Source organism: Ochrovirga pacifica (genome assembly GCF_000220525.1).
Lineage (GTDB): Bacteria > Bacteroidota > Bacteroidia > Flavobacteriales > Flavobacteriaceae > Ochrovirga > Ochrovirga pacifica.
Genome location: NZ_AFPK01000066.1, coordinates 1 through 50907, shown reverse-complemented (window position 1 = coordinate 50907; position 50907 = coordinate 1). Strand labels below are relative to the sequence as shown.

General features: G+C 33.7%; 40 protein-coding genes, 1 tRNA gene and 1 pseudogene. 23 read left to right on the top strand and 19 right to left on the bottom strand.

The window, feature by feature from the left end; genetic code table 11:
• Positions 1-234: 234 nt before the first annotated feature.
• Complete coding sequence (locus FS85_RS0112415) at positions 235-804, bottom strand: hypothetical protein (protein ID WP_010136662.1); 570 nt, start codon at positions 802-804, stop codon at positions 235-237.
• A 71-nt stretch (positions 805-875) separates the two neighbouring features.
• On the opposite strand from FS85_RS0112415, the gene FS85_RS0112410 reads away from it, so the two are divergent.
• Positions 876-1793: a patatin-like phospholipase family protein gene (locus tag FS85_RS0112410; RefSeq protein WP_010136661.1), complete on the top strand. Its 918-nt coding sequence runs from the start codon at positions 876-878 to the stop codon at positions 1791-1793.
• A gap of 2 nt (positions 1794-1795) precedes the next feature.
• On the opposite strand, the gene FS85_RS0112405 is transcribed toward FS85_RS0112410, so the two are convergent.
• The gene (locus FS85_RS0112405; protein ID WP_010136659.1) at positions 1796-2917 is read right to left on the bottom strand and encodes a lactonase family protein; all 1122 of its coding nucleotides are present in this window, start codon (positions 2915-2917) and stop codon (positions 1796-1798) included.
• Positions 2918-3050: 133 nt separating this feature from the next.
• On the opposite strand from FS85_RS0112405, the gene FS85_RS0112400 reads away from it, so the two are divergent.
• Genes FS85_RS0112400 through FS85_RS0112390 form a run of 3 tightly spaced genes read left to right on the top strand, consistent with a single transcriptional unit; the run spans position 3051 to position 6430 of the window.
• A complete protein-coding gene (locus tag FS85_RS0112400; protein ID WP_010136657.1) occupies positions 3051-3656 on the top strand; it encodes a hypothetical protein in 606 nt (201 codons plus the stop codon).
• A 10-nt stretch (positions 3657-3666) separates the two neighbouring features.
• Positions 3667-6006: a TonB-dependent receptor gene (locus tag FS85_RS0112395; RefSeq protein ID WP_010136656.1), complete on the top strand. Its 2340-nt coding sequence runs from the start codon at positions 3667-3669 to the stop codon at positions 6004-6006.
• Positions 6007-6010: 4 nt separating this feature from the next.
• Positions 6011-6430: a Fur family transcriptional regulator gene (locus FS85_RS0112390; protein ID WP_010136655.1), complete on the top strand. Its 420-nt coding sequence runs from the start codon at positions 6011-6013 to the stop codon at positions 6428-6430.
• A 61-nt stretch (positions 6431-6491) separates the two neighbouring features.
• Here FS85_RS0112390 and FS85_RS0112385 read toward each other — a convergent pair whose 3' ends face one another.
• The 3 genes from FS85_RS0112385 to msrB form a co-directional block, all read right to left on the bottom strand.
• Positions 6492-7367 (bottom strand): bifunctional 5,10-methylenetetrahydrofolate dehydrogenase/5,10-methenyltetrahydrofolate cyclohydrolase, encoded by an 876-nt coding sequence (locus FS85_RS0112385; RefSeq protein WP_010136654.1) that lies wholly within the window; start codon positions 7365-7367, stop codon positions 6492-6494.
• A 93-nt stretch (positions 7368-7460) separates the two neighbouring features.
• Complete coding sequence (gene ffh / locus FS85_RS0112380) at positions 7461-8807, bottom strand: signal recognition particle protein (protein ID WP_010136653.1); 1347 nt, start codon at positions 8805-8807, stop codon at positions 7461-7463.
• Positions 8808-9044: 237 nt separating this feature from the next.
• The gene (gene msrB / locus FS85_RS0112375; RefSeq protein WP_010136652.1) at positions 9045-9494 is read right to left on the bottom strand and encodes a peptide-methionine (R)-S-oxide reductase MsrB; all 450 of its coding nucleotides are present in this window, start codon (positions 9492-9494) and stop codon (positions 9045-9047) included.
• Between the two features lie 104 nt (positions 9495-9598).
• On the opposite strand from msrB, the gene FS85_RS0112370 reads away from it, so the two are divergent.
• Positions 9599-10393, top strand: coding sequence for a M48 family metallopeptidase (locus FS85_RS0112370; RefSeq protein WP_010136651.1), 795 nt, complete (start codon positions 9599-9601; stop codon positions 10391-10393).
• Between the two features lie 52 nt (positions 10394-10445).
• Here FS85_RS0112370 and FS85_RS0112365 read toward each other — a convergent pair whose 3' ends face one another.
• From FS85_RS0112365 to FS85_RS0112345, 5 genes are read right to left on the bottom strand one after another with little or no spacing between them, the layout of a single operon-like run.
• Entirely contained in the window at positions 10446-11237 is a 792-nt protein-coding gene (locus FS85_RS0112365) for a peptidylprolyl isomerase (RefSeq protein WP_071585729.1), read from the bottom strand.
• Positions 11218-12114 carry a Ppx/GppA phosphatase family protein gene (locus tag FS85_RS0112360; RefSeq protein WP_010136647.1) on the bottom strand — a complete coding sequence of 299 codons (897 nt, stop codon included), beginning with the start codon at positions 12112-12114 and terminating at the stop codon, positions 11218-11220. The genes FS85_RS0112365 and FS85_RS0112360 overlap by 20 nt, the downstream gene beginning before the upstream one ends.
• A gap of 31 nt (positions 12115-12145) precedes the next feature.
• Positions 12146-12637, bottom strand: a complete 492-nt coding sequence (locus tag FS85_RS0112355; protein ID WP_010136646.1) for a SixA phosphatase family protein — start codon at positions 12635-12637, stop codon at positions 12146-12148.
• Between the two features lie 15 nt (positions 12638-12652).
• Positions 12653-13300 (bottom strand): pyridoxamine 5'-phosphate oxidase, encoded by a 648-nt coding sequence (pdxH, locus tag FS85_RS0112350; RefSeq protein ID WP_010136645.1) that lies wholly within the window; start codon positions 13298-13300, stop codon positions 12653-12655.
• Entirely contained in the window at positions 13293-14759 is a 1467-nt protein-coding gene (locus tag FS85_RS0112345) for a sodium:solute symporter (RefSeq protein ID WP_010136644.1), read from the bottom strand. Before FS85_RS0112345 ends, pdxH begins: the two co-directional genes overlap by 8 nt.
• 74 nt (positions 14760-14833) lie before the next feature.
• On the opposite strand from FS85_RS0112345, the gene recR reads away from it, so the two are divergent.
• Both recR and FS85_RS0112335 read left to right on the top strand, forming a co-directional pair.
• The gene (gene recR / locus FS85_RS0112340) at positions 14834-15448 is read left to right on the top strand and encodes a recombination mediator RecR (protein ID WP_010136643.1); all 615 of its coding nucleotides are present in this window, start codon (positions 14834-14836) and stop codon (positions 15446-15448) included.
• Between the two features lie 68 nt (positions 15449-15516).
• The gene (locus tag FS85_RS0112335) at positions 15517-16776 is read left to right on the top strand and encodes an outer membrane beta-barrel protein (RefSeq protein WP_029489461.1); all 1260 of its coding nucleotides are present in this window, start codon (positions 15517-15519) and stop codon (positions 16774-16776) included.
• Positions 16777-16976: 200 nt separating this feature from the next.
• Here FS85_RS0112335 and FS85_RS16220 read toward each other — a convergent pair whose 3' ends face one another.
• From FS85_RS16220 to FS85_RS16215, 3 genes are all read right to left on the bottom strand, one after another.
• Positions 16977-18797, bottom strand: coding sequence for an endonuclease (locus FS85_RS16220; RefSeq protein WP_010136641.1), 1821 nt, complete (start codon positions 18795-18797; stop codon positions 16977-16979).
• Positions 18798-19049: 252 nt separating this feature from the next.
• A complete protein-coding gene (locus FS85_RS15700) occupies positions 19050-21299 on the bottom strand; it encodes a DUF7133 domain-containing protein (protein ID WP_010136640.1) in 2250 nt (749 codons plus the stop codon).
• Positions 21300-21483: 184 nt separating this feature from the next.
• A complete protein-coding gene (locus FS85_RS16215) occupies positions 21484-21858 on the bottom strand; it encodes a transmembrane 220 family protein (RefSeq protein WP_010136638.1) in 375 nt (124 codons plus the stop codon).
• A 130-nt stretch (positions 21859-21988) separates the two neighbouring features.
• Between FS85_RS16215 and FS85_RS0112315 the strand changes: the two genes are divergently transcribed.
• Entirely contained in the window at positions 21989-24802 is a 2814-nt protein-coding gene (locus tag FS85_RS0112315) for a TonB-dependent receptor (protein WP_010136636.1), read from the top strand.
• A gap of 82 nt (positions 24803-24884) precedes the next feature.
• Here the strand turns inward: FS85_RS0112315 and FS85_RS0112310 are convergent, their stop codons facing one another.
• The 3 genes from FS85_RS0112310 to FS85_RS0112300 form a co-directional block, all read right to left on the bottom strand.
• Complete coding sequence (locus FS85_RS0112310; RefSeq protein WP_010136635.1) at positions 24885-26348, bottom strand: magnesium chelatase; 1464 nt, start codon at positions 26346-26348, stop codon at positions 24885-24887.
• Between the two features lie 8 nt (positions 26349-26356).
• Positions 26357-27487 carry a vWA domain-containing protein gene (locus FS85_RS0112305; protein WP_010136634.1) on the bottom strand — a complete coding sequence of 377 codons (1131 nt, stop codon included), beginning with the start codon at positions 27485-27487 and terminating at the stop codon, positions 26357-26359.
• Positions 27488-27583: 96 nt separating this feature from the next.
• Positions 27584-28285 carry a hypothetical protein gene (locus FS85_RS0112300; protein ID WP_010136633.1) on the bottom strand — a complete coding sequence of 234 codons (702 nt, stop codon included), beginning with the start codon at positions 28283-28285 and terminating at the stop codon, positions 27584-27586.
• Positions 28286-28521: 236 nt separating this feature from the next.
• Here FS85_RS0112300 and FS85_RS16210 point away from each other — a divergent pair, with 236 nt between their 5' ends.
• On the top strand, positions 28522-30138 hold the full coding sequence (locus FS85_RS16210; protein WP_083823648.1) for a T9SS type A sorting domain-containing protein: 1617 nt from the start codon (positions 28522-28524) through the stop codon (positions 30136-30138).
• 72 nt (positions 30139-30210) lie between these two features.
• On the opposite strand, the gene FS85_RS0112290 is transcribed toward FS85_RS16210, so the two are convergent.
• Positions 30211-31194 (bottom strand): Gfo/Idh/MocA family protein, encoded by a 984-nt coding sequence (locus FS85_RS0112290; RefSeq protein ID WP_010136631.1) that lies wholly within the window; start codon positions 31192-31194, stop codon positions 30211-30213.
• Between the two features lie 214 nt (positions 31195-31408).
• On the opposite strand from FS85_RS0112290, the gene FS85_RS0112285 reads away from it, so the two are divergent.
• The 7 genes from FS85_RS0112285 (at position 31409) to FS85_RS0112255 (ending at position 37136) form a co-directional block, all read left to right on the top strand.
• Positions 31409-32770: a glycoside hydrolase family protein gene (locus tag FS85_RS0112285; protein WP_010136630.1), complete on the top strand. Its 1362-nt coding sequence runs from the start codon at positions 31409-31411 to the stop codon at positions 32768-32770.
• 32 nt (positions 32771-32802) lie between these two features.
• A tRNA-Ser gene (locus FS85_RS0112280) sits at positions 32803-32886 on the top strand.
• A 211-nt stretch (positions 32887-33097) separates the two neighbouring features.
• Entirely contained in the window at positions 33098-34345 is a 1248-nt protein-coding gene (locus FS85_RS0112275; RefSeq protein WP_010136629.1) for a site-specific integrase, read from the top strand.
• Between the two features lie 66 nt (positions 34346-34411).
• Positions 34412-35260 carry an RteC domain-containing protein gene (locus FS85_RS16205; RefSeq protein WP_010136628.1) on the top strand — a complete coding sequence of 283 codons (849 nt, stop codon included), beginning with the start codon at positions 34412-34414 and terminating at the stop codon, positions 35258-35260.
• Positions 35261-35484: 224 nt separating this feature from the next.
• Entirely contained in the window at positions 35485-35757 is a 273-nt protein-coding gene (locus tag FS85_RS0112265; protein WP_010136627.1) for a helix-turn-helix domain-containing protein, read from the top strand.
• Positions 35758-35827: 70 nt separating this feature from the next.
• The gene (locus FS85_RS0112260; RefSeq protein ID WP_010136625.1) at positions 35828-36244 is read left to right on the top strand and encodes a hypothetical protein; all 417 of its coding nucleotides are present in this window, start codon (positions 35828-35830) and stop codon (positions 36242-36244) included.
• Between the two features lie 208 nt (positions 36245-36452).
• Positions 36453-37136, top strand: a complete 684-nt coding sequence (locus FS85_RS0112255) for an ATP-binding protein (protein ID WP_010136624.1) — start codon at positions 36453-36455, stop codon at positions 37134-37136.
• Between the two features lie 594 nt (positions 37137-37730).
• Here FS85_RS0112255 and FS85_RS0112250 read toward each other — a convergent pair.
• Positions 37731-39317 carry a tetratricopeptide repeat protein gene (locus FS85_RS0112250; protein WP_010136623.1) on the bottom strand — a complete coding sequence of 529 codons (1587 nt, stop codon included), beginning with the start codon at positions 39315-39317 and terminating at the stop codon, positions 37731-37733.
• A 261-nt stretch (positions 39318-39578) separates the two neighbouring features.
• Between FS85_RS0112250 and FS85_RS0112245 the strand changes: the two genes are divergently transcribed.
• From FS85_RS0112245 to FS85_RS15675, 3 genes are read left to right on the top strand one after another with little or no spacing between them, the layout of a single operon-like run.
• A complete protein-coding gene (locus tag FS85_RS0112245; protein ID WP_010136622.1) occupies positions 39579-41168 on the top strand; it encodes an alpha-L-fucosidase in 1590 nt (529 codons plus the stop codon).
• Positions 41169-41170: 2 nt separating this feature from the next.
• A complete protein-coding gene (locus FS85_RS15680; protein WP_010136621.1) occupies positions 41171-42700 on the top strand; it encodes an alpha-L-fucosidase in 1530 nt (509 codons plus the stop codon).
• Positions 42701-42728: 28 nt separating this feature from the next.
• Complete coding sequence (locus tag FS85_RS15675; RefSeq protein WP_010136620.1) at positions 42729-44333, top strand: alpha-L-fucosidase; 1605 nt, start codon at positions 42729-42731, stop codon at positions 44331-44333.
• Between the two features lie 467 nt (positions 44334-44800).
• Here the strand turns inward: FS85_RS15675 and FS85_RS0112230 are convergent, their stop codons facing one another.
• Entirely contained in the window at positions 44801-45253 is a 453-nt protein-coding gene (locus FS85_RS0112230; RefSeq protein WP_010136619.1) for a LexA family protein, read from the bottom strand.
• A 131-nt stretch (positions 45254-45384) separates the two neighbouring features.
• Here FS85_RS0112230 and FS85_RS15670 point away from each other — a divergent pair, with 131 nt between their 5' ends.
• The 4 genes and pseudogenes from FS85_RS15670 to FS85_RS0112210 form a co-directional block, all read left to right on the top strand.
• Complete coding sequence (locus FS85_RS15670; protein ID WP_010136618.1) at positions 45385-46338, top strand: FecR family protein; 954 nt, start codon at positions 45385-45387, stop codon at positions 46336-46338.
• Positions 46335-46913: a sigma-70 family RNA polymerase sigma factor gene (locus tag FS85_RS0112220; RefSeq protein WP_010136616.1), complete on the top strand. Its 579-nt coding sequence runs from the start codon at positions 46335-46337 to the stop codon at positions 46911-46913. Before FS85_RS15670 ends, FS85_RS0112220 begins: the two co-directional genes overlap by 4 nt.
• 82 nt (positions 46914-46995) lie before the next feature.
• On the top strand, positions 46996-50124 hold the full coding sequence (locus FS85_RS0112215) for a TonB-dependent receptor domain-containing protein (RefSeq protein ID WP_010136615.1): 3129 nt from the start codon (positions 46996-46998) through the stop codon (positions 50122-50124).
• Positions 50125-50135: 11 nt separating this feature from the next.
• Positions 50136-50907 (top strand): annotated as a pseudogene (locus tag FS85_RS0112210) (tetratricopeptide repeat protein); the annotation flags it as partial.

Below are 50907 nucleotides of genomic sequence, written 5' to 3'. Positions count from 1 at the left end.
CTTCTTTCAGTCCCAAAGCATTGAGTTCTTGTTCTAACAATTTAGCCAAATCCCACTGTTTTACAGTACTAGGAAAGACAGGATTGTTAGGGTCAGATTGCGTGTCTATTTGTATGTATTTTATAAATCGGTCTAAAATGTGTTGCATGCCCGTTATTTTTCAGGCAAATTTAATCAAGTGTTTACAACCAAAGTCAAGGATTGTAGAAAATAAACTGATTTATTAAGATTTGTTTAGGGAAGCGGCTGAAACGATTGCAGTACTTGCATACTTTCACATAGATTTTCTTCAAATTTTTCACTACCTAACAAGATCGATTTTAGCAAGTAATAATGTTCGGGGTAAGCAATATAAAATTCTAAAAAATAAGTAGGATTGGCTCCTTTATTTTCAAAATAAAACACTCCGTAACCTTGTTGATTTTTATAAGTAAAAGGATGTTCTTTGATAAGATAAGACTGTGGATTGGTTTGGATGCTATTGGTAATTTGATGTTGAAATATAGAGTCTAACACTACTCGTCCTTTAAAACGGGTTATATCAACAATAAATGAAGAGGAATAATTTCGGGTAGTATCTGCTGCATAAATTCGTGTTTGATCGTTAGCAACAAACAATTCTCTTTTCCAGTTTTGGCCTATGTTGATTTGAAAATAGTTTTGAGCATCTCTTAATACCTTGTTGTGGTTGAACTCCATAGGAGTATCGCAGTCTATAAAGTTATTCAAGTTTTTTTCGGTTTCACAGTTGGTCAATAAAAAAACAAAAGAACTCAATAAAATTGCTAAAAACGGCTTTGTCATTATCTTGGCTTAGAGTATATTTAATTACAGAACGAAAATAAGTTTATTATTTAAACCCTACTAAATATTTTATGAAAGCCTTGGTAATTTCTGGTGGTGGAAGCAAAGGAGCTTTTGCAGGTGGTGTAGTTGAGTATTTAATGACTGGACTAAACAAAGAGTACGATATGTTGGTAGGTACGTCTACAGGGAGTTTGATGATTTCTCATATTGCCTTGGGAAGAATTGAACGACTAAAAGATTTGTATACTTCTGTGAACCAAAAAACAATTTTTAACATTTGTCCTTTTATTGTAAAAGGAAGAAGAGGAGCTAAGACCGTTTCTATCAATCATAAAAAAGTATTGTGGAACTTGTTTCGAAAAGGAAAAACTTTTGGAGAAAGTAAAAACCTAAGAAAACTAATTCATCAGGTAATTGATGAGGAGTTTTTTCTAGAATTGCAAGAAACTCAAAAAGAACTGGTTGTTGCTGTTTCTAATCTTACCGAAAGCAAAATAGAATACAAAGCCTTAGAAGAGTGTGGCAGAATCCAATTTTGCGATTGGATTTGGGCTTCGTGCAATTACGTTCCTTTTATGAGCGTGTATGAAAAAGATAATTTTCAATATGCAGATGGAGGTTTTGGAGCTTTGGTGCCTATAAAAGAAGCTATTAATAGAGGGGCTAAAGAAGTAGATGTAGTAATTTTAGATACCGAAGTTAAAATGATGGCCAACCTTCCTGCTAAAAACCCTTTTGCTTTAACCTCTCAAGTAATTGATTTTACATTAGAACAAGTAGCCAAGCACAATGTGGCCATTGGTAAATTAGCATCGTATTATAAGGAGGTTCAGTTAAATTTGTATTACACACCAACGGTGCTTACAACCAACTCTCTTATTTTTGATAAAGAATTGATGACCGAATGGTGGGCAGAAGGCTATTTATATGCCAAAATGAAACATGAAAATCCGGGGATGAATGAACTTAAATTTGCGGATAAATAAATTTAAAATAAAAGACACACAGGGTTAGGAGTTTTAATTTCATCAATAAAAGTTAACGTACCCGTTTGTACATTTCTACGAAAAGAACAGATATTATCACTGTCTTTATTTGCAATAAGAATAAACCGTTGATTTGGGGTAATTACAAAATTTCTAGGATGTTTTCCGTGCACAGAAACACGCTCTACCAAATGTAAATTACCGTTGTTAGCAATGCTAAAAACAGCCATGCTTTCGTGGCCTCTGTTGGTCATGTATAAAAAACGACCATCTTTGGAAATCTCTATATGTGCAGCTGTATTTTTTCCTTTAAAATTTTTAGGTAGGGTAGCATAAGTATTTATTAGTTGATAGGTGTTGTTTGTTTGGTTCTTTTTGATAAATGAAACCGTTGCATTCAGTTCGTTTACAACATACATAAAATCTTTTTTTGGATGAAAAGCTAAATGTCTAGGACCACTTTCTTTTGGTAGCTCTAATTCAGAAAAAGTATTAGGAACAATTTTGTGATGCAACGTGTCTATATGCGAAAACTGTAATTTATTGGCTCCTAAATCTACCGAAATAATGTTGTTAGAATTGGGTTCAAAATAGCAAGAATGAGCAAACGCTTGTTTTTGTCTTTTGTGCTGGCTAGGAGTGCTTACAAAGTGTTGTAAACTGTCTAATTTTTTTGAGAGTTTGCCATTGGTCAAAATACGATGCAAACTCATAGTTCCACCACTATAGTTTGCTGTTAATACATATCCACTTTGGTTTTGTACATGACAAGGTCCTACTCCCGTAAGTTTACAATCCACAAGCGTTAAACCTGTTTTAAAGGGTTTTGTTTTAAAACTTAAGATTTCTCCTTTTTTTAGTGAGTTTACAGCAAGTAAATATGCATTGTTTTTAGTTAGAGACAAGTAAGTAGGGTTTTCTGCAGAAGCTAAGAATTGAATACTACTTAGGTAACCCTCTTCAGATATCAAACCTTGGTAAATTCCTTTTTTCTCATCAGATGTTGCATCGGACATGGTGCCAATGTAAAACGAAGCATATCTGCTTAATTCTTTATCGGAATTTTGGATAAAAGAAGTATTAAAGAACAATGCAACAGCAAAGAGAATTACTTTTTGGAACATAGACGTAAATTTTGAGGATGAATATACGATAAAGATTGGAATGTTAACAAAAAATTAAATTCAAACGCAACTATGTTGCGTTAGTGAGTTAAAGTAGTATATTTGCAAAAGAACAAAACAAAGAATTATCAAAATGAAATTATCAAAAATTTTTGCAGCATTGGCTATCGGAGTACTTGCTATTTCTTGTGACAAAGATGATCCAGAAGTACCGAATGAGAATGAGTTGATTGCCAATGTAACACTTACACTAACTCCAGCAGGAGATGGAACCCCTGTAGTATTCCAATGGCACGATGAAAACGGTGATGGAGTGGTAGACCCAAATGAAAAAATAGAAGGAAGTTTGGCTACAAATACAACCTATAGTGCCGTAATTTCTTTAAACGGAGAAGAAGATGACCACGAAGAGGATGAGGCACACGAAGATCACGATCATGGTCATGACCATGATGGAGATGTGGATGAAGAGATTAAAGATGAAGCAGAAGCACATCAATTTTTCTATATTCATAACATTGCTGGGTTAACTATAACTTATACAGATGCTGATGCAAATGATAATCCGATAGGTTTAGAGACCACTTTTACTACAGATGATACTTATACTGGAGGTGGGTTGCAGATTGTACTACGTCACGAACTTAATAAGTTTGCATCGGGTGTGGCTAACGGAGACATTACCAATGCTGGAGGAGATAACGATGTGGATATTACTTTCCAATTAGGATCAGACTAAAAAAAATACATTGAAGTTTACATATTATTATTTATGGTTAGCTATGCTGTTTGTTCAGCATAGCTTTTTTGCTCAAAATTGTGAGCATACTGTTTCTGGATTTATAACAGATGTAGCCAACAAAACCCCTATTATTGGGGCTTCTGTATTTATAAAGGAAACAGGAAAAGGAGCCATTAGCAATACAAAAGGATATTACCAAATTTCTAACGTTTGTTCGGGAACTTATCATTTGGTCATTAGTCATATGGGATGCGAAGACAAAGAAAAATCAATTTTAATAGACAACAATCTAAAAGTTGATGTAGAAATGGCTCACTTGGTAAATATGTTGGATGGAATTCATTTATTAAACAAACATCCAAAAAAATCGACTCAAAACACCCAAGTGGTTAAACTAAAGACGATTCAGAAAAACACCCATTTAAATTTAGCAAATCAATTAGAAAATTTAACAGGAGTCAGTACCGTAAAAAATGGAAATAGTATCGCCAAACCTGTAGTGCATGGGTTGTATGGAAATAGAGTATTATTATTAAACAATAATGTGGTGCAAAGCGGACAACAGTGGGGAAATGATCATGCACCAGAAATTGATCCTTTGATGGCAGGTAGCATACAAGTAACCAAAGGAGTGGGAGCGTTGGAATATCAGGGGAGTAGTTTAGGAGCTGTAATTAACGTGCTCCCTAAAGAAATACAGCAAGATCCGCATTTACACGGAAATGCTTTGTATTTTACAGAAACCAATGGTAATGGTCATTCTATAAATCTAGGTTTGGAACAAAATAATGCTTTTTTAGCGTGGAGAGTAACGGGAACTTTAAAAAAGTACGGAGATAGAAAAACATCAGACTATTATTTAAATAATACGGGGTTTACAGAAGCTAATTTAGCCGTACAGATAGAAAAAGACTTTTTGAAAAAATGGAAATCCAAATGGTTTCTAAGTACCTTTAATTCAACTTTGGGAGTTTTAAGAGGTTCACACGTAACCTTAAGTACACAAGAAGAAAACGGAGAACCTTCAGAATATGCACAGTTGGTATTGCAAGCAGATAAGCCACAATATACGGAATCAAACTTTTTCTATGCCATAGATGCTCCTAAACAAGAAGTTCATCATCATTTGCTTAAATGGGAAAACGAGTATAAAATAAACGAACAAGAAAGTTATCAATTTACGTATGCAGGACAAATTGATCAAAGAGAGGAGTACGATGTAAGACGTTCAGGAAGGTCAGAGTTACCTGCTTTAAGCTTGATGCAGCAAACTCATTTTATGGAAGTAAAACATCAAAAAATGTATGCTTCTCATTGGGAAATAAAAAAGGGAATTCAGTACACTTTTACAGACAATACAAACAACCCAGAAACGGGAATTTTACCTTTAATTCCTGATTATTTATCACACCAAATAGGGACTTTTGCTTTGCTAGATTTAGATTTAAACGCATGGAAATTTGAGTTTGGAGGAAGATACAATTATAGTTATCAAAATGTTGCGTATATCAATAGAGATGCTACAAGAACGATAGAAAAATACAACAACAATTTTCATAATTATAGCTTGGCAATAGGAGTCGATTATCACGCTACGGAGGACTTGTTTTGGTCTTTAAATGTTGGATTAACTACCAGAAATCCTGAAGTAAATGAATTGTATTCCTATGGTTTGCATCAGGGAGTTAGTGGTTTTGAAATAGGAAAGCCTACACTTGGTAAAGAAACAGGGATTAAAACTACTTTAGGCTTAGAAGGGAATGTAGATTTTAAATGGTTTTTTGAAGGTTTGGTATATGCCAACTATATTGCTGATTATATTTATTTACAACCAGAAAATGAGTTTACTACAACTATTAGAGGAACATTCCCTGTATTTAAATATCAACAAAACAATGCACGTATTGTTGGTTTTGATTTAGGAACGAATTATCTTTTTTCGGATGCATTTAAAGTAGGGGGTAAGTTCAGTTATATTAAAGGAGATAATTTATCAGAAAATGTGCCTTTGGTATATATGCCAGCAAACAATGCATTGTTTAGTACAGAGTTTAAAGGCTTTAAAGAAGGTTTTTTAAAAAATTCTGCAATAGAATTGCAATATAAGTATGTCTTTGAGCAAGATCATCTTTTAACCCATCAAGATATTCTTTCACCGCCAGATGCATACCAGTTAGTAGCTATAAATTTAACTAGTGAATTTTATATTGCAAAAAACAAAGTAAAAACTTATGCAAAGCTCAACAATGCTTTTAATACAAAATATCGTGATTATTTAAATAGATTAAGGTATTTTTCGGATGATTTAGGAAGGAGCTTGATAGTAGGAATAAAAGTAAACTTTTAAGACAATGACAGATCAGCAAACAAAACTAGAAGACTTATTACGTGATAGAAGCTTAAAAGCAACACCAAAAAGGTTAGAGTTGTTAGAGGTAATTCGCAATTACAATTCTGCGATTCCTTATAGTCAAATACAAAAAAAATTAAAGCATTTTGATAGAGTTACTTTGTATAGGACATTAAAAGCTTTGTTAGATGTTGGTATTATACACAAGGCTACAGTAAGCACAGATGATACGTATTATGCTATGTGCAAACATCATTGTTCTGTAGAAGGACATCATCATAAGCACGTACATTTTAAATGCAATGTTTGCGCAGAGGTTTCTTGTGTAGAGACAAGTAACCAAATACAAGTACATATACCTAATGTAACAATAGAACAAGTAGAGATTGAGGTTTCGGGGACTTGTGAAAAATGTATGTAAAATAAAAATTCCTGTTTTTTAGATAAAACAGGAATTTTTATTATGTAAATTTTTAAAAAATTTAAGACTTTCTTTCTCCAGCCAATAAGGTGTTTTTTAACAACATGGCAATGGTCATAGGACCTACACCACCAGGAACTGGCGTAATGAATTCAGCTTTGGGAGCAACAGAATCAAAATGTACATCTCCTGCCAAACGGAAACCATTCTTTTTAGAAGAATCTTCAATACGAGTAATCCCTACATCAATAATAGTTACGCCTTCTTTAACCATATCTCCCGTTAAGAATTCTGCAACACCTAAGGCTACTACAACAATATCTGCTTGTAAAGTTAGTTCTTTTAGGTTTTGAGTTCTAGAGTGTGCTACAGTTACAGTTGCATCACCCGCAGCTCTTTTTTGAGACATCAAAATACTCATTGGTCTTCCTACTATGTGAGAACGTCCAATCACTACTACGTTTTTACCTGATGTAGGAACTTGATAACGTTCTAACAATTCTAAAATTCCGTACGGAGTAGCGGGTAAAAAAGTAGGCAATTCTAAAGCCATTCTCCCTACGTTGGTTGGATGAAAACCATCCACATCTTTATCTGCATCAATAGCTAAAAGTACTTTGTGTTCGTCTATATGCCTTGGTAATGGCAATTGAACAATGTATCCGTCTATAGCATTGTCTTGGTTTAAATCGTTTATTTTTTGTAATAAAGCTTCTTCCGAAGTTTCTTCAGGTAGTTCAATCAACGTAGATTCAAAACCTACTAACTCACAAGCTTTTACTTTGGCTCCAACATAGGTTTTACTAGCCCCATCATTTCCTACAATAACAGCAGCTAAATGAGGTGTTTTTTTTCCTTGAGCTTTTAGTTCTTTTACTTTTTCTGCAATTTCAGCTTTAATGTCTGCAGATGTTTTTTTACCGTCTAGTATGGTCATTCTTTTGGTTTTAATACTAAGTACAGTGTACAAAGTTGTATGTTCAATGATTGTATAATAAGGCAATTAGTATTTAAGACTAACTTTATATTATTACATTCCTGGCATTCCGCCTTTCATTCCTTGCATCATTTGCATCATTTTTTTAGCACCACCACCTTGCATCATTTTCATCATTTTGGCCATTTGGAAAAACTGTTTTAGCAACTGGTTTACTTCGGTAATGCTCGTTCCAGATCCTTTGGCAATTCTCTTTTTTCTAGATGCGTTGATTACTTTAGGTTCGGTTCTTTCTAAAGGAGTCATAGAATTTATGATGGCTTCAATTCCTTTAAAGGCATCGTCATCAATATCAACGTCCTTTAGGGCTTTACCAGCACCAGGAATCATTCCTACCAAGTCTTTCATATTCCCCATTTTTTTGATTTGTTGAATCTGATTCAAAAAGTCATCAAAACCAAATTGATTTTTCGCAATTTTCTTTTGTAACTTTCTAGATTCTTCAATATCAAATTGTTCCTGAGCACGTTCTACCAAAGACACAACGTCTCCCATTCCTAAAATACGGTCTGCCATACGGTCTGGATGAAATACATCTACAGCTTCCATTTTTTCTCCAGTACCGATAAACTTAATAGGCTTGTTTACTACAGTTTTAATAGACAATGCAGCTCCACCTCTAGTGTCACCATCTAGTTTGGTTAAAACAACTCCGTCAAAGTTTAGCAAATCGTTAAATGCTTTTGCAGTATTTACAGCATCTTGCCCCGTCATAGAGTCTACTACAAAAAGAGTTTCTTGTGGATTTACAGCTTTATGGATGTTAGAAATCTCGGTCATTAAAGCCTCGTCTATAGCCAAACGACCCGCAGTATCTATAATTACTGTGTTTTTCCCGTTGGCCTTTGCATGAGCGATGGCATTTTGAGCAATCTCAACAGGGTTTTTGTTTTCAGGTTCAGCATAAACTTCTACACCAATTTGTTCTCCGACAACTTGCAACTGATTGATTGCTGCTGGTCTGTATACATCGGCACCAACCAATAAAACTTGTTTGGTCTTTTTGTTTTTTAAGTAATTGGCTAGCTTTCCAGAAAAGGTAGTTTTTCCCGACCCTTGTAAACCTGCCATCAAAATTACCGAAGGAGTTCCGTTTAAGTTTACCCCAGCAGTTTCTCCTCCCATCAATTCTGTCAATTCGTCTTTTACCAGTTTTACCATTAATTGACCAGGGTTTAACGAAGTTAATACGTCCTGTCCTATAGCTTTTTGCTTTACGGTATTGGTAAATTCTTTGGCAATTTTAAAGTTCACGTCGGCATCTAACAATGCTCTTCTAACTTCTTTTAAGGTTTCTGCAACATTTACTTCCGTTATTTTTCCGTGACCTTTTAAAAGATGTAAGGCTTTATCTAGTTTATCTGATAAATTGTTAAACATAGTATGCGGTGGTTTACTTTATTAGCGTTAAGAAGTGCAAATATACAAGAATATACTCAATTTAATAAACATAAAAAGCAACAAAAAACCTTCTCAAAAATGAGAAGGTAAAATTGTAAAACTAAAAACAAATACTATTTATTCCATGAGTTTTCTCTTTGTAAAAAGAGCATTCTTAAACTATATGGATTTTAAAGATATTTAAAATTTTAGAATAATAAATTGACCCTAGTTAATTTATTCTGATTTTTTAAAGGTTAATGCTGCAGAATTCACACAATAACGCTTTCCTGTGGTTTCTTTGGGGCCATCGTTAAATACATGTCCTAAATGGCCTCCACAAGTTGTACAAATAATTTCGGTTCTTACCATGCCGTATTTTTTATCACTAGCATAATCAACCTTATTTTTAATGGCTTTGTCAAAAGAAGGCCAACCCGATCCAGAATCGTATTTAGCATCAGAAGTAAATAAAGGAGTTTGGCAGCCTGCACAAAGGTACGTACCCTTTTTGTAATGTTTATTTAGCTTGCCTGTAAAAGGTCTTTCGGTTCCTTTTTGTCTTAATACAAAATATTGTTCGGGAGTTAGAATTTCTTTCCATTCTTTTTCTGATTTGCTTACTTTTTCCTGAGACCATCCCAAAGAACTTAAACACATAAATAAAGCAATATATATATTTTGCATAGGTTTTTATTGTTTTCTCTTGCATAAGAGGTCGTTTGAATCGTATATGCATTACGATTTAGTTCCTCAAAGTAGTATATTTGTAAGAGATAAAAATAGAAAATATGAGAAAAAAACTAAGTAGTTTTATAGCAATATCACTATTAATAGCTTGTAGTACTGTACCAATTACAGGAAGAAAAAGGTTAAATTTTGTTTCTGATAGTCAAATTTTACCCACTAGTTTTGCTCAATACGATGCTTTTTTAAGAGAAAATAAACTATCTACCGATGGAGCAAAAACAGCTCAAATAAAAACTGTAGGAGCAAAAATTTCAAAAGCGGTCGATAAATTTATGAGACAGAATGGAATGGCAGAAGAAGCAAATAATTATCGTTGGGAATTTAACTTGGTACAAGACGATCAATTAAACGCTTGGTGTATGCCTGGTGGTAAAGTGGTGTTTTACACTGGAATTTTGCCTGTAGCCAAAAATGTGGATGGAATTGCAGCGATTATGGGACACGAAGTAGCCCACGCATTTGCCAAACACGGACAAGAACGAATGAGCTCTGCACAGTTACAACAATATGGAGGTGCAGCCGTGGCAATTGCAACTTCAGGACAAGACGAAACATCGCAACAACTATGGAACATGGCTTACGGAGTTGGTTCTCAGTTAGGAATGTTAAAATACAGTAGAACTCACGAAACAGAGGCAGATAAGCTAGGATTGGTATTTATGATTATGGCTGGCTATAATGGAGAAGAAGCGGTAAGAGTTTGGGAAAGAATGAAGGCGTTAGGAGGAGCTTCTCAACCAGAATTTTTAAGTACACACCCTTCAAACGATTCTAGAATACAAACCTTACGCTCTTACTTGCCGCAAGCTAGGAGAGAAGCATTAAAGTACAAATAATTTACAATCAAGTAAAGATACATTCCGATAGAGATTCAATCTATCGGTTTTTTTAATCTAAAATTTCAAAGGTAATATCAACGTCGACTTCGGGCCATTCAGAGTTTCCGTCTAGTTTAACAGCTGCTATTTTGTCAATAACTTCAAATCCTTTGGTTACCTGTCCAAAAACAGTATGCTCTCCGTTTAAATGTGAACAATCGATATCGGTTTGAACAATAAAAAATTCAAAAGGACTAGACATTTTATCAGGATTGTTTACCCATCTTCTAGTGGCAGACAAAGCTCCTCTTTTATGATTTACTCCTTTTCTAAATTCTGCTGGCAAACGATAACGGTTTAGCTGTATTCGGTACTTGTCCACAATAGCTTGATCTGACCAACCTCCTTGAATGATAAAATCTTTTACTATTCTGTGAAAACAGGTTTTATTAAAATAACCGTTTTTAATTAAATAAATAAAACTAGCTCTGTGTAGTGGAGTTTGCTTGTATAGCGTAATGTGCATGTTTCCGAGCCTAGTTTTTAAAAGAAGTTTGGTTTCAGGATTTTTCCTTCCATAATCTAAAAAAAAGGAACGCACATTTTTTTGGTTGATGATATCTTTAATCAACAACTCCTCTTTGGGAATTCTTACTACTTCCTTTTTCTTTTTAGGGAGGCTATCTTTTTTAGAGACCGATTCCTTACTTTTTTTTAAAGGATGTTTAGTTGTATGCGAAAGATTTTTTTGGGGCAATGAAGTGTTTTTTTTACTTTTTGTATCTGTACAAGCAGCTAAAAAAAGAGTACCAGCACCTATAAAAAGGAAAACACGTATGTATTTATTCAATAATTCCAGCATACAAACTTTTTACAATTCCATCGGCCAAACCTATTTTTGGCACATAAATTCTTTTGGCTTCGGACCATTTCATAGCAGATACATAGATCTTAGTTGCAGGTACAATTACATCGGCTCTGTCTTGATTTAAGTTTAACTCCGAAATACGTTCATCGTAGGTCATCGATTTTAGGTATTTGTAATTGGCTCTCATGTATACATAAGATAATGGTGAACCATCGGTTCTGCCAGACATTTTGTATATTTTGTTGATGTTTCCTCCAGAACCAATCAAAGAAATGTTTTTAATGTCTTTGGTATGATGTTTTACCCATTCTTTCATCTTTTCCCAAGTTTCCTCAAGCAAATCTTTTTGATTTAGCATACGTACAGTACCCATTTTAAAAGATTTAGAAACGGTAATTTTTCCGTGTTTGTAGATGGTCATTTCTGTACTACCTCCACCAACATCTACATACAAATAGGATTTGGTATGGTCTAACAACTCTCCTAAATCTGTGGTTGCAATAATTTGAGCTTCTATTTTTCCATCAATAATATCAATCTTAACCCCAGTCTTTTTAAGAATACGGTCAATTACGTAAGCACCGTTAGAGGCATCTCGCATGGCCGACGTAGCACAGGCTTTGTATTTTTCTACTCCGTGTATTTGCATTAAAAGCTGAAATGCTTTCATGGCATCTCTTAGAGCAATAATTTTTTTCTCAGAAATTTCTCCTTTTACAAAAGTATCTTCTCCCAAACGAATAGGCACACGCACCAAGGCAGATTTTTTAAATTTGGTGGGTCTATCTTCGTTTTCTATTACATCAGCAATTAAAAGTCTTACAGCGTTAGAACCAATATCAATGGCTCCGTATTTCCTTATTTTAATCAAAATAGTTTTATTTTAAATACATTACAATAGCTTAGTTTTTGTGTTTTCTTGGAAACTCTACCAAAATGGTTTTTCCAGATTTGATGTTTTTCCAATGTTGTGTATCAAAAGTAATTCCGATAACACCACATGTAGGTACATGCGATATGGGTTTGCTACCAAAGGTATTTACAAAGGTATTAATTCCATGATCGTGACTAAATACAATAGCAGAATTGTAAGCATCGTCCAAAGCGCGAATGGTCTTTACCAAATAGCCATCGCTAAAACTGTATAGCGATTTGCTAATTTTTAGGTTGGCCATAGGAAACTCTAACACATTGCAAAAAATAATTCCTGTATGCAATGCTCTGTTGGCACAACTAGAAATAAAGGCATCGGGCTTGGCAATTTTGTTTTTTAATACATTGGCAATTAAATACGAGTCTTTGATTCCTCTTTTTTTCAAAGGTCTATCAATATCTTGTATACCTTCATACTCCCATGAAGATTTTGCATGTCTAACTATATAGATTGTTTTCATATAAATTTCAAAGAGTTAAGGGGCTAATCGTTCTATCTTCCAATCAAAGTTTTCTGTTTGTGTATATCGAATTCTATCGTGCATTCTGTTAGGTCTTCCTTGCCAAAATTCTATTGAAATGGGTTTGATAATATAACCTCCCCAATGCTTGGGTCGTGGAATTTCTTTGTTTTTAAACTGTTTTTGATAGCTTTCTAAATTAGCATCCAAAGCTTGCCTAGAAGGAACTACCTGACTTTGATTAGATGACCATGCTCCTAATTTACTTCCCTCAGGACGACTTTCAAAATATCCATCGGATAAATTTTCGGGAATTTTTTCTGCAATTCCTTTAATAATAACTTGTCGTTCTTGTGCTTCCCAGAAAAAAGAGGCACACACATTTGGGTTTAGGGCAATAGCCTTTCCTTTTTCGCTGTGGTAATTGGTGTAAAAAATAAATCCTTCCCAAGTAAATTTTTTAAGAAGTACAATTCTGCTTTTGGGAAAACCATCCAATCCAATGGTGGCCACATTCATAGCGTTGGTTTCAGAATTGGTTTCGGACATTTCGGCTTGATAAAACCATTGTTGAAATAGTTCTATAGGGGCTTGGGGTAGCTCAGTTTCTAACAACTCAGCTTGTTGGTAATTTTTACGATAATTGCTTAAATCGTTATTCATGTTTTATTCTGATGGTGTAAAGTCCTATAAAAGTAAACAGTCCATTCAGTACTAACAATTCGTATCCAAACTGATATCCTCCTAAAAGTCTCACACTAAATTCATTCGCAAAATAAGTAAAAATTATGGCAAGAACAGCTATAAATAATACACTCTTATCACGAATTTTATACTTTGTAAAGATTCCGAAGGAAAATAGTCCCAAAAGAGGGCCATAGGTAAACGAAGCAACTTTTAGCAAATTACTGATCACATTGTCGCTAAGGATGTGTTTGAAAAAGACAATCGTTACAATTAACACCAAAGACATCCAAAGGTGTGTTTGTTTTCTTGTTTTTTCTTGATGTGCTTTTGTTTTGTCTTCTAGTTTTAAAAAATCAATACAAAAAGAAGTTGTTAAAGAAGTTAAAGCACTGTCTGCACTAGAATAAGCAGCAGCAATCAATCCTAATAAAAAGAGTATAGAAACACTCCAACCCAAATTTCCGTGTAAGGCAATTTCTGGAAATAATAAATCGGTTTTAGTTTTTCCATCAATCATAGGAATTTCTATTTGATGTTTAGCTGCATAGCTAAATAGCAAAGCTCCTAAAACCAAAAACAAAAAATTAACAACAATTAGTGAGGGAGCTAAAGAAAGCATGTTCCATTGTGCTTTTTGTGTGTTTTCGCAAGCTAGATTTTTCTGCATCATATCTTGATCCAAACCTGTCATAGCAATAGCAATAAAAGCACCCCCTAAAATAGATTTAGACCAATGTTGTTTGCTGTTAATGTCATCTGCAAAAAAGATTTGCCCATAAGTGGTTTTAAATTCTGTAGAGGTAATAAAACTGAAAAAATCAGTATCTAGCTCTTTTAGTAAAACCCAACCTACAAACACCAAGGCTGTTAACATAAAAAGTGTTTGTAACGTATCTGTCCAAATAATAGTTTTAATACCTCCTTTTGCGGTATAAATCCAAATAAGTAGCACAGACAAAACCACTGTAATTTCAAAGGGAATGTTCCATGTATCAAACATAAAATGTTGCAAAACCAGTGCTACTAAATACAGACGAAAAGAAGCACCTAAAATTCTAGAAATTAAAAAAGAAACAGCTCCTACTTTATGACTGTAAGTTCCAAAGCGTTCTTGTAAATAGCTGTAGATAGAAGTAATATTGTATTTGTAGTACAAAGGCAATAACAGATAAGCAATTGTTATATAACCTAAAAAATAGCCCAAAACAACCTGCATGTAACTAAATTGGCTACTACCTACCCAACCAGGAACCGAAATAAAAGTAACTCCAGATAAAGAAGCTCCTATCATTCCAAAAGCAACTACATACCAGGGGGCTTTTTTATTCGCCTTAAAAAAAGCTTGATTGTTGTTGTCTTTTCCTGTTATGTAAGAAATAGTGTATAACACTAAAAAATACAATCCAATAAGTAGGGCAATAAAACTGGGTGTCATATTACAGTGTTTAAGATAGGGCAAAGTAAAGATTTTTTTTATTGTTAGACCTATATACGTACTTTTGTTGGCCTATGGAATTTTCATCAAAATTATTAGAAAAGGCAGTAAATGAAGTTTCTCAGTTGCCTGGTATTGGTAAACGAACGGCTTTGCGTTTGGTGTTACATTTGCTAAAACAACCCAAGGAACATACGCTGCATTTAACACAAGCCCTAGAAGGATTGGTAAACGAAATAAAGTTGTGTAAAAGTTGCTACAATATTTCGGATGTAGAATTGTGTGAGATTTGTGCAAGTCCCAAAAGAGACGAAACTACCATTTGTGTGGTAGAGGATGTAAGAGATGTAATGGCTATAGAAAACACTGCACAGTTTCAGGGATTGTACCATGTACTGGGTGGAAAAATATCTCCTATGGAGGGAATTGGGCCTAACAATTTACAAATAGCTAGTTTGATAGAAAAAGTAAAATCTGGAACAGTAAAAGAGTTGGTGTTTGCTCTTAGTTCTACCATGGAGGGCGATACGACCAACTTTTATATTTATAAACAAATCAAAGATATGGAGGTGAAGATTTCTGCTATTGCAAGGGGAATTTCTGTTGGCGATGAGCTAGAGTATGCTGATGAAGTGACTTTGGGAAGAAGTATTGTAAATCGTATTCCGTTTGAAAACTCTTTAAGGTAAAAAATAATGTTTTATTAACAGGCTGTTTTGCTGAACAGATTAATTTTACTTGCTTTAATTTATATGCTATGAAAAAAAAAATAAAGCTTGTAATGTGTGCTTTTATTTACACTATAGGTGTTGTTAAAGCTCAATCAAATTTTATTCCAGGGAGTATAACTACCATCAATGAACAAGAAATTAAAGGATTTATAGATTATCAAAATTGGTTGGTAAATCCAGAAGAGGTATCTTTTAAAACAAGTTTAGAAGCTGAAGAAGAGGTATACAAACCTTCTGAAATCAAAAGTTTTGAAACGGAAGGGGAGATATATAAATCTGCAAAAGTTGAAGTAGCAATATCATCAAGAAAATTAGATGATTTAAAATTTTCAAAAACGATTTACACAGAAAATAAAGAAGTTTTTTTACAGACATTATATCAAGGAAATAAAAGCTTATTTAAATATGTAGATAAGAGAAATGTAGACCATTATTATATATATTTAAACAGTGCATACGTACTTCTTAAGTTTAAAAAATATCTTTATAAAAATCAGGGAGTTAGAAAATTAAAAGAAAATAAGACCTATATAGGGCAGCTTTTACTTTATTTGCAAGGTTGCGAAGGCATAAAATCTAAAATAAGAACAACTAAGTACACCCAAAAAAAACTAACCAACCTTTTTGAAAGTTATGGAACATGTGTAAGTGAAAAAGAAGAGTTTGTAAGGGAGGTTGATGACATTAAAATTAATTATGGAGTGTTGGCAGGGGTTTCAAGTACAACCATAGACTTTAAAAGTTCAGGTTTTGAGTACTTAACGGAAAGTGACTTTAAAAATTCAATAAACATTAGTGGAGGAGTTTTTATGAATATTGCTTTACCTAGATCTTTTCATAAATTTTCATTTTATAATGATATAATATACACAAACTTTAATTATAAAGAAAAACATACCACAACTAGAAGTCTTTTGAACAAAACAGATAATGACATAAAACTAGAGATGTCATACATTAAATTGAACACTTTGTTTAAGTATAAAATTCCGTTGCTTAATAAGTTTATTTTTCGAATAGGTGGTGGAATCTCTAATGGCTATATGATAAGTGAAACGAATCAAAGAATTGAATATACTCAGATTAGAGAGTACAACAGGGAAACAAATCACAAAGCGGTAAAAAGTACAAGAAAGTATGAAAGAGGATATGTGGGAACAGGAGAGTTGATGTACAAACAATTTTCATTAGAATACAGGTATGAAAATACAAATGGTTTTTCTAACTTAAATGCCTTAGAAACTACTACCAAAAGAAATTACTTGCTTTTAACTTATTCTTTTTAAGGAATACCCGGTATTTATGTAAGTTTTAGAAATGTGATTTGCTATTTGATTTAAAATTCTTTTGAGAAAGCGAGAGTTAAATACATGATACCATTTGTTTCATAAGAAATAAGATATTGCATCAAAAAACAATAGTAAATAATAAAACCCTAGTAATTACTAGGGTTTTATAGATTCTAGAACTATATAAAAGTAGTTTTTTATTTTTTGATGAGCTTTTCATAATATACCTGTCCATCAACTTGTAGTTGCAATAGGTAAATTCCACTTGATAGAAATCTTAAATCGAGGCTGTTTTTTGGTGCATCAGCCTTAAAAACTATTTGTCCATTTGTTTGATAAATAGTTAGTGAGTCAATAACTGATGATATATTGTGTATTTGCAATTTTTGATGGTTATCAATAGGATTAGGTCGAATAAAAGGTGGGGTTTTTCTTTTTAGGTTATTAGACAAACTACTCTGATAACAAGTCCAACTGAGGTTATCAATAGCCACACGTTGTCTGCTACTTTGCTTGTTTTCGATTACTAAATTCACGGTACCCTCTATATTGATGTCGTGAATTGTTGTTGTTTGAACTTGATCGCTAAAAGGAATGGTTCCTACCGTATTCCCATTGATTTTAATGGATAAATTTCCCGAACCTCCACTAAAAACTCTTTGGGTAGTTAGTGTAAAACTTTGGATTCCGTTGTGTCCTAGTGTGGTAGAAACTTGTCCTTCTTTATCACTATTAATAATCAAGCCTTTGTTTGTGGCAATCTCTGCATCTCCATCGTTTCTTGCACCTTCGGCAAACCACTGGTTGCCATTATCTCCTGTCCAGCCAATAGAACGGTAACTAGAAGAGGTTGCACCTGTTTCTTCAAAATTTTCAGTGCCACAAGAAGCTCCTGTTGGAGTTTCACTACCTCCACCATTATTTTCAGATGTAGTGGCTTGTATAACAGCACTTGAATTGGATTTATTGTTAGCTGCATCTGTAGCAACTACATAAAAGGAGTAAGAGGTATTTGCTGTTAACCCTGCTGCAGTATGTTGGGTCATAGTTGTGGTTTGCACTAAAGCGGAATTTTGATACACTTCGTAGCCTGTAACAGCGGTATTGTCGGTAGCAGCTGACCAATTTAAAACAATAGAGTTTGCAGTTATGGTTCCTATAGATAGGTTGGTAGGTGCTGTAGGAGCTTGGGTATCAGATACTGGAGTGCTTCCTCCATAAATTCCCCAAGTATCTTTAGCGGGCTGTCCTCCCCATATAAGGGTGGCTAGTCTTGGGTTGTCTATAAAAGGGTTCCTATTTCCTTGTGCGGCACTATGACTTGTGTTTTCATGATATGTGTTTCGTTGAACCTCTACAGCAGATGGTGGGTCTTGTGCGTTCCATATTAGAAACAAATCAATCATGTTATCTGGAGTATTGGCAGTACTACCTATTCCTACGTTAGAAGGTAAACATCTACTACCGTATCTTAAATACATATACATCATCATACGAGCAACATCTCCTTTCCATTCATCTCCTGGATACCAACCTCCGTTAGAATTTCCAGCATTTCCTGAACCAGCAGCGTATTTTTTGCTACCACGATTGTTATTCAACTTTACATCAGAAGCTCTTAAATGATGTGCATCAGCACCCGGACCGCTTGTTCCTAGATTGGGGATTCCAACCGATTTTGGATAACTGTGTTCTCGGTTCCAGTCGCTACTGCCACCTCCATTTTGATGTATGTTTCTTCTTCTGGCATAAGTTCCTGTAGTAGTATCTTGATATCCATAGATAAGTAGTACTTCGTTGGCATTATCAGGATTTTGATCGGTAGCTTTACAAGCATTCCATACGTCGCTGTAGCTTAGAGAGCGAGTGTGCGTACTGGTAATTTTGGAACTAAGTTCTTCTTTTAAAGCCAATCCTGTTTTGTTAAGATCTACATCACTGTAGTAGCTTTGTTGAGCATAGCTAGTAGTGGTTAGCAATAACACCAACCAAAAATACTCATATAATTTTTTTTTCATTTTTAAAGGAGATTAGGATAAGTAAAAGACTATAGGTTTTTGTATTATCATCTACAAAAAAGAATAGCTCATCGCAATTTAGGGGCTTTGTTTGGGCTATAGATTAACAAAAAGTTATGTTAAAGTTGCATCAAGTTAAAGAAGATAGTTCACCTTTCATTAGACCAAAATAACGGATGATGTATAGCTATAAAAAAACAGGATTTGAAGATTCAAATCCTGTTTTTTTTAGCAAAATAATTATGAGTATAGTTACTCTGATTTAGCTAATTCTTTTAATGTCCAATAATCTTTACGTTTGTTTCGTTGTCTTACTCTACCAACATCTGGCCAGCTTTGTACTATATCTTTGTCATTCATAGCTCTAACATAACTAAGAACATCGGCAAGCCAAATATTGTCATTGTCTTTTAAAGACATCATCACTCCATAATCTTTTCCGTCAACTTCACCAATCAAACCGTTAAGTAAAATTTTAATTAACTTACTTTTGTCACCCATTACACGTTTGCTTCCAATTAGTGGAGGTGCTACCAAAGATCCATCTTGATTTTTAGCTCCCTTTAAGTCCTTACCGTGACATGTAATACACAATCCATTGTAAATATCATATCCTCTAATAATACTTGTTTTGTGTGCAGAAGGTCTGTCTTTTATTCGTTCTTGCAGAGCCAATAAGACTTCGTCGTCTTTCTTTAAGCTTTCCGATGCAGAATAAGAAATTACTTGATTGTCGCTATATTTTCTGTTGATTTCATGTAGCATAGAGCTTGCTTTCTTAGTTTCGCTATATCGTAAACTCAATGCCAATTGATGTACCACATCTAAAGAAGGATCTTCTATCAAATCTTGGTATAAGGATAAGAATTCGGTTTCTTTATTTTTTATAAAACGCTCGCTCAATCGTATGGCTGTTTCACGAACTCTAGGGTCTTCGTCTTGTATTTTTTCTTTAATTAGCTGCTTATCAACTACTCCCAAACCTTCTAAAGTCCACAATGCATGAATTCGCTCTAGTCCATAATCTTTACTACTGTCTCCAAACCATTTGCTCCACAAACTTTGATTGCCTTTGGCTATGGCTGTTAGGGTTGGAATTACTTTTTTATCTCCTCTTAAAATAATGAGTTTTTGAGCTGTATTTCGATACCATCCATTACGATGTCCTAAGTAAGATACCAACTCTTCTGATGACTTACTAAGTAACTTAGGTTGTTTATCTGGGCTAATATCTTCGTGTACAATTCTGTAAATACGTCCACGGCCAATATTTTTGTCCAAACCTTTACGTTCAATCACAGGGCGAATTTTACTCCCTTTTCTTGTCCAATTGCTTTCCTGTATAATTCCACGGTACATATCTACCAAGTACAGCGTTCCATCAGGTCCTGTAGAAGCCCAAACAGGTCTAAAGTTTAAATCTGTAGAAGCTAAGAATTCCGTTTGGTAGTATGGGTTAGATAAGACTTTTAATCCGTCTATATTTTTTACTTTGGCTCTTCTTACAAAGCGACCTACAGGTTCTGGAATAAACAAGTCACCATACATGTTTTTAGGCAATTTGTGACCTCTGTAAATTTCTTGTCCTGCAACTCCTGTAAAGTGGTTCAATGTTCCGTCTTCTTTTAAACGGAATGGTCCTCCTTGCACATCTGGAGTTCCTACAATAGGCCAAGTTTCCATAAATCCTTCTTCCAAACGTTCATTAGGACTATAGTCTCCGTAAGGTGCAGGATTTTGAAAACCGTAAGCAGGGTTTTCACCTCCGGCAGTGGAATAGTACATTACCCCTAAGTCGTCTTGTGTCAATCCCCATTGTCCTCTAGGCATATGGTCTAGTGTGTCGGCAATTACGCGGTCTTTAGTAAAACGAAAACGGATAGGGTTGTAGGTCGTATAAACCCAGTTGTCTAAATTCCAAAGCAATCCACTTTGTTGATGTTCTAAATTTCCACCTCTTCGTTTTGGGTTGTAGTACACACGTTTTTTGGTGTCCGCTTTCCCATCACCGTTTGTGTCTTTGTACAGCCACAGGTCGTAAGAATAGGTTTCGTTTACCACCAACTCACCATCCTCTAAAGGCAAAATCATTCTAGGCAACATCAAACTATCTATAAAAATAGTGCTTTTGTCCATTTTTCCATCTCCATCGGTATCTATCAGTTGTTTAATTTTACTCACAGAACGATTGGTTCCTGTTCCATCTACATCTTGCATGTAGGTATTCATCTCGGCCACGTACATTTTTCCATCTCCGTCCCAAGCCAAAGTCACAGGTTCATCAATCATAGGTTCGCTTGCTACCAATTCTATTTTATAGCCATCGGGCAAGTAAAAAGATTCCAAACTTTTTTCAGGAGATTGGAATGCAGAAGAAGCTTCTTTAATAATCTTGGGTTTGGTGTACTTATTGTCAAAGTAAGTTGTTTCTTCGTTTTTGCAGCTACTTACCAAGGTAACTACAGCCGTTAGTAAAAGGCCAAATTTGTGATAATTGCTCATAGGTGTAAGTTGGTTTTTTATAAAACAAAAGTTGATTTGACTGAAAAATATATGATTTTTAACCGTTTATTACATCAAATTTGTAACATACTCTTTTTTTGTGGGTGATAAAATTAAATAAGATACCTAAAAAAAATGTTTGATTTTCTTCAATGAAAAAATAAAGACATGGTTTTTTAAAGGTTTAGGATTTTACAACTTTTCTTAAATACCACAAAGCTGCAATGGCCATTACCAAACCAATAAATTCTCTAGAACCTTCTAAATAAGGTTTTTCGTATACCATTTTTCCAAAAATCTCTTCTTTGTGTGAGGTGTTTAGCCAGTCTACCAAATAACGGAAGTAGGTTGCTGCATAAATGGCCAAAGCTATAATTACAACAGTATAAATAAGCTTAGGAAGCTTAACAAAAGGAGTTACCCAACAAAAAAGGCTGACTCCTATATAAATACCAAACCATAAAAAAGGATCGGGATCGTTAAGCTGCAACCAAGCAAAGCAGGTAAATAATAAGGACAATACAATAGAAATGACCGTGTGTTTGATACTTGTTTTCATGAGAAAGGTTACTATAAATTATGTTTATTTTTTTTCAATGAATGAAAGTAAACAATTGAAGTCTTTTTTTACTTACTTTTGGCAACTCTTTTAATTATTATTCATTAAAACTATCTAAAATTACAACCATATGAATTTTTTCGAGAAATTTATGATGAAAAATGTATTTTTTGTGTCATTTGTGTTACTTCTGTCTAATACAGCTATAGCACAACACCATGTACAAGGAAAAGTACTTAACAAACAACAACAACCTATTGCCAGTGCTTTGGTAAAAATTGCAAATTCACAAAAAACAGCCCTAACAAATGAAAACGGGATGTTTGTAATAGAAAATTTACCTACGGGTACAACTACGCTTCATATTTCTTCTTTAGGATACAAAGCTATAGAAAAAGGGATTACATTACCTAGTTCATCAATAGTAACAGTAGAATTAGAAACAGCTTATCAAAACTTAAATACAGTGGTGGTTACAGGAACCTTTGCTCCTAGAAAACAAATGGAAACCAGTACATCTGTAAGTGTGTTGTCTCAAGAAGCATTAAGCAAATTGACTCCTAGAGGAACGGCAGATTTGATTGGAAATGTGTCGGGGACTTTTACTGATGCATCTGCAGGAGAGGTGTATACCAAAGTATATACTAGAGGTGTATCTGCTGCTGCAGAAGACGATTTGGGATGGTATTATACTTCGCTACAAGAAGATGGTTTGCCTGTTAGTTTAATTCAGCATTCGTATTATAGCCCAGATCTTTTTTACAGGTCGGATCTTACTACACAGCGTTTGGAGGCTGTAAGAGGAGGAAGTGCTTCTGTTACTGCTATGAATGCTCCTGGGGGAATCTATAATTTCATCAGCCAAGACAAAAGAGAAGGTTTTGGAGGACAGTTGCAAATTACTAGTGGAATTCAAGGAAAAAACAATGCTTACCAAAAGTATGAGTTTTTGTTGAATGGTGCTTTGGGAAACGATTGGTTTTATAATGTAGGAGGTCATTACAGAAAGGATGAAGGTGCAAGAGAAGTTGATTTTACGTTTAGCAAAGGAGGACAAGTTAAATTGAACTTTATAAAAGAAAATGATAGAGGATTTTTTAAGTTCTATGCAAAGGTCCTAGATGATAGAACCAACAGATGGAATGGGGTTACAGCTAACAATTGGAACAACCCAACAGCGGTATACGGGCAAAGTTTTCGTCACACTTCTCAATTATTACCTAGCTTTTCGGCAACAATTCCTACCAGTGCAACCAGCACTAGTTCTTTTGATCCTTCTCAAGGGGTACATGCCAAAGATCTTTTGGTGGGAATGAATTTAGATCAGAAACTAGGAAATGACTGGTCGGTAAAAAACAATGTGAAATTTTCTAGTAAAAGTGCCAATTGGCAAACAACCATCAGTAATGCTTTTGTAAGCATCGACAATCCTTTGGCATACTTTATTACAGGAGCTGGTTTTCCCATAGGGAACGTAGTTTTTAGAGATGCCAACAACGGACAAGTGGTAGCAGGGGTTAACAATAGTGCTATTTTGGTTGGTGGACCTGCTGCGTATACCCAAGGGAGTTTGCCAAACAATGCTTTGTTAGGAGGAGCTGCTTGGTACAAAAACACAGAGACCACCGAAATTATGGATCGTTTGGTGTTTCGTAAAAAAGCCGATGCACACGATATCAACCTAGGAATAGATTATGGTTTTTCTGACATGGAGCATTTTACCAACAGTAGCTTTGTGTTTGCTACGTACGAAAACAATCCTAGAAATCTAGTGGTTACCTTAGAGAATCCTGGAAGCCCAGTGTTTGCATTGTCTGATGCTAACGGAGTAAGTAATTATGGTGGTTTATTTTTTGAAAAAGCCGATGCAACCCTACATCAAACAGCAGTTTTTGTAAACGACGTATGGAAAATTACTCCAGATTTGTCTGTAGATGCTGGACTTAGATACGAACACATCTTTCACAAAGGAAACAAACACAATGCAGCACCTTTGCAACAAGATGGAGGATTTGATGGAGATGCTACCACCGATTATGACAATGGAGTGTTAGTAACTACAGGTGCTACCAACAGTTTTGATTTTGATTACAATTATTTTTCTTATTCTCTTGGACTTAATTACAAATTACAAGCAAATACTTCGTTGTTTAGTCGTTATTCTAAAGGAAATAAAGCTCCAGAATTTGATTATTACTTTAACAACTTTAGCAATGTAGCCATTCCTAAAAAAGGAGAAGTACAAGAAGTACATCAAATAGAATTGGGGCTAAAGCACAATGCACAGCAGGTTCGTTTTGCAGGAACTGTATTTTATAGCTTGTTAAAAAATATAGGGAATACCAATTTTGAATTTAATGGTGATACCAATACAGTTTTTTACACTCCAACACAATTCAACAGCTCTAATACATTAGGGGTAGAGTTTGAAGCGGCTTACCAACCTTTTTCATTTTTGACTTTACAGTGGAATGGTGTTTACCAAAAAGCGACTTCGGAAGACTGGACTGTGTACAATGCCAATGGAACAGTAGATGAATCGGATGATAGTGTACAGAATTTTAACGATAAAAACCTTCCGTTTAACCCAGAGTTGATGTTTGATGTAAAAGCACTTTACGAACAAAATCAATGGTATGCTTTTGCTACCTACCACTATATGGGAAAACGTTACGGAAACATAGCCAATGCGTTTGAATTGCCTAGCTATGGTACGTTTGATGTTGGAGCAGGGTTGTCTATTGAAAAGCACTGGAATTTAAGTGTAAACGTAGTAAACTTGTTAAATTCGGATGGGTTGGCTAATTTCTTTGGACCTAATAGTTTTGGAGGAAATGCCAATCAAGTAAATGCAGATTATATTGCTAACAATCCTAACGGAAACTTTATTGTTGTACCTATTTTACCAAGAGGAATCTTTACCAAATTGAATTATACTTTTTAATTGTAGAATTTAGTTATATATGTAAAAAGCTCTTTACCTTATTTGGTAAAGAGCTTTTTTATGTGGTTTCGGTATTGTTGTTTTAAATTCCATCTATAAAACTTTCAAAAGAATCTTTAAATCCAAACCCTTCTTCTAAATCAACTTTGCTTAACTTTTTGTGTTCTACCAAAGCCCATAAAATAAATTCTTTAAAGAAGTGATGATCTTTGGAGTCTAAATCAGGTTGGTAGGTGCGAATCAAATCTGTAAGCGGTGCAATATAGTCTAACTGTTGTTGGTATTCTTGGTTGGTCAAATCGTTCGGCAGCTCAAAAGAACTTCCTTCTAAAAACCACTGTACAATAGCATCATAAGGTGTAACTTCCGATTTGCGTGTCAATTTCTCTATGGTAGGAAAGTACGATGCAAACAAAGTTTTGATAGCTGCTCTTAAAAGATTTTCGGCTACATTGGCAGCACCTTCTTGTTCTCCTTCGTATACCAATTCAATTTTTCCGTTAATAGCAGGAATAATCCCCATAAAATCGCTTAAACGAACCGTAGTTTCAGATTCTTCGGTGGTTAACATTCTTAGTTCTGCACTACTGATTAAATTTTCATAAGCAGAAATACTTAAACGAGCACTTACACCGCTTTTTACATCTACAAACTCACTTTGTCTGGCTTCAAAACCTATTTGTTCTATCAAATCTTTAGCCAGTTCGGGAACGTAAATAGGGTCTTTTTGTGCATTTTCTAACTTGGCTTCTTGTTGTGTAATGGTTTTGGCAATCTGAATATTGCTAGGGTAATGGGTTAGAATTTGAGAACCAATACGGTCTTTTAATGGTGTAATAATACTCCCACGGTTGGTGTAATCTTCCGGATTGGCAGTAAAAACAAATTGCATGTCTAGGTTAAATCGGAGTTTAAATCCTCTAATTTGTATGTCTCCTTCTTGTAGAATGTTAAACAAAGCAACCTGAATTCTAGCTTGTAAATCGGGGAGTTCGTTAATAACAAAAATACAACGGTTGGCACGAGGAATCATTCCGTAGTGTATTACGCGATCATCGGCATAAGACAACTTTAAATTGGCTGCTTTTATGGGGTCTACATCTCCAATAATATCAGCTACAGTTACATCTGGTGTGGCTAATTTTTCGGCAAATCGTTCCGATCTGTGCAACCATGTAATCGGGGTTTCGTCCCCTTTTTCTGCTATTAATTCTTGAGCATATCTAGAGATAGGAGCAAAGGGGTCATCATTAATTTCCGAACCTGCTACTACAGGAACGTATTCATCTAACAAATGTACCATTTGACGTGCCAATCTCGTTTTGGCTTGTCCTCTTAACCCCAATAGGTTGATATTGTGTTTGGATAACAAGGCTCTTTCTAATTGCGGAATTACACTGTTTTCGTATCCATGCACCCCTGTAAAAGTAGCTTGCTTTTCTTTTTTTAATTGAATTAAATTGTTTCTTAATTCTTCTTTAATTCCTTTCGATTGATATCCTGCTGCTTTTAATGCTCCAAATGTTTTTATGTCTGTTGGTTTCATAGGTTCTTTTATCCTTTGATTCGTCTTTTTCTATTTTGTTCGTAATCTTCAAAAATCATTTCTCCCAGTCCTTGCAATCCAGTATAAAACGCTTTTCCTTGATTGGCTTTTGTAAAAGCATTTACAAATTGCATTAAATAAGGGTCTTGGGCAATCATAAATGTGGTGATGGGAATGTGAAGTTTTCTAGCTTGACTGGCTTTGTCGTAGCATTTATTTACAATATGTGTGTCTAAACCATTGCTGTTTTTGTAATACCTTCCGTCTGGCAATCTTAAGCAACTAGGTTTTCCGTCGGTAATCATAAAAATTTGCTTGTTGGTATTTCGTTTTCTTCTTAGCAAATCCATGGCCAATTCTAAGCCTGCTACGGTGTTGGTATGATAGGGGCCTACGGTTAAGTAAGGCAAATCCTGAATGGAAATTCGCCAAGCATCGTTTCCAAAAACCAAAATGTCTAAGGTATCTTTTGGATAGCGTGTGGTAATGAGTTCTGCCAAAGCCATGGCTACTTTTTTGGCAGGAGTAATACGATCTTCACCATACAAAATCATGCTGTGGCTAATGTCTATCATCAGCACTGTACTCATTTGCGATTTGTGATTGGTTTCATTCACTACCAAATCTTCTTCTTGCATTTGAAAATGAGATGAAATTCCGTGGTTGATTTGTGCATTGCGGATACTTTCGGTCATAGAAATTTGATCCAAACCGTCTCCAAATTGATAAGCACGGGTTTCTCCTGTAGCTTCATCACCACTTCCTATTTTTTGAGTTCTATGATTTCCACTTCCTGATTTTCTAAGTTTTCCAAAAATTTGGTTCAGTGCTCTTTGTCTAATAGCTCTTTCGGTTTTGGCCGTTATGCTAGTGCCAGAAGTCCCGTCGGGCTGTATGCGTTCTTGCAAATACCCTTTGTCAAACAGGTCGCGTTTAAAATCTTCTAAAGTATACTCGGGCGTGGTAAGTTCGTAAGTTTTGTCTAACTGAGCTAGCCAGTCTAGTGCCTCATCTACATCACCAGAAGTGTGGGTTAACAATTCTTTAAAAATATCTAAAAGTTTGTCAAAAATACTGAGTTCTGGTGCTTGGTAAGGCGTAAAAACAAAACCCAAATGTGCGTTGTTTTTGCTATTCATAACGTATGTGTTGTGCTATGTTACTAAGATACATTAAAAGATGTACACTACCTTAGTCGCAAACAATCGGGTTTCATTAAGATTGATTATAAACAATTATAGGTTTGTAAATAATTGGGCATCAAAAGTGTCTTTTACAACCACGTTTTTAGGACCAAAATCACTACGGTTAAAAGACAACCATACTTTGCCTAGTTTTTGGTAATTGTCCCAAGGCTTGCTAAATTTAGGTTTCGTGTCTTGGTAATTCTTAAAAAAAGCCCATTGTTTTACTAGTTTTTCTTGTTGATCTACAAATATTTCGTACTTGTTATTAGGGGTTACACCCACGTTTTCAAAAGTCATTTGCAACACATCGGCTTGTGCACCGTTTGGTAGTGTATCGGTTCTTAAGTAGGTTAGGGTTACCCCAGGGTCTAATAGTTTCCAAGGCATGGTAAGCCAGTACGAATCGTTAATCCACCAGTTTTTTCCTTTTTTTAACAGTTTTTTGGTTTGTTGTTTGTCTTGAACCAACGTACCGTTCTGATACGCTTTTCCTTTCATGGTGTTTATGTTTACCAAAATAACCAAGGCATCGTTCGGTGCTTCTACACGAACATCCCCTGTCCATTTGTCCCAGTACAAGGTGCGTTTTCCAAAATCCCATTGAATAAAATGTGTATTGTTCCATTGTTCTTCTCCTCCCATTTGCTGCATCACCTCTTTGGCAATAGCAATGGCTTTGGGGTCTGATTGTTGTGCGTAAATTTGAGTGTTGATGCTAATTAGTAAAAAGAGTTTTAAAATTGTTTTCATATTTAATGTATAATGTAGATTGATGGACTCAAAAGTATCAACTTTTTCGGAACAATAGACTTTACTAGCAAAAGATTCAACTGAACATGGTTTGTTCTATTTATAGTATCCTTGGGGCATTAAGGGAATCACTTTTTTGTTAAAAACATTTGAAGCATTCAATTCAATATTTGTTATGGTACCTTTTTTTTATGAACTATAGCTTTGGACTGCGAATAACATAAAATATTTAAAAAATGATGAAAACTATTTTTAGAAAAAGTGTAACCTTGTTGCTCTCTTTTTTGTGTTTAAACAATTTGTTTGCACAATCTGCCCCCACATTTGGTGCTGGTTTAGACCCCATACCTAGTGGTAAACAATGGGTGAAAGTTGATGGTCTTACCGACGAATTTAATGTAAATGGTTTGGATACCACCAAATGGACCAAATCTACATGGAATTACGAAGTACCTGTAGAAATGGTGGCTGACAACACAAACTCTGGAGTATGGGGAGGATATATGTGGATTCGAGCAACTTTAGATAACAGTGCCGAGCGTTGGTTTAGGTCTGCAAGAATTATGTCTAAAGAAAAGATATCGTATCCAATGTATACCGAAAGTAAAATCAAGGCTTCTTCTATTTCTGCCTACACTACTTATTGGTTAAATAATGGAGATATAAACAATAGAGACGAAATTGATATTATAGAAAACAATGCCAAACCTACTTGTGGTTGTCAACCTGATTTTCCTTGGCAAATGAATTCTCAATATTTTCAAGCAGATCAAACCAAAACACCAGAAACAGTGAGAAAACACGGAAATTTTGACAATAGAAATTTATCTAGTGGCAATCCGCTAAAAGGAGTAAAATGGGATGCCGATTATCATATTTTTGGTGCCTATTGGTCTGATGCAAGAAATGTTCAGTTTTTCTTAGATGGAGAGCCTGCAGGAAGTATTTATGTAGGAGATCATTTAGATGGTGTAACCTACAACCGACAGTTTACCAGAGATTTGAATGTTATTTTTGATTTATGGACTAACGAAGCAGACTGGCTAGGTGGTTTGGCTGTAAAAAGTGACTTAAACAACAATGCCAAAAACACTATGTATGTAGATTGGGTAAGAACATGGTCTATAGAGGATGCACCAGCTTCTACTAAATATTTCTTGGTAAACAGAGAAACTGGAAAAAAAGTAAGAACCAATGGAAGTGCAGAAAATACACCTTTAGAGTTGGTACCTTCTACATGGTCTGGAGCCCCAACCCAATGGGAAAAAATTGCGACGGATAATGGGTGGTTTTACCTAAAAAACGTAGCTAACGGAATGTATTTTAGACCTACCAACGATACCGAAAATAGTGTTTTAATACAAAAACCAACTTCGTACGATGGTAGTTATACACAATGGAAAATAATAAGCAGTTCGGGTGGGTATTTTTATTTACAGAACAGAGCTACAGGAGATTACTTTAGGCCAGAAACCACTAGTGATTACAGTGCTATTATTCAAAAATCTACATCGTCTACTAACAACTGGACACAGTGGGCTTTAATTCCTGTATCTAGCAATGGGTCTGTAGCCAATCCTTTGTCAGAACTAACCATAGAAAACACAAAGGTTGCCAACACCATACAAATATATCCAAATCCATTAAAGAATGAGAATTTGTATATTAACGTACCAAACCAATCAAAAACATATACTGTACAGGTTTTTGATGCAAAGGGAAGTACTGTGTTGCAAACAAGTATTACTGGAGATTACGAAATCAATCGATCTGTTTTTTCAAGAAGTGGTTTGTATTTTGTAAATGTAATTGGTAACGATATTAACAAAATCACCAAAATTATAGTAGAATAAAATCTTTGTAAAAAAAGAGTAAAATAAAAAGCATTGAACGTACCTATACGTTCGATGCTTTTTTTATTTTTTTTACATTCCTGAAATTTGTTCTAGCCAATACTGGGTTCGGCTTCCAATGCTTCCTGTACTATATGTTTTTTTTGTTTTGTGTAGCAAATCCTGCACAATAGAGCTAATTAAAGGTTGTTGCACATGTTCAGGATAAGGCAAGTCAAACAAGGTAACAATACCCTCAGCGTTGGTATATTCTAAAGGACGATCGTTAAAACAAGCCATTTTAATACTTCCTTTGCTCCCCAAAATTATCAATTCATCTTGTCTTTGTTTGCTGGCAGTATTAAAAGCCCAAAAACAAGAACCCACTACATGGTTTTTAAATAAAATGTTGGCAGCTACTACATCACTTGCTTTGTAAATTTTAGATTGATTGATGGCAATTCCCTGAACGTGTTCTATAGCACCTATCAAAAATTCTAAAATGTTCAGTTGATGCGAGCCCAAATCGTAAAAATAACCATCTCCGGCCAATTTAGGATCTACCCGCCAGTTGCGTTGTGCATAGTTGGCATCAACCACATCTAACGGTTTGGTTAGGTTTATTTGTACTTGCAAAAGTGTTCCCAGACTTCCGTTGGTGATGAGTTCTTTGGCTTTTAAAAAGTTAGGCAAACAGGTTCTGTAATAAGCAATAAACAAGGGGAGCTTTTTGGCTTTAAAAGCTTTTTCTATTTCTACACAAGCCGCGTAGTGTATGGCCATCGGTTTTTCTATATAACAAGCTTTTCCTGCTTGGGCCACTTTTAGCGCATAGTTTTTATGATATTTGGGTGGTGTAGCTATGTAAATGGCATTGATTTCTGGATGTTGTATGATTTCATCTGCATCGGTAGTCCATTCCTCTATACCATGTCTTTTTGCATAGTCTTTGGCTTTTTCTGCATCTCTACGCATAACCGCAATTACGGTAGAATTTGGAATTTTATACATGGCCGGTGCACTTTTTACTTCGCACACATCACCCACACCAATAATTCCCCAACGTACTTGTTTCATTCTAGTTATTTTTACATAAAAGTACTGTTTATCTTGCTAAGAAAAAACGATTGTAAACAGAATCCTTTGTACTTACTAAAATTTAAAACTGTCCTTAAAATCACATCAAAATAGACCAAACAAACCTTTATTTTGACAAACATCATTAAGCCATTAAACAAAACCACACTAAAACCGTCTTTGTGTACACACAAACTTTAAAAAAAAAATCACCATGTACAGAAGGCTACTAGCATCGCTAGGTTTGATACTAGCAATTAACACTAGCAACGCACAACAATACGTAACGTTTTTAGGGCATGATGTAAACAAAACTCAACACATTTTAGAAACAAAAGTTAGGGCAGGAATTTTTAAAGTAAAAAACGTAGGTTACCAAGGACCTAATGAAAAAGAGATAGACCAATTAAAAGAGTTTACAGTGCATCCTGATGACGATACAGAAACTATTAATAAAATGATTGTAAAGGCCAGCAAAGCCCAACAGCATGGAAAAATAGGAGGGAAGCTAGTGTTTGAACCCGGACTGTATGTGGTAAGTGGACTAGAATTGAAATCTAATGTACACATCCGCTTACAACCCAAAGTGATTTTGGAACCCAATCAGTCGAACCCAAAACACATAAAAAAAGCCAAATGGGTCTTTGGTATAGGAAAAAATGAAAAGGTAACAAACGTATCCATCCTAGGTTTAGGAATGGGAACAGAAAGAGCCATTATACGATACAAAAGAGAATCTGACTTGCCCAAAACAGGTGGAGCTAGAGCTTTTACGATAGGTGCAGTAACCAATTTGTTTGTACAGAATATATGGATTCAAGACGATCAAACTCGATTTTCGGGTGTTGCTTTTTCATTTCAAAACAAAACCTATAATGAAACTGGTTGTGCCAAAAACGTAACCATTGATTATGTAAAACAAACCCATGCTGCTTTTGGATATGGACTGATACAGTCTAATGCAGGAAAAAACTTACTTTTTAGCAATTTGTATAGCTTAGGTGGGGTTTGTGCCCGTTTGGAAACAGACAATCGAACCTCTAAAAGTCTTTATGGAGTAGACAATGTACACGTGGTAAATGTAAGTAGCGAAAACGGAAAAGCAGCCGTATATTTAAATCCACACACCTTGATAAACGGAGCTGTTTATGTGAATGGAGCTTATGGATACAACTCGCAAATGGTGGTAGAAATCAGACCTGGATACAAAGATCCTACAGGAAAAGGAAGGTACGGAAAAGACTCTTGGATAAAAAATGTAACTGCTGTATACGGACTAAGTGCCCCAGTACAATATTCTGCCAAAAAGAGTATTCCCAAATGTTTGCTCTCTTATTTTGATGCTAACACCCAACCAGACAAAGAATCTAAAGGAGTAAAAACAGGCCCTTCGGTATGTGTTATTGGCGATTTTGTAGGACAAATAGCCATTGACACAAGTACTGTAAAAGCCCGTATTCCTGCCAAAGAAACCAATCTAGACAATACTGTAGCTGCCCGAAAAAACATAGTAAATGGTGCAGCCTACCGAGGTAAGGATTCAAAAAAGTTTTGTGGGGCTGCTGCTTACGAATAAAAATTAGTATGTTTGCACCCGTTTTAACACAAAGTGAGGTGCCAGAGTGGTAATGGAGCAGCCTGGAACGCTGTGGTCGTGTTTGCGGCCCGTGGGTTCGAATCCCACTCTCACTGCAATTAGCTAATACAACTTTAGCCAAAACAGTATAAACTCAATGTTTATCGGTTGTTTTAATTTATGTTGATTTTATAACAAACCAAATTAATTCATAAATTAGGTCTACATATCGGTCAACAAAATTTTTAACAAATTTGTTGACCGCTTAATGAAATCTTATAGTTGATTTGACTTTCGTCCATTTATTCATCAATAAAGACGACAATTATGAGAAGTTCACAAACATTTGCAATCCTATTCTGGATAAACACTTCGCGTATTAAAAACAACAAAGCTCAAATATTTGCAAGAGTAACTATCAATCAAAAAAGAGCAAATATTAGTTTAAAGAGAGAGGTAGAAGTTTCCAAATGGGATTCGTCTAAATCCAAAGTAAAAGGAAATAGTTCCGAAGCGAGAAACATTAATAACTATATTGAACAGGTGAGGTCTGGATTATTCAAGGCCTACCAAGACTTAACTTATGAAGATGAGAATGTAACTGCAAAATTGGTTAAATCTAGATATTTGGGCTTAGACGTTAGATATCACTCTTTATTGGAATTATTTGAATACCATAATAAACTAAATGAAGGTCAACTTTCCAAAGCAACTTACAGCCATTACAAAACTACTCAATCTTATTTGAAAACTTTTTTATCTGAAAAGTACAAAACTACTGATGTATTCCTTAAAGATATTAACTATCAAATGATTATTGATTTCGAGCTATTCCTTAGTAAACATAAATACGGATCCATTAAAATAAATACCATAGCAAAACATTTACAAAGGTTTAAGAAAATGTTTTATATGGCAATGAAATTAGATTGGATAGCAAAAAATCCTTTCATTTCGTATAAGTTTAAAACTGTTAAACCTGATAGAGAATATTTAACTCAAGATGAATTGAACAGTATAATAGAATATAAGTTTACAATAGAAAGACTTCAAAATGTTAAAGACCTATTCTTGTTTAGTTGTTACACTGGATTAGCTTATGTAGATATAAGAAATTTAACCTCTCAAAATCTGGCAAAAGGTATTGATGGAAATACTTGGATTATCACTAAAAGACAAAAAACAGGTACTTCAGTAAAGGTTCCACTTTTAGAACCCGCAGAAAACATCCTAAATTCATATACCGAAAACTTACGTGTTTTACATTCCAAAAAACTACTACCAGGAATCTCCAATCAGAAAGTGAATAGTTACTTAAAAGAAATAGCAGATTGTTGTGGTATTACTAAAAATTTAACCTTTCACATGGCACGTCATACTTTTGCAACCACAGTTACTTTAAGTAATGGAATTCCCATAGAAACGGTGTCTAAAATGTTAGGACATACTAAATTGACCACTACTCAGATATACGCAAAAATTATAGACAAAAAAGTGTCTGAAGACATGCAAATTCTACAAGATAAATACAGTAAACAAAAGTTAATTAATATTGATAAAAGTGAAATATCATAAACGAAATAGTATGAATACAGTAATATTTAGCTTTATTTGTTATCAAAAAAATAACAATTGCTTAACATGGAGAAAATCAATCTATGGGTGGTGGAGTATGGAAAAGAAATAAAAACAAATAACAAATTAGCATTAGAAACAAAAGAAAAACTGAAACAAAACATTGTTCTAACCAAGGAGTTACTTTCAAAACTCCGAGAACATGTACGAGTTAAACATTTTGAGAGCAAAGAAGAAGAAATCAACTTTTTTAAAAGCGTAAAACCACAAATCTGTAGCAGACTAAAATTCTTCAAAACACAACTAGAATACTATTGTGAAATGCCTTTTGTATCAAGCGAAAGGCAAATCAAATACATTCAAAATTTAATCAAAGAGATTGAAGTTATAAGGAAGAATAATATAAGTTTTTTTAAGTATGTGAAACACGAAGAAACGCATTGTGATGAAATTTATTTTACAAGAATTAAACAACAAACGCTACTGTTTTCACAATCTGAAATACTAGACACAGATCCGCTTTTTACAACATCACACGATTATTTAGCCGCGGAAGTATTCTATTACAATCAAATCAAAGATTTTTTAAAGCAAGAATTGTATTGTTTAAGAAACTTACAAAAAAGTTCTTTAGATAATATTACCATTCAGAACGGATTGGGTTCTCTCAGCTGGACAGCCTCTAAAACAGATTTGGTAGAGTTGATCTATGCTTTAAAGGTAACAGGTGCAATCAATGGTGGAACTGCTCAGGTAAAGGATTTAGTAGGAGTATTTGAATCTATATTTAAAATAGAGTTAGGTAACTACTATAAAACCTTTGGAGAGATTCAAAATAGAAGTAAAGAGCAAACCAAATTCCTTTCTAAATTATCATCAAATCTTGTTAAAAAATTAGATTTTGAAGATGCTTAAAAATCGGTAGTTCTCGTAACTACCGAAAAAGGTATTTCTACAACTATTATTTAAATAGATTCTAGGTAATAAAACCTCAACCTTTATAAAGGTTGAGGTTTTAAATTTTGAAATTTATTTTTCGGTAGTACCGAACAGGTACCGAATAAATTCCATCAAAGCATTGCAATTTTGTAAAACGAAAGTCAAATCAAACTATTAGTTAATCATTAAAATTGTAACAGATGCCAACAGCTATTATTACTACAGACGATTTAAGAGAATTTAAATTAGAATTATTAGTAGAGTTTAAAAAATTATTAGATCAAAGTCCTTTGGGCCAAACAAAGAAATATTTAAAATCTAATGAAGTAATGGAATTACTCCAGGTAAGTCCAGGAACACTTCAAACATTGAGAATCAATGGTACTTTACCCTACACCAAAATAGGTGGGATTATATACTACGAATCTCAAGAAATTCAAAAAGTGATGGAGGCTAACAAAGTAAATCATTAATAAAATGGCTGAGATCAATTACATATCCCATCTCAACCAATTCTTTGTTAAAATTCAATCAGACACTAAAATGAATACCACACATGTAAGCATGTATATGGCTTTGTTCTATTTCTGGAACAAAGCTAGGTTTTCATCAGAGTTTTTCATCAATAGAAATGAAATTATGCTAATGTCCAGAATAGGTTCCAAAGGAACCTATCACAAATGTTTACATGATTTATCAGAGTGGAAATATATAATTTACAAACCCTCTCATAATCCTCATATGGGGAGTAAAATTTACATGTTCAATTTTGGGACAAGTACCGAACAAGTAGTGAACTCATACAGTACCAAAAGTGGGACAACTACCGTATCAAAAGTGGGACAAGTATCGGGGCCTTATATAAACAATAATAAACATAGTAAACATTATAAACAGGAAAATCAAAATTCTGATTTTTTAAAAATAGAAAATGATAAAGATTACAACCAACCACTATAAAAATTTTGGTTTTGGCTGTTTTAAAACAAAAAATAAAATTTGACATACAAGGTTGTTTTGTGAAAATGGATTTGAAATTTTCGTAAAAAGAAAAAGGTGTTTGAGCGATAGCGAGTTCTTTTTCTTTAGAAAATGAGAACAGCATTTTAGAAATGTTCTTGAAGTCTTGATTTTTTAGTTCTTTGGCATCAAGGCAAAAGAACAGAAGATGCAAAAGTCAAAAAAAACAAAAGAAAAAAATATGCATCCACACATCATACACGAAAAAGAAACGATGTTCGAATTAGGAACTATTGAAAACAATGTCATCCAATACGATTTTGATAAAATTGTTGCTTACCTCAACTACAAAGGAAAACTACTATTTGGGAAAGATTTTAAAATTTACGATGAAGATTTGTTTTTGGTTTACAAGCTTTGCTTGTTTTATATCCGTGATTATAAAAATTGTGAAAAGTATGGAATAGATCCTTACAAAGGAATTTTATTATCGGGTCCTGTAGGTTGCGGAAAGACTTCTTTGATGAAGTTACTGAAATGCATAACACCTGAACACAATTCTTACCAGGTAATCCCATGCAGACAAATAACTTTTCAATTCAACGGAAAAGGATACCCAACTATAGAGATGTACGGTTCTTCTAACTCTTACTGTTTTGATGATTTAGGAGTAGAACCCGATGGAAAACATTTCGGACAAGATTGCAATGTGATGGGAGAAGTTTTACTCTCTAGACATGATTTATTTATTCAAAACAAGAGGTTAACATATGCAACAACTAACCTAAATGCAAATGAATTAGGAGAACGTTATGGAACAAGAGTTCGTTCCAGAATGCGACAATTGTTTAATTTGGTCGCTTTTGATAAGGATTGTAGGGATAAAAGATGATAGGTGTAGAATGCGATTAAAATTTACCATACAAATTACATACCTCTTACTCCGTTGTGCAAAATTATCGTAACATGAAAGTTAAAAATATAAATTCCGACCGATTCTTTCATTCAAGTGATCAGGAGTGGAGAAAAAAAGTATCTTAAATCTGAAAACTACAATTAGTTTAAAATAATTAATTACGGAGTTTTAGTTGAGCTTCATCTGACAGATAAAGTAATTGATGTCTTGAGATTTAGTCAAGTTATAGGCAGGTCTAGTGCTGAAAAAAATGTTGGAATGTTTCCTAAAGAACAACCAATAAAGCCTATATCTTTTAAGGAGTAAGATAAACTACTAAAGACATAGCCTCATAAAGGATTTTATATTTAAAGAGGCTTTAAAAGGATAAATCAGATTATATCTCCTAAAAGAAAATCCTTTTTTAGAGCTGAGTCTATCCAAATAAAAATTGCTTTAATTTTTTCTTATCATTCATTTTGTTAGTCTTATTTACCAAAAATTCGCTGCCAATTTACACGCAATTTTTTATATAAACCCCGTTAAAACGATGCCTGACCTTTTCAGAATAAAGTCTACATAACTTAAAAATTAAACTATTTTATTTAAAAAAATATTGAGATTGTCATCTCTATTTAGTCCCAATTTCTTACGAATACGTGAACGAGCCATATGTACACTATTTATTGAGATACCTAATAAATGAGACATTTCTTTACTGTCAAAATTTAGTTTTACAAGAGCACAGTGTTTTAAATCTGTTGGAGTTAAATCTGGATAATCCATTAATAATTGGTCATAAAAATTTTTATTGATTTGCGTAAACCGTAGATGGAAATCTTCCCAGATTCTCTTGTTATTTTGTTTATGTTTGTTGTGCAAAGATTTATAGGTGACAGGTGATTTTGTTTTAAGTTCTTCTAAAAGCTCTTTAGTAAATTGTTCTTTTTCTATTATTTGCAAAGCATTAGCAGTAAGTTCTTTGTTTTTAACATTAAGTATAGCTTTGTTTTTATCATCATTAATTTTCTTTTCAAAGGCTATTTTTTTAATCTTTACTTTCAGCCTAAATGTAATATACACTATTGAGGCTAATAGTAATAAGAAAATAATTAATAACCATAATCTAAATTTAGCTTTGTTATTCAATTCTAATAATTTAGTTTGAGTCGCTATTTGTTCTTCCTTTTTTTGTATGTCATCTTTATATTTATTTTTGATCTCAAAAAGATTTTTATTTTGTTGACTTTGTATATTAAATAAACTATCAGACCATGCTTTAGACTTTTGTATATAATTAAAAGCTTTTTTATGCTTATTCTCCTTTGCGTATAGTTTTGCAATTTTCTCCAAAACTAAAGGCTTCATTTTGGTTTGTGTTTGTAGTGAGTCTATAGCATTAAGAGATTTATTATAGTAAACAAAAGCACTATCAGGTTCATTAATTGCACTTTTTAATTCACCCAAATAATAAGCAACCGAAGCCTGAAAACCATTACCATTTTTTTCAAGATACTCAAGCACACCATATAATTTTTTTTTTGCCTTATTGTATTCTTTTAATTTTATATACACTTGTCCATAAACTCCATCAACAAAATATAACCTGTTTCCAGAATTGTCAGACTTGTAACAAGTATCAAGATATTTAAGAGCAGAATTATAATCATGCATTGTAAAATATTGTACGGCAACATCTAAATAACAAGCAGTAAGCCTTTCCTTATATTTTTTATCAATCTTAGCATATTTATTAGCAATTATCAATCCTTCTTTTAAATGAAATAAGGCTTCATTTTCTTTATTATAAACTCCATATAGAATGCCTAACATTTGATGAATCTCAAGTAAAGGCATTTTATTAGATATATTATTAGCCATTGGCATGACCTCCCAAAGTAGTTCGAATGCGTTGTTAAATTTACCTTTTCTATACTCAATGTCTGATATATGGACTACACTGTTTAGATAATTAACGGTGTCACTTCTCGATAAGAAATACTTACCAATATTTTCAAAGTAAGAATAAGCTTCATCAGTTGGAGCTTGTAACATGATATAACGATCATGATGAAAATTGTCTATTTCAAACGAAGTAGAATCTAATGAGTTTTGGGATAAAATAGAAGTTGGAGTGATAATGATGAGTAGATATAAATACTTAATCCAAAACCGCATATTATGTTTTTTAATGCAAGATAATTAATTCTGATCTTAGATATAGTTTATGTTGGAGCTTACTACACTAAATATAGTTATAATATAGTTGTTAGATCTAAAAAATCATTCTTTAAAATACATTTTTGCATATTGATAATTAGTGGTTTAGACTACTTTGTGAAATAGAGTTAAAGTGTTTTACAAAAACATAATTACCATAGTCATATTTACCATTATAAAGAGAGTTTATGAATCAATATATTATTTAAAACTAACACAATGAATAAAATTAAATCTTGGACAATAGTTATTATTCTTTTTTTTAGCAATACAATACTAAGCCAAAAAAAAGATCAGAATAATCTAAGTAAAACTGTAACAGAATTAGAAAACAAAGAAATTAAAAACTATTACAAAGAAGAATGGCCCTCTATCGCTCGTCACACAACCCCAGAATGGTTTAGAGATGCTAAATTCGGAATTTATACACATTTTGGACCAGCAGTATTAGCTACACAACATAAAACCACAGAATGGTGGGGATGGGCAATGTATAATAAAAAAGCAAAATATTGGACAAATGCTGTAAGACCAAACTCTCCTGATACAACCCGAAGCTTTAAATTACATCAAAAACTTTTTGGGGATCAAAATGAATACGGATATAAAGATTTAATTATGGATTTTCAGCCGGATAAATTCAATGCAGATGAGTGGGCTGATGTTTTTGCAAAATCAGGAGCTAAGTTTAGTGGACCAATGGGGTGTCATCATGATAATTTTATGTTGTGGGACTCTAAAGTTACTCGTTGGAATATGAAGCGTACTGCTGGCATTGATGTAGTAGGGGAGCTAGAAAAATCAATACGAGCAAAAGGGATGAAATTTGTAATGACTTTTCACCATGCTTTTTCCTGGTGGTTTTTCAATGAATCTCACTTATTTGATGGAGCAGATCCTGCATACGAAGACTTATATTGTAGACCTCATAAATTTTCTGATGCCCCAGATAGTTTTGATGAGTATCCTGATGCAGAATATGAAGACTTATGGTTTAGAAAACTTGAAGAAGCTTACACAAAATATAATCCAGATTTATTATGGTTTGATATGGGGCTAGAGTTGTTAAGCGATGATATTCGAAAACGTGCTTTCGCTGGAATGCTTAATAATGCTGAGAAAAAAAATCAAGAAATTGGAATTTCATACAAAACTAAATTTGACATTTGTATACCTCCATCTGCAGGTATTTTAGATTTTGAAAAAGGACGTTCTCAAAATGTAAGAGAAGACGTGTGGTTAACCGACACGCCACTTGCAGGATGGTTTTATAACGGTCGTAAATCTCGCTCTGCCGAAGCTGTAATTGAAATCCTCATAGACATTGTAAGCAAAAATGGCTGTATGCTACTAGATGTAAGCCCAAAACCTGACGGAACTATACCCGAAGATCAAAAAGAGACCCTGATGGGTATTGGTGAATGGTTGCAAAAAAATGGTAAAGCTATTTATAATACTAGACCATGGGTAATTGCCGAAGAAGGACCTACAAAATTAAATAAAGACGGCCACTTTAACGAAAACTGGGAAGCCATGTATACTGAAAAAGATATACGCTACACACAAAGTAAAGATAGTAATACAATATATGTAATTGTAATGGATAAACCAACAAGCAACTTGGTCGTTGCTAAAAAATTAGGAAAGGGGTTCGAATACCTCACACGAGATATTAAAAGTGTCTCTCTACTTGGTTCTGATGAAAAAATTGAGTGGAAGCAAAATGAAACAAATATGACTTTCTCGTTTCCAAAAAATGCAAAAGGGAAACATGCTTTTTGTTATCAACTAAATTTAAAAAATAACTAACCATGAAACTCAAAAACTCTTTAATATTTTTAATAGGATTAACTTTTTTAAGTTGTCACCACTTAAAAAAGAATACCATTACCAGTAATGATGTACCTAAATATTTTGAACCTACTGTAGAATCTCTACAGCAGTATAAAACTCCAGAATGGTTTAAAGATGCCAAATTTGGAATTTGGAATGTGTGGGGCCCCTACTCTGTTCCTGCTGTAGGCGAATGGTATGCTCGTAATATGTATATTATGGATGGCGAAAATAAGTGGCAAATTCAAGGGCCTCATCATAAAAAAGTATGGGGAGATCAATCAGAATTTGGATATAAAGATTTTATTCCTATGTGGAAAGCAGAAAAATTTGATGCCAATCATTTGATGAAGCAATATAAAAATGCTGGGGCAAAATATTACACTTCTATTGCAACGTTTCATGACAATTACGATTTGTTTGATTCTAAATATACACGTTGGAATTCAGTAAAAACAGGTCCAAAAATGGATATGGTAAAAGCTTTTCAGGATGCTGCACATGCACAAGGTTTGCGTTATGGTGCAACAACACATTTAGCTAGAAGTCTTAACTGGTGGACTGTAAACAAAGGAACTGCTAATAAACCTTATGATGGTGCCAATCCTGAGTATTATGATTTATACCATCCTCCTTATGATTATAAAAATCCTGATGATAAACACATTGCTGAGGCATGGGGAACCATGTGGAATAAGCGTTTGAAAGACTTAATAGATAATTACGAATTAGATTTATTGTATTTTGACGGTCCTATTCCCTTTAGAAAAAAAGGATATGATGTTGTTTCACACTTCTATAATAATAACCTAAAACGCCACAATGGTGCCGAAAACGGTGTAATGTGTATCAAAGGCTGGCCTAAAGAATCAGGGAAAGAATTTTCTGATGTTGCACTTATGGATTATGAAAGAAAAAAAGCAGGAGAATTAAAATTAAATGCATGGCAGACTGACGATCATATGGGGTGCTGGGGCTACAACCAATATGCAAAATATAGACCCACCAACTACATTGTAGATAAATTAATTGACATTGTCAGTAAGAACGGAAACTTACTTTTATGCTTACCATTAAAAGCAGATGGAACCCACCCAGAAGCTATTGATACTTTCCTTATTGAAATGGGGGCTTGGATGACTTTAAATGGAGAAGCAATATATGGTACCCGACCTTGGAAAATTTTTGGGGAAGGACCAAAACGAAAAGAAGCAAAAAATCATGCAGATATGGCCAGTGAGGAGATGATGGATCAAAAAGACATTCGTTTTACGACTAAAGGCAATAGTTTATTTGCTTTCCAATTAGGATGGCCTGAAAATAAAATAATGTCTATAAAAGCTCTGGGGACTAAATCAGAATACAATTCAAAAAAAATAAGTTCTGTAATGATGGTAGGAAGTAATAAAAGTTTGGATTTTGAGCAAAATGATGATAACCTAAAAATAAAACTCCCTAACAATCAGCATTGTAAATATGCTTTTGCTGTTAAAATATCGTTCGAATAACTAATATTCTACTAAAAAAAATAAAAAAATGAATATAAAAGTCTTTTTTTCATCACTTTACTTTGTGTTTTTGCTAAGCTCCAATCAAATTATTTTTGCTCAAAAAAAACCAAGCAATAAAGAAAATGCTAGTGAGATAAACCAAATTGAACATGCAAGAAAATCTGGAAAAATATTTAAAGAAGAATGGCCGTCTATAGCCAAACATTCAGCTCCAGAATGGTTTAGAGATGCTAAATTTGGGATTTTTACATGCATTGGACCAGCTACATTAGCTACACAACATCAAACGACTGAATGGTATGGATGGGCTATGTACGACACCATCGGTGTTTACTGGAATAATGCTCCAAGAGGTAAAGCTAAACCATCAGGTGAATATTTACGTCACAAAAGTTTATTCGGTGGTGATCAAAACGAAGTTGGGTACAAAGATATTATTAAGCAGTTTAATCCAACAAAATTCAATGCCGAAGAATGGGCTGATTTATTTCAGAAAGCAGGAGCTAAATTTATGGGGCCTATAGGCGTGTTTCATGATAATTATCTGAACTGGGATTCTGATGTGAGCCGTTGGAATAGTATGGACATGGCGGGTGTTGACATTACTGGAGAATTAGAAAAAGCAATCCGAAAACGCAATATGAAATACCTTATTACGTATCATCATGCATTTACTTGGTATTGGTATTATCATTCGTATGCTTTTGATGGTGGAATATCTGGTAATGAAGATTTATATGGCAAGCCTCATGGTTTTTCTTCTGATGCTGATAGTTTTCAACCATATCCTGATGATAATTTTGAACAACGTTGGTTTGAAATATTAAAAGAGTCTGCCGATAAATACAATCCAGATTTATATTGGTTCGATATGGGGTTAGAATTACTTAGTGATAATATTAGAAAAAAAGCATTTGCTTATTTATTAAATCATGCAAACCAAAACAATCAGGATATTGGCCTAACATATAAAATTAAATACGATGTGTGTATCCCTCCTTCGGCAGGAATCTTAGATTATGAAAAAGGACGTTCAACCGGATTACGAGAAGCTCCATGGTTAAGCGACACTCCTTTGGGTGGATGGTTTTATAATGGTCGTAAATCTAGATCGTCAGAAGCCATTATCGAAATTCTTTGTGATGTCGTTAGTAAAAACGGATGTTTGCTATTGGATGTAAGCCCTAAAGCTGATGGAACAATTCCTGAAGATCAAAAGGAAACATTGTTAGGCATAGGAGAATGGTTGCATATGAATGGGGAGGCAATATACAATACAAGACCATGGACCATTGATGGTGAAGGTCCAACTACCTTAAAGACCGATGGTCACTTTAACGAAAACTGGGAGGCAATATATACTGATAAAGATATTAGATATACCCAAAGTAAAGACGGAAACACATTATATGTTATTGTTCTTGATCGTCCAACTGAAAATAAAATAACCGGAAAAATGCTATCGACCATCTTACCATATTTTAATAGAAAAATAGCAAATATTAGTTTAATAGGGTCTAATGAAAAAGTAAATTGGAAAAGAAATATATATGGCTTAGAACTTTCTTTTCCTAACAACCATCCAGGTAAACATGCATTTTGTTATAAAGTCAAATTAGTTAAGGAATAAAATCTTTGTGCTATTTCTAAAATTTAAAAAAGCTGACAATAAACCATTTCATCCAACTCAATGTTACAAATATCGTAATAACAAAGTACATCACTACCCTGTAACCAGAAATGTATTTTGTTCAATTCAATAAAACAAAAGGTATAAGAGATGTTTTCAATAAGATGTCCAATAGAGATATACCACTTTGGAAAAACTCTAAATCAAACAAGCATTTTCATTTGTGGTTACATGGATTATACAAAAATCAAAACCACAAAATGGTTCCAAATGGTAACCCCATCAATATAAAACCGATTTGATTCTAGTTTTGGAGACTTTTAGCTTATTAAGTGTTAAAGTACACATTGTTATTAGTTTATGTTTGGTTAATTAATAAAAAAGTGTATGTTTGAATAATAGGACTTAAGTCCTTCTTTTTCATAGCAATTTTTTGCTCCGCTAGTCCACTAGCGGAGTTTTTATTTTTATAAATCCCTAACCAAATGTTTCACAACACCTCGGGGTAAGATTACATCTTCCTCCAAAATCTGTATATTTTCAAAGTCAGTATTATCTGCAATCAACAATTTTCGCTCTTTATCAAATCTTTTCACGGTAAACTCGTTGTTGTTTACAGATACAATAGCAATCGAATCATCTTTTAAGTACAAATCTGATCGTACAATCAAAAAATCTCCTATATGTAGAGTAGGATACATTGAATTCCCTTTCACTTTTACAATAAATGTACTATTCGGTTTACTCAACAATCTTGCATCCAAACTTAGTTGTTGTTCCTTAAAATCATCAGCAGGACTTGGAAATCCAGCCTGGACACCACTTTCATAATAAGGCACATAAACGTTGTTCCCTTCAACTCTGTACGGAACCAGTTCCAATTCGTCTCCCAACGGTGGAGTCACTTTAATTATTTTCATAACATTAAAGTTAAAATTTATTCTAAATCAAAGTGATTAACATTCTGTTAAAGTTTATTTGGTAATGTCTTCATGTTATTTTATAGGGGAAAATTTTAATATGTGACTCTTACTAATAAACAAGGTAAAGAATGATTGAGTTAAGTAATAAAGAAAGAAAATGTATTAGATATCTCACTAATGAAATGTCTAAATCAGATGCAGCTGTATTCGAAATAGAACTCAGTATAGACAATGAACTTAACTCAATTCTAAACACGTACAAAGAAATCTGGAATCATTATCCAGAGGATACAGACTCAGAAAAAAAAGTAAGAAAAAAATACTTATTCAAGAAGCTAAGAATTCGCAAAAACAAAAAAACAATGACGGTTCTAGCATCTTTTCTATTGATTTTTTCTGTACTCTCTGTTTCTAAATTGTTAAACACAGCAAAAGCAACATATACAAACGTAGTTAGCACCACTAAAGGGGAAGTAAAAATTATATATCTAAACGATAGCACCAAGATCCACCTCAATGCTTTAAGTCAAATAAAATATCCAAACAAATTCAACAACAGAAGAGAGGTTTACTTAGAAGGAGAAGCTTTTTTTGATGTAACCCACAACAAAAAAATGCCATTTATCGTACATACAAAAGACTTGGATATAGAAGTTTTAGGTACTGCATTCAATGTCAATACATATACAAATAATAAATCTGTTTCCTTACAAAGAGGAAAGGTGCAGGTAAAAACTAAAAACAATAATAACTACTTAGAATTATTACCCAACGAAGAGGTCGTTTACAATATAAAAAGCAAACATTTAATCAAAAGAAATTTTAAAACAAATCAAGTGTTGGGCTGGAAAGAAAATGTACTAATATTTAACAATCTACCCCTAAAAGATGCCATCAATCAAATAAATAGTTTTTATGGTGTTCAGTTTAGTATCTCTAATGCTGAACTCCAAAACAAAAAAATCACAGGTGCTTTTAAAAATCAAACAATTAAACAATTTATAGAGGCTGTAGAATTTATAGCCAATGTGTCCATAGATACGATTAGTGATAATCAATATCAGATAAATCAAAAAAAATGAGCATAAAAGGTGTTGATAATTTAGTTTGGGAAGAAGATATAACACTGTTTTCAAACATCAAAAAAGGCAATAACAAGGCTATTGAAAAGCTTTACAATAAATATTATCATAGTCTGTGTAGGTTTGGTGCATTATATGAATCCAACAATCATATAGTAGAAGAAAATGTAAATGATGTATTTATGTATCTATGGGACAACAAGCAAAAGCTAAACGAAATAAAAAAACCTAAATCCTACCTATATGTAATATTAAAAAACAAATTAAAAAAAACAAGCAAAGACTACCAGGTCAAATCGTTAGACCAATACGAACAGTTTGATTCATGTACTAGTGAATTAAATGTAGAAGAACATATCATTGCTAATGAACAAAGTAGAATAAATAAAGTCATCATTAGTAATATTTTGAAAAAAATCCCAAGCAGAACTCGTCAAGTATTTGAGATGAGCAGGCTTGACGGATTCAAATACAAAGAAATCTCTGAATTATTAGACATAACCCCTAAAACAGTTGAGAATCATATTGGCATAGCTCTTAAGTACATCTCAAAAGAATTGGCCAACATAAAATAAACCACGATTAACTTTTCAAAAATCAAAAAATCCTACTTGTTAGGACAGGAAAACTATTGTCTTATTCTAAAATAATAATCATATGAATTGTAAACATTTTTTAATTTTTTTATTACTAATGCTAACCCGCATAACCGATAGTTTAGCAGAAAATAGTAAAACTTCAAGTATAAACCTAAATCTGAAAAACACACCTATAATAGATGTTTTTGAAATGATTGAAAACCAAGTCGATAAAAAATTTATATACATCTATAAAGAAGAATTTTTTCAGCAAAAAGTAAATATCAATGCAATCAACCAACCTTTAACTATTGTTTTAGACATACTAAAACAAAAAACAACTCTAGATTTTAAAATTACAGACAAATCAATACTTGTAAAAATTCCAGAAAAGAGTACTTTCTTAAGTCAACAAGCTAAAACAAAAATAAGAGGAGTCATCACAAACGAAAGTAAATTCCCTGTATTCGGAGCAACGATTTCAGTTGTAGGAACAAATATAAGAGCAATATCAGATTTTGATGGTAATTATGTTATCGAAATTCCAAGCAATGCTAAACAATTAAGTATTTCGTATACAGGTTACAAAACAAAAACAGTAGCTATAAACAACCAAAAAACAATCAATATAGCATTAGAGCTTAGTGCTTCTCAATTAGACGAAGTCGTAATCACCGGTCAAGGAGCAAGTGTAAGTAAAAAAAGACTATCAAATAATGTTGTAACTATAAAAGCCGAAGAGTTAGAAGACATCCCTGCACAAAGAATAGATCAGTTAATTGCTACCAAGTTGCCCAATGCTCAAATCAATCTAACAGGTGGACAAGCAGGTTCATCTTCAATAATGAGATCTAGAGGTATCAATTCTGCATTTTTAAGTTCAACACCTATTTTTTATATAGATGGTGTTCGTATGGATAACTTAAATACAAGGAGTGCTCTTGGTGGGGGAAGTGCACAAGGTGCTGCCATAAGCTCTATCGCGGATATTCCAATGGAAAATATAGAAAGAATAGAGTACATCAATGGTGGTGCGGCTACTACTCTTTATGGTTCTGATGCAGCAAATGGGGTAATTCAAATTTTCACTAAGAAAGGTGGTAAATCAGGAACTCAAGTAAGTGTTTCTACACAAATGGGAGTGGTAACTCCAACAACTGATTTTTTATACTTTGATAAAACTAAAGATTTACTTTTTCAAAACGGTTTATATCAAAAACATAATTTGTCTTTAAGTGGTAGTAGTGAAAACGGATTTGGTTACAGTTTTTCTGGAAATTACTATCAAAATACAGGAGCACAAATACAAGATAACAATGAAAACAGAAAAATTGACTTTAGTACAGGGTTTAAAGCAAAGTTAGCTGATAAAGTTGATTATAACAGTTCTTTTATTTATGTAAATAATAGATTTAAAAGAAATAGAAATGGAAATCAAGGAGGTTACACAGGTTTGTGGTTTGCAGAAAGTGGAGCTTCAGTTTTAAAAGGTTTTAACAACCGATTGGATGATTTAACTTCAGAGGAATTTCAAGAAGTTAAAGATTTCGTAAGCTTAGCAGAAGAGCTTCAGGATAACAGTATTGATGTAAATAGAATAACTACTTCTCAAAGTTTTATCTATAAACCATTCAGAGGTTTTGAAGCAAAATTTGTTGGGGGTATAGATTACAGAATTCAAAAAGACCAAACCATTCAAACCAATGAATACCTATCTCATACTACTCAATCAGAAATAACTGACGAAGGTAGCATCAATAATGTAGAAAGAAAATATTTTGGAATTACATTAGAGTTAAATGCTCAACATAAATACAAAACAAAAGACTTCTCTTTTATCTCTACCCTAGGTGGACAATTGTTTAGAAATTCAGACCATCAGATACAATATAGGGGAAATGACATCAGAGATGGTGCCAAAACAATTAGTGATGCAGCTATAAGAACAAGTGAAGAATACCTAACCGAGGTATTAAACTACGGAATATACTTACAAGAAAACATAGGTTTTAAAGACAAACTATTCCTTGATTTAGGAATCAGGGGTGATAGAAACCCATCTTTCGGAGACAATATCGGAACACAATATTATCCTAAAGCAGGAGTGTCATGGTTAATTAATTCTGAGTCTTGGTTTCCAGCCAAAAAAACAATCAATTCCTTACGTTTTAGGTCAAATTACGGGTTAGCGGGTAATTTACCTCCTGCTTTTGTAAACGAAAGAACAATTGAATTCAATGGATTTCAAGGACAACAAGCTGCATTCTTCGGACAACCTGGTAACAATAATCTTAAACCAGAGAAAACAACAACTTTCGAACTCGGTTTTGATGCTACTTTGTTAAATAACAGAATTAATATTTCTGTAGGGTACTACAATGCAAATACAAAAGATGCTTTGTTTTATGTACCTCCTACACCATCAAGCGGTTTCTCTAGCAGTCAGTTGTATAATGTTGGTGAAATTGAAAATAAAGGATGGGAAATCAATACTCAGTTAATTCCTATTCAAACTAAAAATGCAAAATTAGCTTTCAATCTTTCCATTAATACTTTAGATAACCTAGTCGTAAATTCAGGAGGGATAGCACCATTCAACATCAACGGATTTAGTGCAAGAACAATTCAAACAGTCGTAGAAGAAGGACATCCTATTGGTTACATAAGAGGTAACAAAGGAACCTTTAACCAAGATGGAGTATTAGAGTCAACTACACCACAATCTTATTTAGGAACTACCATACCTGATTTATTTGGAAACATTGGAATAAACTTTAGCTACTATCAATTCGATTTCTTTGCAAACGCAAACTACCAAATGGGAGCATACGCAAATAGTTTCGATCAACAATTTAGATTTTTGTATGGTGCGTCAGACGATATTGTTTCAGAAGCTGAAGCTGAAGCAAATGGTACGTCAAATTGGTTAAACTTTACAAATTTATTTACCGAAAAAACAGATTTTTTAAAGGTAAGAACCATGGGGCTTAATTATAACTTCGTGCCAAAAAACAAAACAATTCTAAAATCTTTATCAGTCGGCTTTACCGTAAACAACCCATTCAATTTCACAGCTTCTTCTTTCGATCCAGAGGCTACTATAAGTGGTTCTGCTACAGGGCAAGGGGGTGCATCAACAGGAGGTATTTCATACGCTACCTATTCTGCACCAAGAGAATTTCTAACTTCAATTAGAGTAAACTTTTAAAACAGATAATCATGAAAAATATACATTTTTACTTCACACTTTTTGCATTCGTAGTAATCTCTTGTGTAGAAAATCCTAATGTAACCGAAGATGTGTTTTTAGAGAATAAAAATCCCTCAAAAAGTTGGATAAATGGATTAAAACGTCAATTAGCTCTAACCCTAAATGATGTTATCATCAACTCTGAAATGCTATCAGATAATTATTTTAACAACTATACGTTGTATAGTAAAGTTTTTGATACACCTCAAATTGATTATTCTGATATAGATGTCAATAGCACACAAGTAGAAATAGGTGCCCTTAGGGAAATGGCTGATTATGGTATAGAAACCATCTTACCTAACGATGTAGATGCTACTGCAGAGGATTGGTCATATGCATATTTTGCAAAAGCATATGCCTTAATATTGGCAGGAGAAAATTTTGTAGGACTTCCGGCAGATTCTAATACAGAAGCATTAACTGCTACCCAGCTATTAGAAAGTAGCATACCGTTTTTAGACTTAGCAATAGATTATGAAGAGGATGCTTCCGTAATCCTAACATACGAACTGTTAAAATCAAGAGTGTATAGGTCTTTAGGAGATTTAGAAAATGCTAAATTGTTTGCAAATAAAATTATTGGAAATACAGATGTCCTTTTTCAAGTTAATTTTGATGGTACTAATGGGGTGGTAAATGAAATGCAAAATGCAATTTTTACGGGTACTGAAAACAGATTTGCTCCATTACCTCGCTTAGATTTCTTAGACCCTAAATATTATGATGAAGGTACTTCTT

Bases quoted from the DNA above. Each gene is read 5' to 3' on its own strand.
- FS85_RS0112415 (WP_010136662.1), bottom strand. From the start codon at position 804: ATGACAAAGCCGTTTTTAGCAATTTTATTGAGTTCTTTTGTTTTTTTA.
- FS85_RS0112410 (WP_010136661.1), top strand. From the start codon at position 876: ATGAAAGCCTTGGTAATTTCTGGTGGTGGAAGCAAAGGAGCTTTTGCA.
- FS85_RS0112405 (WP_010136659.1), bottom strand. From the start codon at position 2,917: ATGTTCCAAAAAGTAATTCTCTTTGCTGTTGCATTGTTCTTTAATACT.
- FS85_RS0112400 (WP_010136657.1), top strand. From the start codon at position 3,051: ATGAAATTATCAAAAATTTTTGCAGCATTGGCTATCGGAGTACTTGCT.
- FS85_RS0112390 (WP_010136655.1), top strand. From the start codon at position 6,011: ATGACAGATCAGCAAACAAAACTAGAAGACTTATTACGTGATAGAAGC.
- FS85_RS0112385 (WP_010136654.1), bottom strand. From the start codon at position 7,367: ATGACCATACTAGACGGTAAAAAAACATCTGCAGACATTAAAGCTGAA.
- ffh (WP_010136653.1), bottom strand. From the start codon at position 8,807: ATGTTTAACAATTTATCAGATAAACTAGATAAAGCCTTACATCTTTTA.
- msrB (WP_010136652.1), bottom strand. From the start codon at position 9,494: ATGCAAAATATATATATTGCTTTATTTATGTGTTTAAGTTCTTTGGGA.
- FS85_RS0112370 (WP_010136651.1), top strand. From the start codon at position 9,599: ATGAGAAAAAAACTAAGTAGTTTTATAGCAATATCACTATTAATAGCT.
- FS85_RS0112365 (WP_071585729.1), bottom strand. From the start codon at position 11,237: ATGCTGGAATTATTGAATAAATACATACGTGTTTTCCTTTTTATAGGT.
- FS85_RS0112355 (WP_010136646.1), bottom strand. From the start codon at position 12,637: ATGAAAACAATCTATATAGTTAGACATGCAAAATCTTCATGGGAGTAT.
- pdxH (WP_010136645.1), bottom strand. From the start codon at position 13,300: ATGAATAACGATTTAAGCAATTATCGTAAAAATTACCAACAAGCTGAG.
- FS85_RS0112345 (WP_010136644.1), bottom strand. From the start codon at position 14,759: ATGACACCCAGTTTTATTGCCCTACTTATTGGATTGTATTTTTTAGTG.
- recR (WP_010136643.1), top strand. From the start codon at position 14,834: ATGGAATTTTCATCAAAATTATTAGAAAAGGCAGTAAATGAAGTTTCT.
- FS85_RS0112335 (WP_029489461.1), top strand. From the start codon at position 15,517: ATGAAAAAAAAAATAAAGCTTGTAATGTGTGCTTTTATTTACACTATA.
- FS85_RS16220 (WP_010136641.1), bottom strand. From the start codon at position 18,797: ATGAAAAAAAAATTATATGAGTATTTTTGGTTGGTGTTATTGCTAACC.
- FS85_RS15700 (WP_010136640.1), bottom strand. From the start codon at position 21,299: ATGAGCAATTATCACAAATTTGGCCTTTTACTAACGGCTGTAGTTACC.
- FS85_RS16215 (WP_010136638.1), bottom strand. From the start codon at position 21,858: ATGAAAACAAGTATCAAACACACGGTCATTTCTATTGTATTGTCCTTA.
- FS85_RS0112315 (WP_010136636.1), top strand. From the start codon at position 21,989: ATGAATTTTTTCGAGAAATTTATGATGAAAAATGTATTTTTTGTGTCA.
- FS85_RS0112310 (WP_010136635.1), bottom strand. From the start codon at position 26,348: ATGAAACCAACAGACATAAAAACATTTGGAGCATTAAAAGCAGCAGGA.
- FS85_RS0112305 (WP_010136634.1), bottom strand. From the start codon at position 27,487: ATGAATAGCAAAAACAACGCACATTTGGGTTTTGTTTTTACGCCTTAC.
- FS85_RS0112300 (WP_010136633.1), bottom strand. From the start codon at position 28,285: ATGAAAACAATTTTAAAACTCTTTTTACTAATTAGCATCAACACTCAA.
- FS85_RS16210 (WP_083823648.1), top strand. From the start codon at position 28,522: ATGATGAAAACTATTTTTAGAAAAAGTGTAACCTTGTTGCTCTCTTTT.
- FS85_RS0112290 (WP_010136631.1), bottom strand. From the start codon at position 31,194: ATGAAACAAGTACGTTGGGGAATTATTGGTGTGGGTGATGTGTGCGAA.
- FS85_RS0112285 (WP_010136630.1), top strand. From the start codon at position 31,409: ATGTACAGAAGGCTACTAGCATCGCTAGGTTTGATACTAGCAATTAAC.
- FS85_RS0112275 (WP_010136629.1), top strand. From the start codon at position 33,098: ATGAGAAGTTCACAAACATTTGCAATCCTATTCTGGATAAACACTTCG.
- FS85_RS16205 (WP_010136628.1), top strand. From the start codon at position 34,412: ATGGAGAAAATCAATCTATGGGTGGTGGAGTATGGAAAAGAAATAAAA.
- FS85_RS0112265 (WP_010136627.1), top strand. From the start codon at position 35,485: ATGCCAACAGCTATTATTACTACAGACGATTTAAGAGAATTTAAATTA.
- FS85_RS0112260 (WP_010136625.1), top strand. From the start codon at position 35,828: ATGAATACCACACATGTAAGCATGTATATGGCTTTGTTCTATTTCTGG.
- FS85_RS0112255 (WP_010136624.1), top strand. From the start codon at position 36,453: ATGCAAAAGTCAAAAAAAACAAAAGAAAAAAATATGCATCCACACATC.
- FS85_RS0112250 (WP_010136623.1), bottom strand. From the start codon at position 39,317: ATGCGGTTTTGGATTAAGTATTTATATCTACTCATCATTATCACTCCA.
- FS85_RS0112245 (WP_010136622.1), top strand. From the start codon at position 39,579: ATGAATAAAATTAAATCTTGGACAATAGTTATTATTCTTTTTTTTAGC.
- FS85_RS15680 (WP_010136621.1), top strand. From the start codon at position 41,171: ATGAAACTCAAAAACTCTTTAATATTTTTAATAGGATTAACTTTTTTA.
- FS85_RS15675 (WP_010136620.1), top strand. From the start codon at position 42,729: ATGAATATAAAAGTCTTTTTTTCATCACTTTACTTTGTGTTTTTGCTA.
- FS85_RS0112230 (WP_010136619.1), bottom strand. From the start codon at position 45,253: ATGAAAATAATTAAAGTGACTCCACCGTTGGGAGACGAATTGGAACTG.
- FS85_RS15670 (WP_010136618.1), top strand. From the start codon at position 45,385: ATGATTGAGTTAAGTAATAAAGAAAGAAAATGTATTAGATATCTCACT.
- FS85_RS0112220 (WP_010136616.1), top strand. From the start codon at position 46,335: ATGAGCATAAAAGGTGTTGATAATTTAGTTTGGGAAGAAGATATAACA.
- FS85_RS0112215 (WP_010136615.1), top strand. From the start codon at position 46,996: ATGAATTGTAAACATTTTTTAATTTTTTTATTACTAATGCTAACCCGC.